We start from the raw sequence: 57,671 nt of genomic DNA on the forward strand, positions 1-57,671 counted from the left end.
TGAGTTAGAACAAATAGATCAAGCATTAGAAGGTGCGTTAAAAGTATTAGCACCTCAAGGTAGATTGTCGGTGATCAGTTTTCATTCTCTTGAAGACAGAATGGTTAAGCGTTTCATTCGCCGTCATAGCCAAGGTGCAAGCGTTCCCCACGGTTTACCGATCACCGAAGCTGAGCTCAATAAGTCACGCTTATTAAAAGGAATAGGTAAAGCGACTAAGCCCTCAGATGAAGAGGTCGAAAGAAATACTCGAGCGCGTAGTTCAGTGCTAAGAGTCGGTGAACGCTTGGACTACTAATAAATGGTTTTAGCCTTAATCGAAAGACTCTCACTGATGCAACATGGCGGTGTATGGAGTCAGAGTTGAGTCAACCTAGATTAAATCTAGCTCGAATTGTATTGCTTGATCTGTGGCATCACAAATGGGGGCTCTTGTTGGCAGTAGCTGTAATGGCTACCGCTATAACGATTGTATATACAAGCCACGTTAGCCGTAAGTACATCAGTCAGTGGGATCAAATGTTCCAAGAGAGAGACAGGCTAGATATTGAATGGCGAAACCTACTGTTGGAAGAGCAATCTCAGTCTGAGCACAGCCGAATCACTCGCATCGCGAGTAAAGAGTTAGAGATGAGCCGGCCGTTACCAAAGGAAGAGATCGTGGTACGGATACCATGATTCATGAGCCCTCATTTGCGGCATGTTGAAACACTAATAACATCTACATAAGTCAAGGATAGGTAAGACCAAGAATAGCATGAGGAAGAATAAGCAGGCTAAGAGAAAACAGAAACCACAACTGATCCACTGGCGTTTATACGTTGTAGTGGTTTTCGTATGCCTGTTATTCAGTAGTCTGGTTGGTCGTGCCGCTTACATCCAGATTATTGAACCAGAAAAATTACGTCACGAGAGTGATATGCGTACGTTAAGAACGACCAGTCGAGAAGTTCAAAGAGGGCTGATCACTGACCGCAATGGAGATATGTTGGCCGTCAGTGTACCTGTTAAGGCTGTCTATGCTGATCCTAAAGTGATTTATGCTAAGGATGGTTTCGCCGATATGCGCTTATGGCAAGCTTTAGCCGATGTACTCCATGAACCAAAAGATAAAATTTTAGCGCGAGTTCAATCGAATCCCAAAAGACGTTTCACCTACCTAAAACGTCAAGTGACACCTGCCGTTGCTGATTATATTAAAAAACTGAAATTACCAGGCGTGTACTTGAAAGCTGAATCACGCCGTTATTATCCAACCAGTGAAATAACAGCTCAAGTAATCGGTATCACAAACATTGATGATATTGGTATCGAAGGAATTGAAAATACCTATAACGATTGGTTAACGGGAACGCCTTCAAAACAAAAAGTGCGTAAATCCCGTGATGGCCACGTGGTTGAGCGCTTAGATATGGTTCATGAAGGTGAGAGTCCTAATGATTTAGTGCTGAGTATTGATCAGCGTATTCAGCAACTGGCCTATCGTGAGATAAAGCGTGTTACTGAAATCAATCAAGCGACTTCAGCATCTATAGTCGTTATCGATGTCAATACCGGTGAAGTGCTTGCGATGGCAAACACCCCTTCATACAACCCAAATTCTCGGGATAATCTGCAGAGCTATCGCATGCGAAACCGTGCTTTAACTGATGCTTATGAACCAGGTTCGACGATTAAGCCTTTTGTCGTTGCTGCAGCCCTAGAGGCTGGAACGATAGATAAAGACCAAATTTTTAAAACTTCACCAGGTCGCATTCGTATTGGTGGCAAAATTGTCCGTGATGGACGAAATTATGGTGACCTTTCATTGGGTGATGTCTTGGTTCACTCCAGTAATGTGGGCATGACGCAAATCGCACTTTCTATGCCAGTGCAAGAGTTACTCGGTTATTACCAAGCAATGGGGCTAGGTAATTATTCTGGAATCAACTTAGCCGGTGAAAGTACGGGTTTACTTCATGACCGTCGTCGTTGGTCAGAATTCGAGCGTGCGACGTTATCGTTTGGTTATGCACTGACTGTGACGCCATTACAGATTGCCAGAATGTATGCCATGTTAGGTGGTAAAGGGATGCTATATCCTGCTTCAATACTGAAGTTGAAGCAAAAACCAGAAGGTATACAAGTTATCTCGCCGGAAGTCGCACAAAACGTGATGGAGATGCTTATTGGCGTAACCGAAGCCGGTGGCACAGCGCGAAAAGCGCATATTGAAGGCTATCCAGTTGCAGGGAAAACAGGAACAGCTCGTAAAGCCGTAGCCGGTGGTTATGGTGAAGATTACGTTGCCTTATTTGCGGGCGTAGCCCCAGTTCACAACCCTCGATTAGCGATAGCTGTTGTGGTTAATGAACCTAAAGGTGACAAATATTATGGTGGTGATGTTGCCGGCCCAGCTTTTGCGAAGGTGATGTCTGGAGCACTGCAAATGCTGAACGTTGAGCCAATTTCATCGAAAGAAAAAGTTCGTTTAGCGAGTAATATCAGGAGCGTAGAGTAATGCGACTAAGTGATCTGTTAGCGCCCTGGTTTCATTATTCCGGTGTGGAAGAGATTAAGAATATTTCCCTCGATAGTCGGGAGATAAAAACTGGGGATCTGTTTATTGCAGTACCTGGTCATCTTGTTGACGGAAGAAAATATATAGAAGTAGCCTGCACACAGGGGGCTATAGCTGTTTTGGTACATACAGATAACCCTGCTGAACATGGTCAACTTGTTCCCGAGAGCTATGCCTGTCCACAGATCTTATTTTTCCAGCTAAGTCGTCAGTTATCTGCGATAGGAGCTCAAGCCTACCCGTTAGGTGCAGAGCGTATGAAGCTGGTCGGGATCACTGGCACTAACGGTAAGACATCAATTTCTCAGATTATGGCGCAATTGATGACACTCGTTGGTGAGCGAGCCTCTCTAATGGGAACTTTAGGCAATGGCCTTTGGGGGGATTTAGTTGATAGTGGCAATACCACAGCAGACCCAATTACTATTGCTGCTCAGCTGCAAACGTTTAACCAGGCTGGTGCAGCTCTCTGTGCCATGGAAGTGTCTAGTCATGGGCTAATACAGGGACGTGTTGAAGCGGTACCTTTTGACGTCGCGGTTTTTACTAACCTAAGTCGAGATCACTTAGATTACCATGGCACAATGCAAGCTTATGCAGATGCCAAAAAACGGTTATTTAAATTCTCTTCATTACAAAAGGGTTTAGTCAATCTGGATGACGTAGTTGGTCAACAGTGGCTGTCTGAGATGCCGTCAGATAAATTGTATGGTTTTAGCATTAGTCCAGACCATCAAGATAAGGCCAGTATATACACTTTAGATAATCACCAGCACCATCTAGGAATGACAGCTACTCTCGTTTGGCCCGAGGGTAAAGAGACTTTAGAGTCACCATTACTGGGTTCATTTAACCTATCTAACTTAATTGCCGCGCTCGGTGCGCTATATCTGCTTGGCTATGACATGACTTCATTAGTGTCAGTCGTCCCCTTACTTAAGCCCGTAGCAGGCAGAATGGAGCGATTTACCAGAGATGATGGCGTGACCTTAGTGGTCGATTATGCTCATACACCAGATGCGATTGAGCAGTCACTCAAGGCGCTAAGAGGTCACTGTATTGGCCAGTTATGGTGTCTGTTCGGTTGTGGTGGCGATCGGGATAAGGGTAAGCGTCCTCTAATGGCGCAAGCGGCTGAAAATTTTGCCGATCGATTAATGATCACCAGTGACAACGCTAGAAGCGAAGATCCCCGCACCATTATTGAAGATATCCTAGTGGGACTAAGGTTACCTCTAAAAGCCTTGACTCAAGTCGACAGAGAGTTAGCTATCAAGCAAGTTGTCGCGTTAGCTAGGCCTGGAGATCTGGTGTTATTAGCCGGGAAAGGTCATGAAACTTATCAGGACATCGCAGGTGAGCGCCTTGAATACGATGAAAGAGCATTAGCCAAGACGCTTGCTGGAGAGCAGAAATGATCCCTTTAACTTTATCCGCCTTATGCCAACCTTTGAATGCAAGATTACTGGGCAGTGATGTCGAAATTGCTCAAGTTTCCAGTGATAGTCGAGTCATTACTGAGAAAACGTTATTTGTTGCACTTAAAGGTGAACATTTTGATGGGCATAACTTTGCAGCAAGTACAGTTGAAGCGGGTGCTGTTGCTCTGTTAGTTGATCATGAATTACCATTGAATATTCCTCAGCTAGTTGTTAAAGATACCCAAAAAGCCATGGGCGATCTCGGCGCGTACTTACGTTCACTTATTCAGCCTAAGTCGGTGGCACTCACAGGCTCAAATGGTAAAACTAGCGTAAAAGAGATGGTCGCAACCATCTTGTCTCAAGATCATAAAGTCTTGTATACAGCTGGTAATTTCAATAATGAAATCGGTGTACCGCTGACCTTGCTTCGCCTAGAAACCGATGATGAATTCGGTGTATTTGAGTTAGGGGCCAATCATAAGGGCGAGATAAATTACACATCGTCCTTAGTTAAACCTCAGGTAGCTTTGGTTAACAATGTGGCTTCGGCTCATTTAGAGGGTTTTGGTTCGCTAGAAGGTGTAGCCAGTGCTAAATCAGAAATATTCAATCATTTAGCCGTCGATGGCACTGCCGTGATCAACGCTGATGATCAATTCGCCTCAGTCATGTTTAGTGCGTCAGCCGCTTTTAAGCAGCTTAGCTTTGGGATCGACTCTGTGGCAGATATCAAGGCTACGGAACTCGATACGAACGAGATGGGCTGTTATCGATTTGTATTAAGCTACCAAGCGCAGAGAATACGAGTTGAACTTCCGCTTTCCGGTCGTCATCAAGTGAGTAACGCCTTGGCCGCGACAGCTATTTGTTTATCGTTAGGGTTAACCCTAGATGAAATAAAGTTAGGCTTCTCACTTCTGGTGCCTGTCAAAGGTAGAATGCTTCCCACTCAGCTGGGGAGAGTGCGTGTTATTGACGATAGCTATAACGCTAACCCCGCTTCTGTGACTGCTGCAATTGACTGGCTTCAAGAAATAGAAGGATATCGCTGTTTAGTGCTGGGTGATTTAGGCGAATTGGGTGACAATGCGTCCCTTTTGCATGCAGAACTGGGCGAATTAGCCAAGTTGAGGGGCTTAGATGCGCTTTTCACTTTGGGTGAACTCAGCACAAATGCAAGTCGAGCGTTTGGCGTAGAAGCTAATGTGAGTCTTGAGGCGTTAGTTGAAAACGTCATAAATAATATAAATCAGTTGCAGGGTAATGCAACGGTATTGGTCAAAGGATCACGTAGCGCAAGGATGGAGCGCGTGGTCGAAGCTTTAATATCTGCCTACGGGCGCGGGGAGTTTGTTTAATGCTGGTCTATCTGGCGGAGTATCTGACTCAGTTTTACTCTGGGTTTAACGTGTTTTCATATGTCACTTTTAGAGCAATTTTAGGTTTGATGACGGCCTTGATATTTAGCTTATGGTGGGGGCCCAAGATGATTGAGCGCCTACAGATGCTGCAGATTGGTCAAGTGATACGTAATGATGGTCCTGAATCGCATTTTAGTAAGCGCGGCACACCCACAATGGGCGGGATTTTGATCTTGGCCGGCATATTTATCAGTGTGTTGCTATGGGGTGATCTCGGTAGCCGTTATGTGTGGGTAGTGCTGTTTGTATTGGCAAGTTTTGGTCTTATTGGTTTTATCGATGATTATCGTAAAGTCGTTAGGAAAGACACCAAAGGCTTGATTGCTAGGTGGAAGTATATTCTACAGTCACTGGCTGCAATCATCATTGCGTTTTATCTTTACGCATCGGCAGATATCGTCGGGGAAACTCAACTGGTAGTGCCTTTTTTCAAAGATATTATGCCGCAACTCGGCGGATTTTTTATCGTGTTAGCTTACTTTACCATCGTTGGATCGAGTAACGCGGTGAACTTAACCGATGGGCTAGATGGTTTAGCTATCATGCCCACCGTAATGGTTGCAGCGGCCTTTGCATTAATTGCTTATTTGTCAGGCCATATGCAGTTTGCCAACTACCTTCACATTCCATACCTACCAGGTGCTGGTGAACTTGTGATTGTGTGTACCGCTATCGTGGGAGCCGGTTTAGGCTTTCTTTGGTTTAACACCTATCCGGCGCAAGTGTTTATGGGAGACGTAGGTTCGCTTTCTTTAGGTGCGGCATTAGGTGCTATAGCGGTATTAGTTCGTCAAGAAATTTTACTGGTGATCATGGGAGGAGTGTTCGTGATGGAAACTGTTTCAGTGATCTTACAGGTGGGTTCATACAAGCTGCGTGGTCAGCGTATTTTCCGTATGGCGCCAATTCATCACCATTATGAATTGAAAGGTTGGCCAGAGCCACGTGTGATCGTTAGATTCTGGATCATCTCACTATTTTTAGTCTTGCTAGGTCTAGCAACATTGAAATTAAGGTAATTGAATATGGAACAGCACAATACGCACATAGTTTTAGGATTGGGGGCCACTGGGCTGTCGGTTGTGCGGTATTTGTGCCAGTTGGGGATCACGCCACTTGTGATGGACAGTCGTGAGCAACCTCCAGGAGCAGAACAGTTAGCTACAGAGTTTCCTGATGTCAGCCTAGTCACAGGTGGTTTCGATTGCCGCTATTTAGTTCAGGCGACGCAGATCGTTGTCAGCCCCGGTATTGCAATAGATACCCCAGAAATAAGAGCGGCAATTGACATGGATATCGACGTTATCGGCGATGTCGAGCTGTTTGCCAGAGCCATAAAAGATCGCAGCCCATGTGTTATCGGTATTACCGGCTCTAATGGTAAGTCTACGGTGACCACTCTAGTGGGGGCTATGGCGAAGGCGGCTGGGTTATCTTATGCCGTCGGTGGCAATATTGGCGTGCCGGTATTATCGCTGCTAGATAGCGATATAGATCTTTTTGTTCTCGAGTTGTCTAGCTTTCAGTTAGAGACGACCCAAAGCCTAAATTGCATTTCGGCGACGTGTTTAAATATCAGTGAGGATCACATGGATCGTTACAGAGATTTAGAGGCTTACCGCCAAGCAAAGTTGGCTATTTATGCTCAGAGTAAAAGAGCACTGTTTAATCGTGAAGACTCTCTGACTCAACCTAATGACCCAATGAACCAAAATAGTTTCGGTTTGTCTTCGCCTGTTAATGATGAGTGGGGTGTCAAAGACGGCAAGATTGTCCATGGCACTACCGAAATGATTGCTCTGCAAGATGTGAAGCTAGTTGGTAGCCATAATCATGCCAATTTAATCGCTGCGATGGCCCTTGCTTACGATGCTGGTATTGAGAAGGAGCCAATGATAGCCGTGGCTAAACAGTTCACAGGTCTCGCACACAGATGTGAGTTGGTTGCCACGAAAGATGACATCTCTTATGTCAACGATTCGAAAGCGACCAATGTTGGTGCAACGGTAGCCGCGTTAGAAGGGCTAAGTGACCATCTAGGCAATATTATCCTTATAGCAGGTGGAGATGGAAAGGGAGCTGACTTCACGCCACTGACATCAGTATTTTCTGGCGTATCTCATTTGATCACACTCGGTAAAGATGGCGATACGATTGCGAAGCTGTTTAAGGGAAATAAAACCAAAGTAGATTCAATGTCCTGTGCGGTTATTAAGGCCGCAGAGCTAGCCAGTGCTGGAGATATCGTCTTGCTCTCTCCTGCATGTGCAAGTTTAGATATGTATAAGAATTTTATGGCAAGGGGTGATGATTTCCGTCACCAAGTACAGATACTCGATGTAGAAGGCTTGCATTTGAAGGCCGCCGAGAATGTCTAGCAAAGAGAAACAGCTAAACCTATTTGGCTCTAGCGTCAATTGGCGTTTACCGAATCTGTTTAGAGATAATGAAGCGCCAGGCATGCAGTTATATGATCGCGCATTACTTTTCTCTGTACTTGGGTTGATCTGCTTTGGTTTTGTTATGGTCATGTCCGCATCTATGCCTGAAGCTCAAAGTTTGACGGGGAATCCGTTTCATTTTGTTATCCGGCATGTTGCCTATCTTATCGGCTGTGTATTTATTGCGGCGGTAGTGCTACAGATTGAGATGAACCGCTGGCAACAGTTTAGTCCGTTGCTCCTGTTGATCGTCGGCATCATGCTGGTCGCTGTTTTGTTAGTAGGAACAACCGTTAATGGTGCAACGCGCTGGTTGAGCATAGGACCCGTTAGAATTCAGGTCGCAGAAGTTGCTAAGTTCGCTTTTGCAATCTATATGTCCGGCTATCTTGTAAGGCGCCATGAAGAAGTATTAGATAATGCTAAAGGGTTTTATAAGCCTATTGCTGTGTTTGCCGTATATGCATTTCTTATTCTTATGCAACCAGACTTAGGCACGGTAGTCGTATTGTTTGTCGGTACGGTTGGTTTACTGTTTCTGGCGGGGGCACGATTATTTGATTTTTTCGCCTTGATATTAACGGGGGTACTGGCCTTTATAGCCTTAGTGTTATTAGAGCCGTATCGAATGCGTAGGGTGACTTCGTTTCTAGACCCATGGCAGGATCCGTTTGGTAGTGGTTATCAGCTGACTCAGTCGTTGATGGCTTATGGACGTGGAGATTGGTTTGGACAAGGTTTGGGTAACAGTATTCAAAAACTGGAGTATCTACCGGAAGCGCATACGGATTTTATTTTTGCAGTGATAGGTGAAGAGCTAGGTTTTGTTGGCATTATCTTAGTTTTATCTGTGTTATTTTTTGTCGCGCTAAGAGCAATAAAGCTGGGGAAATTGTGTCTCGAGATAGAAAAAGCTTTTGAAGGATATTTGGCATACTCCATAGGTATTTGGATCTGTTTTCAGACTGTGGTTAATGTCGGTGCGAGTATCGGTATGCTTCCAACGAAAGGGCTAACGTTACCCTTTATCAGCTACGGTGGCAGTAGTCTCTGGGTGATGACCGCAGCAGCTATGATACTGATCCGAATTGATCACGAGCGACGTTTAAGTTGTATTCAAGCTGTACAAGGGAAAATAAATTGATGACGAATGTCTCTTCAGGTAAACGCATTTTGATTATGGCTGGAGGTACTGGCGGTCATGTATTCCCTGCGCTGGCAGTGGCTAAATATTTGAACAATCTTGGCTGGAAAGTGAGATGGCTGGGGACTGCGGAACGTATGGAAGCTCAATTAGTGCCTCAACATGGTTTCGATATCAACTTTATTGATATTAAAGGTGTTAGGGGGAACGGCTTATTCCGTAAGTTGGCTGCACCGTTTAAAATTTTGCGATCGATAAAGCAAGCCAGAGATGTGATTAACGAATTTAAGCCAGATGTTGTTCTGGGCATGGGGGGATTTGCTAGTGGACCTGGTGGAGTTGCGGCTAAGCTATCGGGGATCCCTTTAGTACTGCATGAGCAAAATGCCATACCAGGGATGACAAATAAACTCTTGTCACGCATTGCCAGCCGAGTTTTATGCGCATTTGAAGATACCTTTGAGCAAGTGTCGGCTCAAGTAGTTGGTAATCCAATACGTAAAGAGTTGGTAGATTTAGGCAAATCATCGGAAAAAGATTGTGTGGAAGATGCCTTAAAGGTGTTGGTTGTTGGTGGTAGCTTAGGGGCAAAAGTGTTCAACGATATAATGCCCGGAGTGACTGATGCAGTGAGTAAATCACATTCAATTACGATTTGGCATCAAGTGGGTAAAGGTAATCTGCAAGCCGTCAAATCTGATTATCAGCACTTAGGCCAAGATGGCAGCGTAAAAGTGGCTGAGTTTATTGACGATATGGAAGCGGCTTATCATTGGGCCGATGTGGTTTTATGTAGAGCGGGTGCATTGACGGTGTCTGAATTGGCTGCCGTAGGTCTACCGAGTTTGCTGGTACCATATCCACATGCTGTTGATGACCACCAGACTAAAAATGCTCAAGTCTTAGTTAAGGCTGGTGGGGCATTTTTATTGCCTCAGGCTATTTTGGACACCGATAAATTAGTTGGCAAATTACAGATATTAGCCTCAGATAGAGCTGAGCTCTGTCAAATGGGGCAAAGAGCTAAAGATGTAGCTGTTATTGATGCAACTGAGAAAGTGGCTGATATTTGCATCGAATTAGCGCACAAGGATTGAAATGAATAAGAGCAAAGAGAAATACTCACAATTAAGAAGCATCATTCCTGAGATGAGACGGGTTAAGCATATCTATTTTGTCGGGATTGGCGGTGCGGGTATGGGTGGTATTGCTGAGGTTCTAGTTAATGAGGGCTATCGTTTATCTGGTTCTGATATTGCTGAAAACACAGTGACAGAAAGACTGAGCTCTTTAGGTGTTCAAATTCATATCGGACATAAAGCTGAACAAGTTAATGGAGCCGATGTGGTCGTCGTCTCCACCGCTATCCAGGCTGATAACCCTGAATTGATTGCGGCTACAGACTTAAGAATTCCAGTGGTTCAGCGAGCTGAAATGTTGGCTGAGTTGATGCGTTATCGCCATGGGGTAGCTGTTGCGGGGACACATGGTAAGACGACGACAACTAGCCTTATTGCAAGTGTATATGGTCAAGCAGATCGAGATCCTACTTTTGTAATTGGTGGTCTGCTGAATAGTGCCGGCACTAATGCAAGGTTGGGTAGTAGTCGTTACCTCATTGCTGAAGCGGACGAGAGTGATGCGAGTTTCTTGCATCTGCAGCCTATGGTGAGTGTAGTGACTAACATCGAAGCTGATCATATGGATACCTACGGCGGTGATTTTGAGAAATTAAAATCGACCTTTATCGATTTTTTACATAATTTGCCGTTTTATGGCGTGGCTGTTATGTGCATTGATGATCCAGTCATTCGTGAGTTGTTACCAACAGTAGGTCGAAAAATTGTGACTTATGGTTTCAGTGAAGATGCCGATATTCGTGCGCTTGATTTTGAGCAGAGGGGCTACAGTAGCCATTTTACCCTTAGACGCGAAGGTGTTGAAGATATAGCTGTCATGGTGAACTTACCTGGTGAGCATAACGTGCTTAATGCACTTGCCGCGATTGCTGTAGCCACAGAAGATGAGATTGAAGATGATGCGATAGTGCGCGCCTTAGCAGAGTTTCAAGGCATTGCACGTCGTTTTCAACAGTTAGGCAACTTTAATACTTCCAAAGGTGACATCATGTTGGTCGATGATTATGGTCATCATCCAAGTGAAGTGGCAGCAACGATTAAAGCGGCTAAGTTGGGTTGGCCTGATAAGCGACTTGTCATGATATATCAGCCTCATAGATATAGCAGAACGCGTGATCTCTATGAAGATTTTGTCGAGGTGTTATCTCAGGTTGATTGTTTAATTTTACTCGATGTATATGCTGCTGGCGAAGCGCCTGTACCTGGTGCGGATAGTCGGGCATTATGTCGCTCCATTCGTCAGCGTGGCCAGCTTGATCCAATTTTTGTGGCGGGTACCGAACAGTTGATCAATCTATTGCCTGATGTACTTCAGAATGGCGATCTATTAATGACCCAAGGCGCTGGAAATATTGGAACGTTATCAAAATTACTCGCGCAGACGAAACTTGGTTTTGATAGCTAATGTGCAGAACTGTGTCGGAAGGGGTCTTAAACAGTATCCCATTGAAAGCTTTAGAGGTTTTGACCCTAAGAATAAGGTCTATATAATGACCTGTTTTCCGTGGCAAACTTGCGAAAAAGATTTACCGCGAAACGGTAAAGCATGGCGGTGTGTTAGTGTCTTGGTCTGAAGTGGGTAGCCGTTGGAGAGTTAAGCTATCAGAGGTGGATTGGTACCTTTGTTTTGGCTTGATGTTTTTTACCTTGGTTGTTTTTGGTCTGTCCATGGCGGTTTGGAAGCTGAATATAATGCTCAACGATGCCGATGCCTTGCCTATTGAAGCCGTAGCAATAAAAGGTGAGCGAAAATATACCTCTGATGAGGAGATACAAGTAGCGCTACAGGACTTGATGAAGAGAAGTTTTTTTTCTGCAGATGTTAATCAGGTCCAAGAAGCTTTAGAGGCATTACCTTGGGTATATCAAGCTTCAGTGAGGCGAGAGTGGCCTGCAAAATTAAAAGTTTTTCTGATAGAGCAGAATGCTGTTGCTCATTGGAATGGTGATGCTTGGCTTAACAGCTACGGTGAGGTATTCGATGCTCCGACTAATGATGATATCGGACCTTTGCCTAAACTAGCCGGCCCTGAAGGTCAGTCTAAAGTTGTGTTAACGACTTATGGTCAAGTGAGTGAGTTATTAGAGATAAATGGCTTTAACTTAAATAGTTTAAGTTTAAGTCCGAGGCATGCTTGGCATGGGGTTCTAGACAATGGGATCTTGCTTGAGTTAGGCCGAGAAGACAAAATGGCAAGAATACAAAGGTTTATCAATGTATTTCCTACGTTAGAAAAGCAAGTAAAAACAGTTGCTAAAGTTGATTTACGCTACGACACCGGATTAGCCGTTGGTTGGGTAAACGCACAGAAGAGAGCCAGTAAATAATGACCAAGAATCAAGATAGAAATCTGATCGTTGCATTGGACATAGGAACGTCAAAAGTTGCTGTGATTATCGGTGAAGTGCTACCAGATGGTGAGATCAGTGTCATTGGTTTGGGTACCCATCAATCCAGAGGTATGGATAAAGGTGGAGTGAACGATCTTGACTCAATTGTGCGCAGTGTGCAGCGTGCCCTAGATCAGGCTGAATTGATGGCTGATTGCCAGGTTTCGTCGGTGTACTTAGGGATCTCTGGTAAGCACATAGCCTGTCAAAATGAAAATGGCATGGTCTCTATCAATGATGAAGAAGTGACACAAGATGATGTTGATAATGTTATTCATACGGCGCGTTCGGTAAAGATACCGACGGAACGTCGTATCTTACATGTGCTACCACAAGAATATGCGATTGATGTTCAGGATGGTATTAAGAGTCCTATTGGTATGTCAGGTATGCGCATGGAGGCTAAGGTCCATATCGTTACTTGTGCCAATGATATGGCAAAAAATATCACCAAAAGTGTCGAACGCTGTGGTTTAAAAGTTGATGACCTTGTGTTTTCCGCCATTGCATCTGCGGACTCAGTGTTAACCAATGATGAAAAAGATTTAGGTGTTTGCTTAGTTGATATTGGTGGTGGGACGACAGATATCACCGTTTATACCAATAGTGCCTTGAGACATTGTGCTGTGATACCTGTTGCTGGTAACCAAGTGACTAATGATATCGCTAAAATATTCCGCACACCTTTGTCTCATGCAGAACAAATTAAGGTTCAGTACGCGAGTGCTCGCAGCTCAATGGTGAGTCGTGAAGACAGTATCGAGGTGCCCTCAGTTGGAGGACGCCCCTCAAGGAGTATGTCGAGACATACTTTAGCTGAAGTCGTTGAACCAAGATATCAAGAGTTGTTTGAGCTAGTACTGAAAGAGTTAAGAAACTCTGGTCTAGAGGACCAGATTGCAGCTGGTATCGTCCTTACTGGTGGAACATCTTCCATCGAAGGGGCAGTGGACGTGGCTGAGGCCACATTCGGTATGCCAGTGAGAGTAGCATCCCCATTACCTGTAAAAGGCTTATTTGAATATGTTGATCAGCCAATATATTCCACAGGACTTGGATTGTTACACTATGGAGCAAGAAGGGTGGTCGAACGTCAGTTTGAGCGTCCAGAACGACAAGGGGTTACCAGTCTTTGGAATCGGGTTCAAAGCTGGTTTAAAGGTGAGTTTTAATACTAAGTTCGTGAGCTTATAAATAAGCACGAATTAGATTTAGTATTTTATATATATAACGCAGGCAAAACGGAGAAAAAACCATGTTTGAGATCATGGATAGTCATAGTGATGAAGCGGTGATTAAGGTCATCGGTGTCGGTGGCGGTGGTGGAAATGCAATAGAGCATATGGTGAAACACAACATCGAAGGTGTTGAGTTCATAGCGACAAATACCGATGCACAGGCATTGAGAAAATCGGCAGCGGGTTCAACGATTCAATTGGGTCGTGACGTAACTAAGGGTCTAGGTGCTGGAGCAAACCCTGAGATTGGTCGCCTTGCTGCTGAAGAAGATAGAGAAAATATCAGAAATGCCATTAAAGGTTCTGATATGATTTTTATTGCAGCGGGTATGGGTGGTGGTACAGGTACTGGAGCCGCACCTGTTGTTGCTGAAATAGCTAAAGAAGAAGGTATTCTAACCGTTGCCGTAGTGACTAAGCCGTTTCCTTTTGAAGGCAAAAAACGTATGGCTTATGCGGAGCAGGGTATCGAGCAACTGGCAAAGCATGTTGACTCTTTGATAACGATTCCTAATGAAAAATTATTAAAAGTTCTAGGCCGCGGAACGTCACTATTGGATGCATTTGCAGCTGCAAATAATGTACTGCTGGGTGCTGTTCAAGGTATTGCTGAGCTTATTACGCGTCCAGGTCTCATTAACGTCGATTTCGCCGATGTTAAAACGGTGATGTCTGAGATGGGTAATGCCATGATGGGTACTGGTGTTGCCAGTGGCGAAGACCGTGCTGAAGAAGCGGCAGAAGCTGCAGTTGCGAGTCCCTTGCTTGAGGATATCGATTTGGCTGGCGCACGTGGTGTGCTTGTTAATATTACCGCCGGTATGGATATGAGCATCGAAGAGTTTGAGACAGTAGGTAATCATGTAAAAGCATACGCCTCAGATAACGCAACAGTAGTCGTGGGTGCTGTTATTGATCCTGAAATGAGTGACGAGTTACGTGTTACGGTTGTTGCTACAGGTATCGGAGCAGAGAAGAAACCAGACATTCAATTAGTGTCTAAGCCCGCTATTCGTCCAGAGCCAGTGGTTACACCTGAAATCAAATTGGAACCACAAACTGAAGAATTAGTTCATCCGATGGTGAGTGGTAATGCAGCCCCTGCAGTACAGGCTGTTCAGTCACCAGCACCTAAGAATGAAACGGACTATTTAGACATCCCAGCTTTCTTACGTAAACAGGCAGACTGATGAGTTTATGTTAAACGGTGTGAACTTGAATTTATCAATACTTAGGTAGGTGAATTTTGGTTAATTTGCAAAGGTATGCTAGCATATCCGACCAGCCACGCATGTTTATAACTTTTTTTGATGTTTGGTTTAGTGCTTTTTTTGTAGATATGAACAGGTAAGACTATGATTTTTCAAAGAACTGTTAAAGAAATGGTAAAAACTACCGGCGTCGGATTGCATTCCGGCAATAAGGTAACTTTGAGTATCAAGCCTGCGCCAGTAAATTCAGGTATCGTATTAGTGAGAACAGACTTGGAGCCTGCAGTTTCGATCCCTGCCAAGGCTGAACTTGTCCGTGAAACCACTATGTGTACGGCCCTAGTGAATGATGATGGTGTTCGTATTTCGACAATTGAGCACCTTTTTGCTGCACTTGCTGGATTAGGTATCGATAATGCGATTATCGAAGTCGATGCACCAGAAATTCCAATTATGGATGGCAGTGCCAGCCCATTTGTTTTTCTATTACAATCGGTTGGAATTCAAGAGCAGACGGCAGCAAAAAAATACGTAAGAATTACTAAAACCATACGCGTTGAAGACGGTGATAAGTGGGCAGAATTAAAACCTTATAAAGGTTTTAAGATCAACTTCACAATTGATTTTGATCATCCTGAAATTGCCCGTAGTCAGCAACATATGGAAATGGACTTTTCTTCTTCTGCTTTTATTCGTGATATTAGTCGTGCTAGAACATTTGGTTTTATGCGTGATATCGAATATTTACGTGCCAACAACTTAGCGTTGGGCGGAAGTATGGAAAATGCCGTAGTGCTTGACGAATATAAAGTTCTTAACCCCGATGGCCTGCGTTATGAGGACGAATTCGTTAAGCACAAAATATTAGATGCCTTTGGAGACTTATACGTTGCAGGATATGCCATTGTTGGCGAGTTCTGTGCGTATAAAACTGGACATGCATTAAACAATCAATTAGTTAGAGCTCTACTTGCCCAGCAAGATGCTTGGGAGTTAGTCAGCTTTGAGAAAGAAGAAGAGGCACCTGTGAGTTTTTCTGTTCCAAGCAGTGCCGTATTCGCTTAATAGAAACTAACTAAGTTTTCCTTGGACGGCTGGCTAAAGCAGCCAGCCGTTTTAGTTTAAGCCCTAAAGACCCTTCTGTATGCTCAGCTAAAGCTTCGATGTGTTCAGCAGCTGTTTTACTGATCTCATTGTGATTAATTTTGGGTTTGGTTGCATACAAAAACAGACCCGGGTTGACTTTAACTTCGATAGCGGACAGCATAGGTAACGTTTCGGCTTGAAGCTGTTGCAAAATTTTGGCTTTTTGGAAATTTATTCTTGCAGCCCATGCAGCAGTTGTCGTTTCGATAACAAGAACACCCTGACGGAGATTGGCAACTTTGAGTTGCTGTGACACTGGACCAGTCAGCACGTGCTTCACGTAGCAATCTAAGTGCATTAGTAACTCTGCTTTCTCAGCAATACTGGGGAAACTCCCTTGCTGATGCAGTAATTGGCTTAGGTCCTGCGGGGGCTTTTTCATATGATAATAAAATGGCTTAATTAGGCTATGAGTGTAACAGTTTTTATTCAAGGTAGAAATGGCGCCACAAGGTGGCAGCCAGGTAAACGTTGGCTACTTCTGCCCGTATTACTGATCGCAGCCGGAACCGGTCTGTATCAGCATAATGCCAAACAATTTCTACAGCAGCAGACTAAAGTTGATAATGAACGTCTTGCTCGTGAAGAGCACAAGAGCGAACTTATCGAGCTTAAAGGTGCGACAGAGTCACAACTCGCAATGTTAGTCACTCATGTAGCACGTATGCAGGCTAAAGTGACTCGTCTCGAAGCACTAGGTCAGCAAGTTGCTCAAACTAATCAACTAGAAGATCAATTTGATTTCTCTTCCGAAGTCGGTGTGGGCGGCCTAAGTGATTTGGGCGCCAGCATAGAACTCGATCAGCTTATTCTAGACATGGATAAGTTAGTATCACGAATAGATAATAATAATGCTCAGCTTTCAATACTTGAAACTGTCTCATCTAATCTCCATATAGATGAAGAGCGTTATATATCTGGGCGTCCTATCCGTAAAGGATGGTTGTCATCGCCCTACGGTTTACGAAATGATCCTTTTAACGGCCGAAGAACCATGCATAAAGGCATAGACTTCGCGGGTAAAGAGGGGACCAATGTGGTTGCAACAGCAGCTGGTGTGATCACATGGGCAGGAAAAATGTTTGGTTATGGCGAGTTAGTCGAAATAGACCATGGTAATGGTTTAAGAACTCGGTATGGTCATAATAAATCTCTGTCAGTAGCAGTAGGTGATGTCGTCGCCAAAGGCGAAAGTATTGCACAAATGGGGAGTACTGGTCGTTCGACTGGGCCTCATGTGCATTATGAAGTGTTGCGGGGTGGACAACAGATAGATCCGCAAAAGTTTGTCTACCGTAAAGCAAGTTAACTATAAAATAGGCTTTCAGACTCGACAGGGACTAGGCCAACAACATAAAAAGTGGTTCAGATGTTTGGTAAAATACTGACAAAATTATTTGGTAGTCGTAACGATCGCACACTTAAGTCTCTTGGCAAGATCGTCACTAAGATTAATGCTCTCGAAGAAGGCTATGAAAAGTTAACCGATGATGAGCTTAAAGGGAAAACGTCAGTTTTTCGTGAGCGCTTAGATGCTGGTGAGACATTAGATGATGTTTTACCTGAAGCATTTGCCGTCGTTCGTGAAGCATCAAAGCGTGTATTTGAGATGCGTCATTTCGATGTACAGATGCTAGGCGGCATGGTACTCGATAGTAATCGTATTGCTGAAATGCGTACAGGTGAGGGTAAAACACTTACCGCAACATTACCTGCATATTTGAATGGATTAACCGGTAAAGGCGTTCATGTTATTACAGTGAATGACTACCTTGCTGGCCGTGATGCTGAAAATAACCGTCCACTCTTTGAATTCCTTGGTTTGACGGTAGGTATTAACGTCGCAGGCCTCGGTCAACAAGAAAAGAAAGACGCATATAATTCAGATATCACCTACGGTACCAACAATGAGTTTGGTTTCGATTATCTACGCGATAATATGGCATTCTCTCCTCAAGAGCGTGTACAACGTCCACTTCATTACGCACTTATCGATGAGGTCGACTCGATTCTAATCGATGAAGCCAGAACACCGTTGATCATTTCAGGTGCTGCAGAAGATAGCTCTGAGCTCTACACTAAGATTAATACCTTAATCCCTCATCTAATTCGTCAAGAAAAAGAAGATACAGAGGACGAAATTGGTGATGGCGATTACTCAATTGACGAAAAAGCCAAACAAGTTCATATGACAGAACGTGGCCAGGAGAAGGTTGAAGTACTTCTTACTGAGCGTGGTATGTTAGCCGAAGGTGACTCGTTATATTCAGCAGCGAATATATCATTGTTGCACCACGTCAATGCAGCATTGCGTGCACATACTTTATTCGAGAGAGATGTCGACTATATTGTGCAAGATAATGAAGTGATCATTGTTGATGAGCACACCGGACGTACTATGCCTGGTCGTCGTTGGTCTGAAGGTTTACATCAAGCAGTTGAAGCTAAAGAAGCGGTTCACATTCAAAATGAAAACCAAACGTTAGCATCTATCACATTCCAGAACTTTTTCCGCCAATATGAAAAACTGGCCGGTATGACGGGTACTGCTGATACTGAAGCGTTCGAATTTCAACATATTTATAGTTTAGATACCGTCGTTATTCCAACTAACCGTCCAATGGTGCGTAAAGACCATGCTGATCTAGTGTTTCTTACGCCTGATGAAAAATACGAAGCTATCATCGAAGATATTCAAGGCTGCCGTGAACGTGGACAACCAGTTTTGGTTGGTACTGTCTCAATCGAGCAGTCTGAATTACTTGCTCGATTGATGCAGAGAGAAAAGATCCCTCATGAAGTGTTGAATGCCAAATTCCACGAACGTGAAGCCGATATCGTGGCACAAGCAGGTAGAAGAGGTGCCGTCACTATTGCTACTAACATGGCTGGTCGTGGTACTGATATCGTACTAGGTGGTAACTGGGCAATAGAAGTTGAAGCCTTAGAAAACCCGACAGCTGAACAAAAAGCTAAGATTAAGGCTGATTGGCAAGTACGTCATGATGATGTCGTGTCAGCAGGTGGATTACACATTCTTGGTACAGAGCGGCATGAGTCGCGTCGTATCGATAATCAGCTCCGTGGTCGTTCAGGTCGTCAAGGTGATGCAGGTTCATCACGTTTCTATCTGTCGATGGAAGATAGCTTGATGCGTATCTTTGCTTCTGAGCGAGTTTCTTCCATGATGAAGAAATTAGGCATGGAGCAAGGTGAAGCTATTGAACATCCGTGGGTCTCTCGTGCTATTGAGAATGCTCAACGTAAAGTAGAAGCACGTAACTTTGATATTCGTAAGCAATTACTAGAGTTTGATGATGTTGCTAACGATCAGCGTCAAGTTGTTTACGCTCAGCGTAATGAATTGATGGATGCTGAAAGTATTCAAGATACCATCGTTAATATTCAAGATGATGTTGTCAATGAATTAGTCAATCAATACATTCCTCCTCAATCTGTTGAAGAGTTGTGGGATGTTGCCGAGCTTGAAAAACGTTTAGAGCAAGAATACGCACTCAAGATGCCAATACAAGAGTGGCTTGATAAAGAAGATGACCTTCACGAAGAAACGTTACGTGAGCGAATTGTCGAAACATGGGTAAGTGCATACGCAGCGAAAGAAGAGATGGTCGGTGCACAAGTACTGCGTCAATTTGAAAAAGCGGTAATGTTACAAACTCTGGATGGGCTCTGGAAGGAGCATTTGGCAGCGATGGATCATCTTCGTCAGGGTATCCACTTACGTGGCTATGCGCAGAAGAATCCTAAGCAAGAATATAAACGTGAATCTTTTGAGTTGTTTCAGCAGATGTTGGAAAGCTTAAAGCATGACGTGATCAGTGTGATGTCTAAGGTACAAGTACAAGCACAGTCAGATGTTGAAGAGATGGAAGAGCGTCGTAGACAAGAAGAAGCTAAGATCCGTAGAGATTACCAGCATGCAGCTGCGGAAGCTTTAGTTGGTGCCGAAGAAGCAGAGGCGTTAGCTTCTCATATACCAACAGTACGAGACGGTGCTAAAGTTGGGCGGAACGATCCATGTCCATGTGGCTCTGGCCGCAAGTACAAGCAGTGCCACGGTAAGCTATCTTAAGCTTTACTCGATAAATAATTTAAAGCCGCTCTAACTAGAGCGGCTTTTTTGTATCTATAGTCACAGCCCTGACAACTCAATACCAAATGGCATAATTTATATAGCAAGCTAAACTGCTTACCATATAGACAATCATCGCTAATTTGTGGATAAGGTTGGGGGTAACCAGTGAGTACTGTACGGAGTTTGTTCAAGTGATAAAAAAGATCATTATTATTGAAAAAAGCCCTTGCGATCAAAATTAATCTGCTTATAATGCGCACCCACTGACACGGCAAACCAGCCTTCTTAAACGTAAGCTGAAACGCAGTCAGGGCAACAAGTAAGCGGTTAAGAATTTAATTTTTAAAAGCCCTTGACGCCAACCACGGAGAGTGTAGAATACGCCTCCTCAAGCCAACGACCTAGCGTCTAACGGCGATACCTGAAAAATTGGTGTCACGCTCTTTAACAATTTATCAAGTAATCTGTGTGGGCACTCACAGGTGTTGAGTTATTCGAAATTGCCTTCTGTTCTTCGGAATGTAGGCAATCAAAAATTTACTCAATGAACTACTGAGTGACCATAGCAACTTATGATTTATTTTCTTTCGAGAGAGTAATGATTAAGAAGCAAAATATGTAAGCTTCATAAACCTTCGGGTTTGTGAAAACAGTAATTTGTTTTCACTTTTTAAAGTGGAGGCAAAAGATTCGTTGAGCCGATGTCATTTTCGAAAGGAAGTGCATCAAAAAACTTTAATTGAAGAGTTTGATCATGGCTCAGATTGAACGCTGGCGGCAGGCCTAACACATGCAAGTCGAGCGGAAACAGGAAGGTAGCTTGCTACTTTTGCTGTCGAGCGGCGGACGGGTGAGTAATGCCTAGATATCTGCCTAGTCGTGGGGGATAACAGTTGGAAACGACTGCTAATACCGCATACGCCCTACGGGGGAAAGGAGGGGACCTTCGGGCCTTTCGCGATTAGATGAGTCTAGGTGGGATTAGCTAGTAGGTGAGGTAATAGCTCACCTAGGCGACGATCCCTAGCTGTTCTGAGAGGATGATCAGCCACACTGGGACTGAGACACGGCCCAGACTCCTACGGGAGGCAGCAGTGGGGAATATTGCACAATGGGCGAAAGCCTGATGCAGCCATGCCGCGTGTGTGAAGAAGGCCTTCGGGTTGTAAAGCACTTTCAGCGAGGAGGAAAGGTTGTAGTTTAATAAACTATAGCTGTGACGTTACTCGCAGAAGAAGCACCGGCTAACTTCGTGCCAGCAGCCGCGGTAATACGAGGGGTGCAAGCGTTAATCGGAATTACTGGGCGTAAAGCGTACGCAGGCGGTTTGTTAAGCAAGATGTGAAAGCCCCGGGCTCAACCTGGGAATTGCATTTTGAACTGGCAAACTAGAGTCTTGTAGAGGGGGGTAGAATTTCAGGTGTAGCGGTGAAATGCGTAGAGATCTGAAGGAATACCGGTGGCGAAGGCGGCCCCCTGGACAAAGACTGACGCTCAGGTACGAAAGCGTGGGGAGCAAACAGGATTAGATACCCTGGTAGTCCACGCCGTAAACGATGTCTACTCGGAGTTTGGTAACTTAGTTACTGGGCTCCCAAGCTAACGCATTAAGTAGACCGCCTGGGGAGTACGGCCGCAAGGTTAAAACTCAAATGAATTGACGGGGGCCCGCACAAGCGGTGGAGCATGTGGTTTAATTCGATGCAACGCGAAGAACCTTACCTACTCTTGACATCCACAGAACTCGCTAGAGATAGCTTGGTGCCTTCGGGAACTGTGAGACAGGTGCTGCATGGCTGTCGTCAGCTCGTGTTGTGAAATGTTGGGTTAAGTCCCGCAACGAGCGCAACCCTTATCCTTATTTGCCAGCACGTAATGGTGGGAACTTTAGGGAGACTGCCGGTGATAAACCGGAGGAAGGTGGGGACGACGTCAAGTCATCATGGCCCTTACGAGTAGGGCTACACACGTGCTACAATGGTCGGTACAGAGGGTCGCAAAGCCGCGAGGTCAAGCTAATCCCACAAAGCCGGTCGTAGTCCGGATCGGAGTCTGCAACTCGACTCCGTGAAGTCGGAATCGCTAGTAATCGTAGATCAGAATGCTACGGTGAATACGTTCCCGGGCCTTGTACACACCGCCCGTCACACCATGGGAGTGGGCTGCACCAGAAGTAGATAGCTTAACCCTTCGGGGAGGGCGTTTACCACGGTGTGGTTCATGACTGGGGTGAAGTCGTAACAAGGTAGCCCTAGGGGAACCTGGGGCTGGATCACCTCCTTACCTATACGACTAACTCAATGCTTGCTGAGTGTTCACACAGATTACTTGATAGAAAGAAAGAGCAAAAATACGTTGGGTCTGTAGCTCAGCTGGTTAGAGCGCACCCCTGATAAGGGTGAGGTCGGTGGTTCAAGTCCACTCTGACCCACCAAAATCTCTCCTTTCCTGCGTTGGAAAGTGACTCGTTTAGACTTCTTTATTAGAGAGTTAAACGTCGCCACATTCCGCCTTGGTAAGAAAAGATTTGGTTATACGTATATTTGTTTGACTGCATGTAAATGGGGCTATAGCTCAGCTGGGAGAGCGCCTGCCTTGCACGCAGGAGGTCTGCGGTTCGATCCCGCATAGCTCCACCATTTACTTGATTGCTTAGAACTTAGGTTCGATAACACTCTTGTAAATACACCATTTACTTTGCTAGCTATCAGAGAAGACTCTGATTGACTAAGTAAACTTACTTTTCCAGCAGAAAGTAAGGCATGCATTGGATAGAGATGCCAAAGATAAACTAAGACTTTATCTTTGGCTTTTTTAAGCCCGTTCTTTAAAAATTTGGAAAGCTGATAGTGTTAATGTGAAAGGGACTATTGTGAAAGCTGATTCGTAAGATTCGGTAATTGCAGTGGTTTATAGCATTAGCGCGAAATATAAAATAATTGAGTTCTCAAACACTTAAATCAAGTGCCGAATCATAGCAATATGATTCAAGAGTATTCTTTTGGCGAAAGTAAACACCATTAGTTGCGATACAGTCCTATGTGGGTTGTATGGTTAAGTGACTAAGCGTATACGGTGGATGCCTTGGCAGTCAGAGGCGATGAAGGACGTAGTAACTTGCGAAAAGCGTTGGCGAGCTAGTAACAAGCATTTGAGCTAACGATATCCGAATGGGGAAACCCACTCACATAAGTGAGTATCACATACTGAATACATAGGTATGTGAGGCAAACCCGGGGAACTGAAACATCTAAGTACCCGGAGGAAAAGAAATCAACCGAGATTCCCCTAGTAGCGGCGAGCGAACGGGGATTAGCCCTTAAGTCTATAGGGTGTTAGTGGAATGAGTTGGAAAGCTCAGCGGCACAGGGTGATAGCCCCGTACATGAAAACTAACTATAGATGAAAACGAGTAGGACGGGACACGTGACATCTTGTCTGAACATGGGGGGACCATCCTCCAAGGCTAAATACTCCTGACTGACCGATAGTGAACCAGTACCGTGAGGGAAAGGCGAAAAGAACCCCTGTGAGGGGAGTGAAATAGAACCTGAAACCGTATACGTACAAGCAGTGGGAGCGGTCCTTGAGACCGTGACTGCGTACCTTTTGTATAATGGGTCAGCGACTTACATTTTGTAGCAAGGTTAAGCGAATAGCGGAGCCGTAGGGAAACCGAGTGTTAACTGCGCGTTTAGTTGCAAGGTGTAGACCCGAAACCGAGTGATCTAGCCATGGGCAGGTTGAAGGTTGAGTAACATCAACTGGAGGACCGAACACACGTATGTTGAAAAATGCGGTGATGACTTGTGGCTGGGGGTGAAAGGCCAATCAAACTCGGAGATATCTGGTTCTCCTCGAAAGCTATTTAGGTAGCGCCTCGTACGAATACCATTGGGGGTAGAGCACTGTTAAGGCTAGGGGGTCATCCCGACTTACCAACCCTTTGCAAACTCCGAATACCAATGAGTACTATACGGGAGACACACGGCGGGTGCTAACGTCCGTCGTGAAAAGGGAAACAACCCAGACCATCAGCTAAGGTCCCAAAGTTATTGCTAAGTGGGAAACGATGTGGGAAGGCTTAGACAGCTAGGATGTTGGCTTAGAAGCAGCCATCATTTAAAGAAAGCGTAATAGCTCACTAGTCGAGTCGGCCTGCGCGGAAGATTTAACGGGGCTAAGCAATACACCGAAGCTATGGGTTTGCTAGTTTACTAGCAAGCGGTAGAGGAGCGTTCTGTAAGCCGTTGAAGGCGAAGGGGTAACCCACGCTGGAGGTATCAGAAGTGCGAATGCTGACATGAGTAACGATAAAGGGAGTGAAAAACTCCCTCGCCGAAAGACCAAGGTTTCCTGTCCAATGTTAATCAGGGCAGGGTAAGTCGACCCCTAAGGTGAGGCCGAAAGGCGTAATCGATGGGAAACGGGTTAATATTCCCGTACTTCTACTAACTGCGATGGAGAGACGGAGAAGGCTAGGCTAGCGCGGCGTTGGTTGTCCGCGTTTAAGGCTGTAGGCTGTTCACTTAGGCAAATCCGGGTGAACGCATTAAATTGCAAAGCTGAGAGTTGATGACGAGTCCCCAAGGGGATGAAGTAGTTGATGCCATGCTTCCAGGAAAATCTTCTAAGCTTCAGGTTAGTAGGAATCGTACCCCAAACCGACACAGGTGGTTGGGTAGAGAATACCAAGGCGCTTGAGAGAACTCGGCTGAAGGAACTAGGCAAAATGGTACCGTAACTTCGGGAGAAGGTACGCTGCCGGCGGTGATGGGACTTGCTCCTTAAGCTGCTGGCAGTCGCAGATACCAGGTGGCTGCAACTGTTTATCAAAAACACAGTACTGTGCAAACTCGCAAGAGGAAGTATACGGTATGACGCCTGCCCGGTGCCGGAAGGTTAATTGATTGGGTTATCTTCGGAGAAGCTCATGATCGAAGCCCCGGTAAACGGCGGCCGTAACTATAACGGTCCTAAGGTAGCGAAATTCCTTGTCGGGTAAGTTCCGACCTGCACGAATGGCGTAATGACGGCCACGCTGTCTCCAGCCGAGACTCAGTGAAGTTGAAATTGCGGTGAAGATGCCGTATACCCGCGGCTAGACGGAAAGACCCCGTGCACCTTTACTATAGCTTGGCACTGAACATTGAACCTACATGTGTAGGATAGGTGGGAGACTTTGAAGCAGAGACGCTAGTTTTTGTGGAGTCAACCTTGAAATACCACCCTTGTAGTTTTGATGTTCTAACTCTGGCCCCTGAATCGGGGTTGAGGACAGTGCCTGGTGGGTAGTTTGACTGGGGCGGTCTCCTCCCAAAGAGTAACGGAGGAGCACGAAGGTTGGCTAAGTACGGTCGGACATCGTACGGTTAGTGCAATGGCATAAGCCAGCTTAACTGCGAGACATACACGTCGAGCAGGTACGAAAGTAGGTCATAGTGATCCGGTGGTTCTGAATGGAAGGGCCATCGCTCAACGGATAAAAGGTACGCCGGGGATAACAGGCTGATACCGCCCAAGAGTTCATATCGACGGCGGTGTTTGGCACCTCGATGTCGGCTCATCACATCCTGGGGCTGAAGTCGGTCCCAAGGGTATGGCTGTTCGCCATTTAAAGTGGTACGCGAGCTGGGTTCAGAACGTCGTGAGACAGTTCGGTCCCTATCTGCCGTGGGCGTTGGATGATTGAAGGAAGCTGCTCCTAGTACGAGAGGACCGGAGTGGACGAACCGCTGGTGTTCGGGTTGTTATGCCAATAGCATTGCCCGGTAGCTACGTTCGGAATCGATAACCGCTGAAAGCATCTAAGCGGGAAGCGAGTCCTAAGATGAGTCATCCCTAGGAATTTAATTCCTCTAAAGAGCCGTTCGAGACTAGGACGTTGATAGGCAGGGTGTGTAAGCGTTGTGAGGCGTTGAGCTAACCTGTACTAATGACTCGTGAGGCTTAACCATACAACCCAGATGGGTTTGTGTAGTTAGTGTGTGTATTACTTCATAAGCACAAAAGAATACGTATTTGATTTAAGTTAGACCAATTATTTTGCGATTTAGACGCGTTAATGCATCTGAATAGCCAGCTTTCGAAATTTTGCCAAATTAGTCTGGAAACCATAGCATTGTGGCCCCACCTGATCCCATCCCGAACTCAGAAGTGAAACGCAATTGCGCCGATGGTAGTGTGGGGTCTCCCCATGTGAGAGTAGGTCATTTCCAGGCGCCTAATATACTGTATAGTTTAGCGGTTAAGTTTACATTTTATGTAACACATAAGACTAAATTATCGATAGAAGAATAAAATATTGCTGATATGGCTCAGTCGGTAGAGCGCATCCTTGGTAAGGATGAGGTCCCCAGTTCGATTCTGGGTATCAGCACCATTTTATTAACAGTTTAGTCTGGAAACCATAGCATTGTGGCACCACCTGATCCCATCTCGAACTCAGAAGTGAAACGCAATTGCGCCGATGGTAGTGTGGGGTCTCCCCATGTGAGAGTAGGTCATTTCCAGGCGCTCATTAAGTGAAAAAGCCACCTGAATAAGGTGGCTTTTTTGCGTCTGGGATTTAATAAATTTTTGGCTGTTTAGTTTGAACTTACCAGTACAGATATCAGGTGACTTATCCACTTAGGAAGGCATGAATGCCTACCCCCGACGTCGGTAGATAAATGCTCCTCGGTAACTGCTCCTGCGTTACTCTACCTCCTATATCCATATAGTCGTTCAATATCGACACTTCCGCCATCCATGGCGGTCGCCCGCCGCTGAGCGGGGCCTCCCGCTACGAATCATAGATTCTTCGCGTTCAAGCAAGGCTAAATACTACGTATTTAATAGCGCCTTGATTTCACCCCCATGTGTTCACTGCGTGAACTTCGATAGAAGGTCATTTCCAGGCGCCTAATTTCTCGTAAAGAGAGTCGAATAAGTCCATTGCTAACGCAATGGGCTTTTTTCGTTTTAAGCCTGGAAAGGTGACCACTCGAGCATGTGGAGGTCGATAAATGCTCCTCGGTAACTGCTCCTGCGTTACTCTACATCCTATATCCATATAGTCGTTCAATATCGACACTTCCGCCATCCATGGCGGTCGTATGGTGAATATCGCAACAGCGATGTGCTTATGGCCGAAAGTTGCTCCAGGCACTTTCTGCATTCCCCAGATCCTTGTGGGTCAGCGCGAAGCTTTAGCGTAGCTGGCCATGACAGGCGCACTCCTTATTTTACAGTGAAGAAGCCACCAGAGTATTACCAATCGGTGTAATACTCTGGTCAGATTTATCCTGAACGATGGCACAGATTCTTTATCTCTTAATGTCACTAGCATGCTCTTTCTGTTTGTGAGCCTTGCTCGACGAAATCCTCATCATCTAGCTCCCTACTATGCCAGCCGGCACCGTCTATGATCACTACAGCGTGACGATTTTAAAGGTCGCTTGAGAGATGATTCTAGGTGTTGATGCATTATCCCTCTATACACCTATGGAGTGATTAGTGCCTCTCTCATTCCATTGGTTGGACACACTTCGCCGAAAACATAGGTATTTGCAAACTGTTGCTGCCAAACTACTCTTGGCCGACAACAATTTTGGCTTGGGATATTAAGGAACGTTTCTCGGCAGAAGTTTTTTAAAGTTTTTTGTGCTGCTAACGGTTTCTTTTAGCGGCTAGCTACCCATGAAAAAATAAGCCTTTTTAATGCTCTATAGATGCTTGGTAGTTCATAATGAATGCTAAGATGCATCCATTTATCTTATGAACAGGGAGACCCCATCTATTACTGAGAAACTATGTGCTTCAATAAATGTTAAAATTTCCTAGATTGAGCTGCACTGATGACAGGAGATCGAGCTAGAGATATTTTGTGATCAAGTCGAATCAAGCCTTGCTCCAAGAAGTCACTCAGTCAGTTATTTACACTAGTATGACTCCCTTACATATTTGCGTATTTCACTTTAGTGATATGTTTCTTTGCAGAGCACTAAGCGTATAAGAGGGATTAACAATTTTCTACTGTGATATGTGCTAAAAACTATGGGGCGGGCTATCTCAGAAGCGATTTAATTCATAGGGTTTACTATTTTATTATCTTGTGACTCTATAAAAATAGGTATTATCTATAGGGAGATCATGATGTAAAGAAGGGACTGACAGTATTCTAAAGAGCTTAGTTTAATATGTTTTCTAATTGAATAATCAGCAGGGACACTTTATATCGAGATTTAAGGGTAAAAATTAGCAGTCTTACTCGTGCAAATTTCAAATGATATACTAGACTGATTATCCTGACTGGTGAGAAAGCGTCTATTACATAAGTGCTTATGTGGATAAGTTTGGGGGTAACTAGTGTGCATCTTGTGCTTAAATCACTATTTATGAAAAGTGTCGATATATATCAAATAAGCGCTTGCGCTTAAGGCTGACATCCCTATAATGCGCATCCACTGACACGGCAAACCAGTCCTACTAAGCAGAAAGCTAGGTAAGACCAAAGCCAGTCAGGGCAACGAGTTAAGCGATTTTAAAAACATTTTAAAAAAGCTCTTGACGCCAACCACGGAGAGTGTAGAATACGCCTCCTCAAGCCAACGACCTAGCGTCTAACGGCAGCATCTGAAAGATTGATGCTAACGCTCTTTAACAATTCAAAACAAGAAATCTGTGTGGGCACTCACAGGTGTTGAGTTATTCGAAATTGCCTTCTGTTCTTCGGAATGTAGGCAATCAAAAATTTACTCAATGAACTACTGAGTGACCATAGCAACTTATGATTTGTTTTCTTTCGAGAGAGTAATGATTAAGAAGCAAAATATGTAAGCTTCATAAACCTTCGGGTTTGTGAAAAACAGTATAATTCGTTGAGCCGTTCTTCATCCTTAATCGGGTGAGAACAAAAAAACTTTAATTGAAGAGTTTGATCATGGCTCAGATTGAACGCTGGCGGCAGGCCTAACACATGCAAGTCGAGCGGAAACAGGAAGGTAGCTTGCTACTTTTGCTGTCGAGCGGCGGACGGGTGAGTAATGCCTAGATATCTGCCTAGTCGTGGGGGATAACAGTTGGAAACGACTGCTAATACCGCATACGCCCTACGGGGGAAAGGAGGGGACCTTCGGGCCTTTCGCGATTAGATGAGTCTAGGTGGGATTAGCTAGTAGGTGAGGTAATAGCTCACCTAGGCGACGATCCCTAGCTGTTCTGAGAGGATGATCAGCCACACTGGGACTGAGACACGGCCCAGACTCCTACGGGAGGCAGCAGTGGGGAATATTGCACAATGGGCGAAAGCCTGATGCAGCCATGCCGCGTGTGTGAAGAAGGCCTTCGGGTTGTAAAGCACTTTCAGCGAGGAGGAAAGGTTGTAGTTTAATAAACTATAGCTGTGACGTTACTCGCAGAAGAAGCACCGGCTAACTTCGTGCCAGCAGCCGCGGTAATACGAGGGGTGCAAGCGTTAATCGGAATTACTGGGCGTAAAGCGTACGCAGGCGGTTTGTTAAGCAAGATGTGAAAGCCCCGGGCTCAACCTGGGAATTGCATTTTGAACTGGCAAACTAGAGTCTTGTAGAGGGGGGTAGAATTTCAGGTGTAGCGGTGAAATGCGTAGAGATCTGAAGGAATACCGGTGGCGAAGGCGGCCCCCTGGACAAAGACTGACGCTCAGGTACGAAAGCGTGGGGAGCAAACAGGATTAGATACCCTGGTAGTCCACGCCGTAAACGATGTCTACTCGGAGTTTGGTAACTTAGTTACTGGGCTCCCAAGCTAACGCATTAAGTAGACCGCCTGGGGAGTACGGCCGCAAGGTTAAAACTCAAATGAATTGACGGGGGCCCGCACAAGCGGTGGAGCATGTGGTTTAATTCGATGCAACGCGAAGAACCTTACCTACTCTTGACATCCACAGAACTCGCTAGAGATAGCTTGGTGCCTTCGGGAACTGTGAGACAGGTGCTGCATGGCTGTCGTCAGCTCGTGTTGTGAAATGTTGGGTTAAGTCCCGCAACGAGCGCAACCCTTATCCTTATTTGCCAGCACGTAATGGTGGGAACTTTAGGGAGACTGCCGGTGATAAACCGGAGGAAGGTGGGGACGACGTCAAGTCATCATGGCCCTTACGAGTAGGGCTACACACGTGCTACAATGGTCGGTACAGAGGGTCGCAAAGCCGCGAGGTCAAGCTAATCCCACAAAGCCGGTCGTAGTCCGGATCGGAGTCTGCAACTCGACTCCGTGAAGTCGGAATCGCTAGTAATCGTAGATCAGAATGCTACGGTGAATACGTTCCCGGGCCTTGTACACACCGCCCGTCACACCATGGGAGTGGGCTGCACCAGAAGTAGATAGCTTAACCCTTCGGGGAGGGCGTTTACCACGGTGTGGTTCATGACTGGGGTGAAGTCGTAACAAGGTAGCCCTAGGGGAACCTGGGGCTGGATCACCTCCTTACCTATACGACTAACTCAATATTTGCTGAGTGTTCACACAGATAACTTGTTCTTGTTAGAGCGAGAAACATGCCTTTACGGTGATGTTTGTTCTTTAAAAATTTGGAAAGCTGATAGTGTTAATGTGAAAGGGACTATTGTGAAAGCTGATTCGTAAGATTCGGTAATTGCAGTGGTTTATAGCATTAGCGCGAAATATAAAATAATTGAGTTCTCAAACACTTAAATCAAGTGCCGAAGTGCAGCAATGCACTTCAAGAGTATTCTTTTGGCGAAAGTAAACACCATTAGTTGCGATACAGTCCTATGTGGGTTGTATGGTTAAGTGACTAAGCGTATACGGTGGATGCCTTGGCAGTCAGAGGCGATGAAGGACGTAGTAACTTGCGAAAAGCGTTGGCGAGCTAGTAACAAGCATTTGAGCTAACGATATCCGAATGGGGAAACCCACTCACATAAGTGAGTATCACATACTGAATACATAGGTATGTGAGGCAAACCCGGGGAACTGAAACATCTAAGTACCCGGAGGAAAAGAAATCAACCGAGATTCCCCTAGTAGCGGCGAGCGAACGGGGATTAGCCCTTAAGTCTATAGGGTGTTAGTGGAATGAGTTGGAAAGCTCAGCGGCACAGGGTGATAGCCCCGTACATGAAAACTAACTATAGATGAAAACGAGTAGGACGGGACACGTGACATCTTGTCTGAACATGGGGGGACCATCCTCCAAGGCTAAATACTCCTGACTGACCGATAGTGAACCAGTACCGTGAGGGAAAGGCGAAAAGAACCCCTGTGAGGGGAGTGAAATAGAACCTGAAACCGTATACGTACAAGCAGTGGGAGCGGTCCTTGAGACCGTGACTGCGTACCTTTTGTATAATGGGTCAGCGACTTACATTTTGTAGCAAGGTTAAGCGAATAGCGGAGCCGTAGGGAAACCGAGTGTTAACTGCGCGTTTAGTTGCAAGGTGTAGACCCGAAACCGAGTGATCTAGCCATGGGCAGGTTGAAGGTTGAGTAACATCAACTGGAGGACCGAACACACGTATGTTGAAAAATGCGGTGATGACTTGTGGCTGGGGGTGAAAGGCCAATCAAACTCGGAGATATCTGGTTCTCCTCGAAAGCTATTTAGGTAGCGCCTCGTACGAATACCATTGGGGGTAGAGCACTGTTAAGGCTAGGGGGTCATCCCGACTTACCAACCCTTTGCAAACTCCGAATACCAATGAGTACTATACGGGAGACACACGGCGGGTGCTAACGTCCGTCGTGAAAAGGGAAACAACCCAGACCATCAGCTAAGGTCCCAAAGTTATTGCTAAGTGGGAAACGATGTGGGAAGGCTTAGACAGCTAGGATGTTGGCTTAGAAGCAGCCATCATTTAAAGAAAGCGTAATAGCTCACTAGTCGAGTCGGCCTGCGCGGAAGATTTAACGGGGCTAAGCAATACACCGAAGCTATGGGTTTGCTAGTTTACTAGCAAGCGGTAGAGGAGCGTTCTGTAAGCCGTTGAAGGCGAAGGGGTAACCCACGCTGGAGGTATCAGAAGTGCGAATGCTGACATGAGTAACGATAAAGGGAGTGAAAAACTCCCTCGCCGAAAGACCAAGGTTTCCTGTCCAATGTTAATCAGGGCAGGGTAAGTCGACCCCTAAGGTGAGGCCGAAAGGCGTAATCGATGGGAAACGGGTTAATATTCCCGTACTTCTACTAACTGCGATGGAGAGACGGAGAAGGCTAGGCTAGCGCGGCGTTGGTTGTCCGCGTTTAAGGCTGTAGGCTGTTCACTTAGGCAAATCCGGGTGAACGCATTAAATTGCAAAGCTGAGAGTTGATGACGAGTCCCCAAGGGGATGAAGTAGTTGATGCCATGCTTCCAGGAAAATCTTCTAAGCTTCAGGTTAGTAGGAATCGTACCCCAAACCGACACAGGTGGTTGGGTAGAGAATACCAAGGCGCTTGAGAGAACTCGGCTGAAGGAACTAGGCAAAATGGTACCGTAACTTCGGGAGAAGGTACGCTGCCGGCGGTGATGGGACTTGCTCCTTAAGCTGCTGGCAGTCGCAGATACCAGGTGGCTGCAACTGTTTATCAAAAACACAGTACTGTGCAAACTCGCAAGAGGAAGTATACGGTATGACGCCTGCCCGGTGCCGGAAGGTTAATTGATTGGGTTATCTTCGGAGAAGCTCATGATCGAAGCCCCGGTAAACGGCGGCCGTAACTATAACGGTCCTAAGGTAGCGAAATTCCTTGTCGGGTAAGTTCCGACCTGCACGAATGGCGTAATGACGGCCACGCTGTCTCCAGCCGAGACTCAGTGAAGTTGAAATTGCGGTGAAGATGCCGTATACCCGCGGCTAGACGGAAAGACCCCGTGCACCTTTACTATAGCTTGGCACTGAACATTGAACCTACATGTGTAGGATAGGTGGGAGACTTTGAAGCAGAGACGCTAGTTTTTGTGGAGTCAACCTTGAAATACCACCCTTGTAGTTTTGATGTTCTAACTCTGGCCCCTGAATCGGGGTTGAGGACAGTGCCTGGTGGGTAGTTTGACTGGGGCGGTCTCCTCCCAAAGAGTAACGGAGGAGCACGAAGGTTGGCTAAGTACGGTCGGACATCGTACGGTTAGTGCAATGGCATAAGCCAGCTTAACTGCGAGACATACACGTCGAGCAGGTACGAAAGTAGGTCATAGTGATCCGGTGGTTCTGAATGGAAGGGCCATCGCTCAACGGATAAAAGGTACGCCGGGGATAACAGGCTGATACCGCCCAAGAGTTCATATCGACGGCGGTGTTTGGCACCTCGATGTCGGCTCATCACATCCTGGGGCTGAAGTCGGTCCCAAGGGTATGGCTGTTCGCCATTTAAAGTGGTACGCGAGCTGGGTTCAGAACGTCGTGAGACAGTTCGGTCCCTATCTGCCGTGGGCGTTGGATGATTGAAGGAAGCTGCTCCTAGTACGAGAGGACCGGAGTGGACGAACCGCTGGTGTTCGGGTTGTTATGCCAATAGCATTGCCCGGTAGCTACGTTCGGAATCGATAACCGCTGAAAGCATCTAAGCGGGAAGCGAGTCCTAAGATGAGTCATCCCTAGGAATTTAATTCCTCTAAAGAGCCGTTCGAGACTAGGACGTTGATAGGCAGGGTGTGTAAGCGTTGTGAGGCGTTGAGCTAACCTGTACTAATGACTCGTGAGGCTTAACCATACAACCCAGATGGGTTTGTGTAGTTAATGTGTGTGTTACTTCATAAGCACAAAAGAATACGTATTTGATTTAAGTTAGACCAATTATTTTGCAATTTAGACGCGTTAATGCATCTGAATAGCCAGCTTTCGAAATTTTACCAAATTAGTCTGGAAACCATAGCATTGTGGCCCCACCTGATCCCATCCCGAACTCAGAAGTGAAACGCAATTGCGCCGATGGTAGTGTGGGGTCTCCCCATGTGAGAGTAGGTCATTTCCAGGCGCCTAATATACGAAAAAAGCCCTAGCAGAAAACGCTAGGGCTTTTTTCGTATATACGCTCCGCGAAGGAGCTACTTCACATGCAGCCCAAAGCTGCTAATGCAGTGTGGCCCCCTCAGTTCGACGACTACGTCGCCTCTCGCTACAAAGCAGCTGAATGCGTCGCATCCGAAGCGCGACTTCTCCGCCCCCATGTGTTCGGCCTTCGGCAAGTATCATGTCCATTCAAAGCTATGCCATTGGAAGGTGCCTTTGTTAAGGTTTCAAAGCTCCTGCTTCGAAGCCATTTCGCCGCTGACCTTGGTCAGAAATTGCATCCATGCATTTCTGACATTCACCACATCCATGTGGCTTGCTCCCCAGTTCAGCTACTGCGTCGCTTCTCGCTACAAAACAGTGAATGCTACGCATTCAAAGCACTGATTTTTCGCCCCATGTGTCCACTTCGTGGGTCGAGGGCGATTATATGCTCCTGCATAATCGACACTTCCCACATATATGGACCCATCCGGTTTGCAAGACATTTAATATCAATGCTGAGAAGAGTTCATTGCACCCATATATTCGGCCTGTTTATGAGGAAAACCTCTGGCCCTGATGGATATATGCTTCTACTTTCCTTATCATCCTTGTGAGTCAACGCGTGTTCGAGTAACAGTAAATTTCATATGTTTTTAAAGATGGGGGAAGTCTTTATGTAGGATGAAGCCATCACTTGAATGGGATGGCTGCTATGCTTGTTAGCCTAGCGTTCATAAAAAGTGAAAGCTGAATCTAATATAAGGAAAAATAAGAGAAGGGATTCTGTTTTTAAAATTTATTCGGCTAATATTTTTGTAATTATAGCTTTATTAGCTTCCGGGAATTCATATTTAATTAAGTCATCTTTCTCTACCCATAGTACTTCTTGACCTTCTGCACCTGTGGCTATTCCTGAGAAGTTCTTCACCCAATGAATATCAAGAAAGACCTGTTTATCACCATAATCGTGATGTATTTCCATCATTGGGTGCGAAGCTGATACATCTAAATTAACTTCTTCTTTTAGCTCCCTTATTAAGGCTTCTGAGGTCGTTTCATTTAATTCAACCTTACCTCCTGGAAACTCCCACTTTCCTCCTTGGTGAAGGTTTAATGGGCGCTTGGCTAGTAATATCTGTTCACTCTTATTTATTATCACACCAACGGCAACATGAATTTTTTTATCTGGGTTTAGACTCGTCATGTTCTAATCCTTTTTAAAGAAGTCTTCTTCATCGTAACCTAAGCTATCTAGTTCTTCAGGATCAAATTCAGACTTTACCGGTATAACATGCTTTTCGCTTGCCCAGTCGCCGAGATCTATCAGTTTGCAGCGGTCACTACAAAAAGGCTTAAATTTGGATTCAGCACTCCACACTACATCATTCTGACATGTTGGGCATTTTACTGTTAATGGCATAGAGTCTCTCAAGCTATTTGCTTTATTCATTCTGTTTGGCAGAGTGAAATATAGGGGTAGTTATTTAAACCCTATAATACTGGCTTTAGGTGCAGGTTGCTAACTTAAACTCTATTGCTTTATCTGAGTGTTTTTGTTGGTCAAATTGAACAAAATGGATTGCGTATCTATTCTTATGGCCACTGATAGTAGGGTAGCAACCTTGTTGGGATTCTATTTGTACTCTGATTAATGATAACGATTGCTTGCTATTTCCTTGATAAAAGCCAGCTTTAGCAACAGCGTCACTGTACTCAGTTGTTAATCGTGTAAGCTGAAGTAATAAGCGAATAGGTGAGAGTAAAGCTCTGAAGCTTGCAATCCATTGCGAATATTCCTGTTGGCGAATATCCCAAGGCTTAGCTAACCAATAATGAAGTTGTGGGAGATCGAAATTACAACATGCGCCTGGCATATTAAATCTTTGCCTAAGGGCTGCTAAGAAGCGATCTTGTTTTAATTGACTGCCTGGTCGGTCAGAAGATCCGAGCAACTCTCTCGCTAACATCAATTTATTTAGATATTTGTCGACTTGTTGCTGATTGATATGAGGAAGGTTTTGCCAGTTTTCGAGAAGTTTTATCTGCTTATCAAGATCCTTGAGCACCTCACCTCTATAGTCACAACGCTCTGCTAATTCGCAAAGGGAGAATAAAGGGTAGAAACAGCGATGTTGATGATCCTGCTCTAAATTTAACAAGAGCTGCTGTTCAAGGTACTCTAGGCGCAAGTAGCTTCTAGTTTTTTCATTTAGAGGTTGTTCATAAACTAATTGAGTCATGGCATTATTTAAGCGTTGTTGGACAATTTAATATAATTATTATGTAGTGCAATTACTTTGCTTTTTAGCGCCGATATCTCTCCATGATTGTCTATGACATCATCAGCTCTTTGTAGTTTTTTAGCTCTTGGTGCTTGGCTTTCAATAATTCTATGTACTTGCTCTTGAGAGACTGAGTCTCTGGTGCTGGTACGTTTCACTTGTTCTTGTGTTGAAATATCAACCATAAGTGTACGGTTTACTAACCTATCTAAATCGTTCTCAAATAGCAAGGGGGCGATGAGTATTGTGTATGCTGACACTGCAGAATCCAGTTGCTTAAGCATTTCTATTCGAATTAATGGATGCAGTAGCTTATTCACCCAATCCCTATGAGTTGGGTTATTAAAAATAATCTCTCTTAAGGCCGATCTATTTAAGCTAGAGTCTAGTTTAAGTATCCGAGTGCCAAAGTGTTCAGATAATTTGTTCAAACCTTCTGAACCTATCTCCACCACTTCTCTAGCAACAATATCAGCATCGACGAGATCTATCCCTTGTTCTGCGAATAGATTTGCAACAGTCGTTTTACCGCTACCAATACCACCCGTTAGGCCTACTACAAACTTTGACATGACTTATCCGTATTAATCTTTTGCTGCTGTAATGATCACAGAGTAGAAAGGTACCAAGTGTTTATATCGGCGCCCCAAATCATGGCAATCCAACCGGCGAGGGCAATATATGGACCGAATGGAATTGGGTTACCTTGATGTAATTTCTTACTCACGATAAGTGCGATACCAACAACTGCGCCGACGAGGGATGACAGTAAAATAATCAGTGGCAGCAACTGCCAGCCAAACCAGGCACCAAGCACTGCAAGTAGCTTAAAATCACCATAACCCATGCCCTCCTTACCCGTTATCAACTTAAAGGCCCAGAAGACAGTCCACAAACTCATATAGCCAGCTGCTGCACCTATTACGGCATCAGTTGGTGATGTAAAAGTACCATTGAGATTAATGAGTAAACCTAACCAAAGCAAAGGTAGTGTTAATTGATCCGGCAGAAGCATCTCATCTAAATCAATGCCTGTTAATGCTATCAGTACAAATGTTAGCAGGGTGGCAAAGGCAAACTCCCAGCTAGGACCATAGTGATAGGCTAGGAAGGCAACTGCAGTTCCTGTTAATAGTTCTATGATGGGATAGCGTGCCGATATTGATGTATTGCATGAGGCGCACTTTCCCTTAAGCATTAGCCAGCCGATGATTGGCAGATTATGCCACGGCTTGATATCTGTTTTACATTTGGGGCAGGCGGAACCAGGGACGACTAAATTATACTTTTCAGGATACTCATCAATCGGTTTGTCGAGTTTATCTGCGATGGGTTTAATCAGTTGTTCATGGTATTCATTGAGGTACAGGTTACATTCTTGTTGCCACTCTCTTTTCATCATTACCGGGAAGCGATGTATAACAACATTAAGAAAGCTGCCAATGACGGCTGCAAAGGTAAAAGCGATAGCGCTGAAGAGCCACAAATTGTGACTCAAAATAGTGATAAATTCTGACATCTATTCTGTTCTTCTATTAGGAGTTTTTTTATTGATATTTGTAATTTATTTAAGTCTCACTAAATAATCTTACCCATTTCGAAGATAGGAAGATACATAGCAATAATTAAACCGCCAACTAGCGTACCAATCACTACCATCATGATAGGTTCTATTAGGCTGGATAAACCATCGACTGCATCATCAACTTGCATCTCATAGATGTTGGCAACCTTGTTGAGCATGTCATCGAGGCCACCCGATTCTTCGCCTATCATCACCATCTGGATCAACATATCCGGAAACAGCTTAGTGGTTCGCATCGCGACATTCATCTGCATGCCCGCCATGACTTCGCTGCGAACTTTTATTAATGCTTTGCGGTAAACTGCATTACCAGAAGCTCCTGCTGCTGACTCTAGGCCATCGATAAGTGGCACGCCCGCTGCAAAGGTCGTTGATAGAGTCCGTGCAAAACGTGCCATGGCAGCTTTATGTAGGATAGGACCAATAGCAGGGATTTTTAACATTGCAGCATCTACTTGGTCTCTGAATTTTTGAGAGTGAAGGTGCGCCCTTTTAAACAGGATTATAGTAATAATAATTGCTACAGCGAAGATATACCAAGAGGCCTGTAGTGCTTCTGATATCTCAATGACTAATTGAGTAAAAGCGGGCAGCTCAGCGCCGAATCCAGCAAATATTTCTTGAAATTGAGGGACTACGAATAATAGTAAGAGAGTGGTTACACCTATGGCAACAACGACAACTGCAGCGGGATAGAACATGGCTTTTTTAATCTTTGACTTTAATGCTTCGGCTTTCTCTCTGTACATGGCGATACGATCAAACACGGCATCTAATGATCCTGAATGCTCACCTGCTGCGACGAGATCGACATAGAGATCATCGAAGTATTTTCTATGAGGGCGTAGGGCATCGGAGAGGGGGATACCCGATTGAACATCGTTTAAGATAGTTGCTAAAAGCTCACGCACTTTGGCTTTTTCATGGCCACGGCCTAGCATCTCTATGGTTGTTACCAGAGGCACACCGGCCGAGAGCATAGTTGCCACTTGGCGGGTGAACATAGCGATATCCATGGCTGAAATTTTGGGATCGCCGAGTTTGAAAAGGGATGCAGACTGTTTTTTAACTGATTTAGGGTTAACCCCTTGAGACTTTAATTGACTACGAATTTCTGCAGCTGTTGAACCCTTAAGTTCACCAGAGGTCTTTTGACCATCACGGTTCACACCTTTCCATTCGAAGGTAAACACTTTAGGCTGGCTTTTAGCGTTATTTTTTTTATTTCTAGTCTGTCTTTTTTTAATTGTTGCCGCAGTAGCCATAGCCTTTCCTTAGAGTTTCTATTTCGAACTTAGTATTTCGGGCCTAGGATTTCGAACTTGGAGTTTTAATCTTAGGGGTCAGAACCTAGAAACTAGAAACTAGAAACTAGTGACTCGATTTATCTCTGTGATACTGGTGACGCCTTTGATGACCTTTAATAACCCTGATTCTCTTAAATCTCGCATGCCCTGCTCTTTGGCTTGTGTGGCTATCATCAATGAGTTGCCTCCCTCCATAATAGTACGGGCAATTTCATCTGACATTCTCATGACTTCATAAATGCCCACACGGCCTTTATAGCCGCCAGAGCAGAGATCGCAGCCCACAGGTTTGTAGGTAGTGATCCCACTATCAATGCTAGCTTGCTTAAAACCCAACCTTTGCAGTTCATGTTCTGGAATTTCTTCGGGTTGTTTACACTCAGGGCAGAGGCGACGCGCGAGTCGTTGTGCAATGATGAGGTTGACTGAGCTCGCTATATTATAGCCAGCCACCCCCATATTGATAAGACGCGTTAAGGTTTCTGCTGCAGAGTTGGTATGTAAGGTAGATAGCACCAAGTGACCCGTTTGAGCGGCCTTGATGGCGATTTCTGCCGTTTCTAAATCACGGATCTCACCGACCATCACCACATCGGGATCTTGTCGTAGGAAAGAGCGCAATGCCGAGGCGAATGTTAAGCCAGCTTTGAGATTAATATGAACTTGGTTAACACCCTCGAGGTTTATCTCTACAGGGTCTTCGGCAGTGGATATATTGCGCGCTTCGGTATTGAGAATGTTGAGCCCTGTATACAGGGAAACCGTTTTACCTGAGCCTGTGGGGCCAGTTACCAGTATCATGCCCTGGGGTTTTTCTAGCATCTCCTCGTACAATTCGCGCTGATCATCCTCATAACCTAGTTTCTCGATACCTAATTGGGCAGAGGAGGAGTCTAAGATACGCATTACTATCTTCTCGCCCCAGATCGTAGGCAGGGTGCTGACACGAAAATCGATGGACTTAGTGCGAGATAGCTTCATCTTGATGCGGCCATCTTGCGGGACTCTTCGTTCGGCGATATCGAGTTTAGACATCACCTTTAAGCGAGCTGAGATACGATTAGTTAAATTTACAGGAGGCTCTGAGACTTCATGTAAGATGCCATCGATGCGAAAACGGATACGGTAGCGTTTCTCATAAGGCTCGAAATGCAGATCCGAGGCACCTTTGCGAATGGCATCGGTCAAAATTTTATTGATATAGATGACAATCGGGGCATCATCGCTGCCATCCCCTTTTTGCTCTTCCTCTCGTTTACTTGGATCATCGACTTCTATATCGGCCAGTGCCGCTTCGTCTATGCCATCGAGATCCAGCGCTGAGATATCCTCTTCGAGGGTCTTCTCGATGGCCTTACTGAGTTTATCATCTTCGACCAAAATCGCTTCGGCATGTAGGCCAGCGCTGAATTGAAAATCTTCTAAGGCTGCAATATTAGTCGGGTCAGATGTACCTATGTACAAGCGGTTGCCACGTTTAAACAGCGGCAAACATTTATGTTTATCGATGAGCTTTTTATTGAGAAACTCTTCGGGGATGCTGGCTATGTCAAATTCATCGAGATCGAGCAGTGGGGTGCCATATTCTTCATAACACAGCTCGGCTATCTCGCGAGCAGAGATAAGTTTTTCTGAGACTATGGTGGAGACGAGAGATTGTTTATTCTGACGAGATTTGGCTATAGCGGAAGCGATCTGCTCTTCGCTGAGCAAATTCTTACGGATGAACAGTGTTGATAAGCCTAAGTGGAGGCCCGTAGTTGGCATTAATATACTCTATCATTCTTTACTTTAAAAAATACAAGCCAAGACTTTGCTTGGCTTGTTACTTAGATAAAAATTTAATTAAATGCCTGCACCATCAGCACATAATGTTGTTGTTCCGTACTCAGTCAGAACTGCATAAGTGACACCACCAACGGCATCAAAAGTAGCTGTTAATGCACAAGTGCTATCAGTCCAAGTTAATACGGTTGCTGTATCTTGCTTAAAATCCACAGAGCTTTTTAGTTTGGTGTTTTTAGTTATTTCGGCAGGCATACCACCACAGCCAATACCAGTCTGTATACAAGCTTGGCCCTTCTGAGCGAAAGCAGTTAACCCTTTCATTGCAGCACCGCCCTCAGCAGAAACCACATAATCTTTATACGCTGGCAGTGCAATGGCGGCGAGAATACCGATAATTGCAACAACGATCATTAATTCAATAAGGGTGAAACCCTTAGCACTCTTGTTACGTGCCATAGTGTTTAGCTTGTTTTGTAAGTTAATGCTTTTCATTTTCTCTCTCCGTTGACCTAACTGGCTCGACTCTTTGCTAATTGCTAATTGCTAACTTTTACTAACTCTACTAATGTTCATTTTTAAGTGAGGTAGCTTAATTATAGACCTGTTAGCTGTAATGCTCCTGCGCTAGCTAAATTTCCTTAAACAAGTTTTACTATTTTCTACAATAATATTTGTTAGCAATTACTTTTACTGCTCAAAGAGCACTAAAGCTGAGTCTCACGTTTCATGTCATTATGCTAAATGTTAAAGTTGATTGATGTTGCTACTAATGTTTTGGACCTTTTCTGGCTAACCGCACCTCGTTTTTTCCTCCTAATCTTTATCTACCTATGTAACAGTTTTAACATTTCAAACTATCTACCCGTTAATATAGGCTTCGAAAGGTTGAGCGGCTCTTTCAAGTAGGTTTCAAGAGAAACTTACTTGATACTGAGGTGAGTAGGCCGAACTGGCCATCTCGCCTACGTCCAAAGTTAGTACAAAGTTAACCTAAATGGAACTGTAAATTACAACAAAGTACTAATTTGACGATGAATTAGTCTAAAAGTGTTGTTTTTTTGTTAATTTGGTTCTAGCCGTTTTTTGGCTATGTATGGAAAAGTGGCACTTTGGGTTGATGTGTCAATTTGTCGACGCGAATTTGATTGTTTTCCGCTCTTTATTTTCTGCTGCTTATTTTTGCTGTCTAGTGTTTTATTCGGTGGCAAGTTTTCAGCGCAGAGCATGAAATGGCATACTCTTGATAAGTGATAAGTGATAAGTGATAAGGGAGAGGTGACTCATAGTGTTATGAGCCACTGTTTATTTCATCAGTTAGAATTGAATGCTCTAGTAAGAGTCTCTTCACACAAGCTTTGCAAAATGACTATCAACTTACACTATCAACTAGCACAATAAACCAACATTACGAGCTAGCTTTTTAGGCGAAGAGACAGGTCGAGTGCATGCACATGCTTGGTGAGCGCTCCTACAGAAATATAGTCGACACCTGTTTTGGCAAAATCTGCAATGGTATCGATAGTAACGTTGCCGGAGACTTCTAATTTTGCCTGTTTATTATCAGCTAGGCGTTTATTGAGCTCGACGGCTTCAATCATCATGGTGACATCAAAGTTATCTAGCATGATCACATCAGAGCCAGCCTCGAGAGCTTGCTGAAGCTCTAAAATACTTTCCACTTCCACTTCAACTAACTTGTCAGAATGAAGCTCTCTTGCTTTGGTTATGGCTTTCTCGATTCCGCCGCAAGCCATGATGTGGTTCTCCTTGATAAGGAACGCATCAAAAAGGCCTATTCTATGGTTTTTACCGCCGCCGCAAGTAACTGCATACTTTTGTGCAGTGCGCAGTCCTGGAAGTGTTTTGCGAGTATCGAGCAGCTTTGTATTGGTGCCAGCAATTCTATCGACATAATGTTTAGTCAGAGTGGCTACACCTGATAAAGTCTGAATAAAGTTCATCGCGGTGCGCTCGCCAGTCAGTATGGCGCGAGCGGGGCCTGATAATTCACACAGTACTTGATTAGCGACTAATAAGTCACCGTCATCCACGTGCCAATGAATAGCGACTTCACCGCCTAATTGATTGAATACCTGCTCAGCCCAGGCTTTACCACAGAAAACCCCTTCCTCACGTGTGATAAGGCTAGCTTGAGCATGCTTATCTGATGGGATCAACTGTGCAGTAATATCTGCGCTTGCCTTATCAATATGACTATCAGTTTCTTGGCTAGAAGTGGAATGAGCAGGGGCTTGATAACCTAGGTCTTCTTCTAGTGCGACTTTAACTGCTAGTCTAATATCATTTTCCAGCATATTTGATGTCCTTGATGCTCTATATGTCCAGGAATTAGGACTGGGTAAAACGTGGCAACGTCTCTAGTTTTAAGCTGTTTTATTGAATCCCCTTAATGATAACAAATTTGATCTATAAAAGAAGCGTATAGCTTCGAACCGTAGCGAGTCGATATATGCTAGGACTATCGCATCAAGTCGCAAAATTATGTCCGTTTGGCTAGGCTTTACTAAGGTGGCATATTGTAAGGTAAATATGGGAAATGGCGTGTAGATCATTAGGTTATAATGAATCATTGATGTCTACTTTCCAGTGAGCCTGCTTACTGCTAAAGTGAAACTATTATTTGGATATTTTCAGGTTAACTCTTTGTTGATAAAACCTAAACGTGTACCTGAGTTTGAAAGTGGATGGGCGGTTGGGGTTAAGCGACGCGAGTCTCCATTTTTTAATCATAGACCTGCTAATGAGGTTAGCCTATTAGTCATCCATAACATTAGCTTGCCAGCTGGGTGTTTTGGACTGCCTTATATCGATCAACTTTTTTTAGGCTGTTTAGATGTTGAAGCAGATCCTAGTTTTATCGATTTAAAGGGATTAGAGGTCTCTGCGCACTTTCTTATTCGAAGAGATGGCGAAGTGATCCAATACGTGTCTTGTGATGAGCGTGCCTGGCACGCCGGGGTATCGAATTTTGATGGCAGAAGTGGCTGTAATGATTTTGCTATTGGTATAGAACTCGAAGGAACAGATTTCGAAGCGTATACTCAAGCTCAATATGATGAATTATTACAACTCACACTGGGCTTACAGACTCAATATCCAAGCTTAGGTGTAGACAACATCGTCGGCCATAGTGATATCGCACCGGGTCGAAAAACAGATCCCGGTGACAGTTTCGATTGGTCTTGGTTTAAGAAACGTTTAATTTAAGTGAAAAGGATAATCTAAATGGCATTGTTTTCTTTGTTAGTGGCGATTATGGTTGAGCGCTTAAAGTTGCTGCCTAAGTCATGGCAACTCGAATCATTTCTGGCGATCTATTCACGTAATTTATTTGGTCAAAAACAACTGAAGTCCGAAGCTATGATGGCACTGGCACTTATTTTACCGGCAATGGCCGTTTATATATTGTCATGGTCCGTGACCGGACTATTCTGGGGTGGGCTGAGTTTGCTGCTTTGGGTGGGTGTCGCCATTCTCTGTTTTAGTCACCAGAAACAAAGGATTATTTTTAAGCGTTATATGCAAGCCGCTTGTCGAGGTGATTCTCAGGCTTGTTACCACTTTGCTGAAGAGCTGGATTGCAAGCGTGAAATCGAAGCGGTAAGCGAAAGCGATTTAGGCGCCAAAGTGGGACAAAGCGTGACTTGGATTAATTATCGTTTCTATGGTGCAGTTGCTCTATATTTGATTTTTTTCGGGCCGGCTGGGGCGGTATTATATTGCACCACGCGATACTTTGTTGATGAAAGCCGCCAGAAAGAGTTGGAACTGCCATTAGTTGATAAAGTTATTATGGTATTGGATTGGCTCCCGAGTCGTATTTTTGCTTTCGGCTATGTGCTCAGTGGCCAGTTCTCTCAAGCCTTTACCAGCTGGCGAAAGCTTGGGTTTAGTCTTAATGAAAGTGCGAGAGATATAGTCACTCAAGTTGCCTTAGCCGCAGAGCAAAGACCTGAGGCTTCGTCCACACCTGTCTGCGTTCAGTCTACGTTAGCCTTATTGCAACTCAGTAAGCGGAATTTTATTTTGCTGCTAACGACACTCTCTTTATTAACTATTTTCGGGGTTGTGGCTTAATTATGTGCAGAACTCATTCACTTGTTAAACTAGATCCCTGCTAATAAGTGATTTGTCCATGATAATGGTCTGACCTTTGGTTGCTATATTTCAGCTATGCTCACACATCGTGAGTTAATCAGACTCAGATCACAAGCTGGACTTTCAAAATGTGATTTGATAAAGTGCGCTCAGTCAATTAAATTGGTAAGACCAATTTACAATGTTAGCTGAGGGCCATATGGCTTATAGCAAGATAAAGCAGCCAAAAATTTCTGATGTCATTATGGGTCAGTTAGAGCAGATGATCCTGGAAGGAAGCCTCCAACCGGGTCAAAAGTTGCCTCCTGAACGTGAGTTGGCACTGCAGTTCGAAGTCTCTCGTCCATCACTCCGTGAAGCAATCCAAAAGCTTGAAGCTAAAGGTTTACTTTTGCGTCGCCAAGGTGGTGGCACTTATGTCAAAGAGCAACTCTGGCAGAGTTTAGCCGATCCCATTGTAGAGCTGATGCATAGTGATTCTGAGAGTCAATATGATCTGCTTGAGTTTCGTCATGCAACAGAAGGCATGATGGCTTATTTTGCTGCACTTCGCGGTACTGACGCAGATATGCAAAATATCAAGCGCACTATTATGGATGTTGAAGCAGCAGGTGAAATTGAACAGCAGGCTGAAGCCATTGTTTGTTTCTATCGAGCCATTGCTGAAGCGTCACATAATGTTGCCATGCTGCATCTAGTACTTAGTTTAGCCCCTGTGCTGCATAAAAACGTGGCACAGAACTTGGAACTTCTGAATCGAAGAGAAGAAGCCTCCACGATGGCGAATGATCATAGGCTGGCACTATTGGCCGCTATTATTCGCCGCGATCCCGATGCTGCACGCGAAGCCTCCAATGAACACTTAAGTTACATTGAGGAAGTGATGCTGTCTATGAGGGAAGAAGATAGTCGGTTGCAGCGCAGTCTGCGCCGTTTAAAAAGTGGTGACTAAGCTCATCTCAATGTGAGAGTTAGCTTAGCACCGAACAATATTTTAATATTCAAATACCACGTAAGTACTGAGGCTCGTTGCTTAAGTATTACGTATAGGAAAGGACTGCGAAATGTCTGAACATATGCTAAAAGATCTGGATCCATTAGAAACTCAGGAATGGTTATCTGCTCTAGAATCCGTTGTTCGTGAAGAGGGAGTTGAGCGTGCTCAGTTCCTACTTGAACAAGTACTCGATAAGGCCCGTTTAGATGGCGTTGATATGGCAACTGGTATTAATACCAACTACATCAATACTATCCCAACCAGCCAAGAGCCAGCATATCCTGGCAATACTACGCTAGAGCGTCGTATTCGCTCTATCATTCGCTGGAATGCGATTATGATAGTACTACGAGCGTCTAAGAAGGATTTGGATCTAGGTGGCCATATGGCGTCTTTCCAGTCTTCTGCGGCATTCTATGAAGTGTGTTTCAACCACTTCTTCCGTGCGCCAAACGATGTTGATGGTGGTGATTTAGTTTATTACCAAGGCCATATCTCTCCTGGTATCTATTCACGTGCATTCGTTGAAGGCCGTTTAAGTGCTGAGCAACTTGATAACTTCCGTCAAGAAGTCGATGGAGAAGGTATTCCTTCGTATCCACACCCTAAGCTAATGCCAGAGTTTTGGCAGTTCCCGACCGTTTCTATGGGTCTGGCTCCGATGTCTTCTATCTACCAGGCACGTTTCCTCAAGTACCTTCATGGTCGTGGCTTGAAAGATACTTCAGCTCAACGCGTTTACGCCTTCTTGGGTGATGGCGAGATGGATGAGCCTGAATCACGTGGCGCAATCTCATTTGCTGCACGTGAAAAGCTAGATAACCTATGTTTCTTGATTAACTGTAACCTACAGCGCCTAGATGGTCCTGTTATGGGTAATGGTAGTATCATTCAAGAGCTAGAGGGCTTGTTTAGAGGCGCTGGCTGGAATGTCGTCAAGGTGATCTGGGGTAACAACTGGGATTCATTACTGGCGAAAGACACTAGCGGTAAGTTACTGCAGTTGATGAATGAAACCGTCGATGGTGATTACCAGACATTTAAGTCAAAAGATGGTGCATATGTCCGTGAGCACTTCTTTGGTAAGTACCCTGAAACAGCTGCATTAGTTTCAGATATGACAGATGCCGAAATTTTTGCGCTTAAGCGTGGTGGTCATGAATCATCTAAGCTCTACGCGGCATTTAAGAATGCTCAAGATACTGCTGGTAAGCCAACGGTTATTCTTGCTAAAACCGTGAAAGGTTACGGTATGGGTGGTTCTGCTGAAGGTAAGAACATTGCTCACCAAGTAAAGAAGATGGATATGAGCCATGTACTTCAACTGCGTGATCGTTTAGGTCTTCAAGATCTACTGACCGATGAGAAAGTGGCTGAACTTCCTTATCTATCTTTAGAGGAAGGTTCTGAAGAGCATAAATATATACATGCTCGTCGTGATGCCTTGCACGGTTATACCCCTAAGCGTCTACCTAACTTCACCAAGCCGCTAGAGCTACCTGAAGTTGAAGATTTTAAGCCTTTGATCGAAGAGCAGAAGCGTGATATTTCGACCACAATGGCATTTGTTCGCGCGCTAAACATATTGCTTAAGCACAAAGGTGTGAGCAAAAATATCGTCCCTATCATCGCCGATGAGGCGCGTACATTTGGTATGGAAGGTCTGTTCCGTCAGATCGGTATCTATAATCCTAAGGGTCAGAACTATACCCCACAAGATCGCGAAATTGTTTCTTACTATAAAGAGGCGACTTCGGGTCAGGTATTGCAGGAAGGTATCAACGAGCTAGGTGCTATGTCTTCATGGGTTGCCGCGGCAACGTCATATAGCACTAACGATCTGCCAATGATCCCATTCTACATCTACTATTCTATGTTTGGTTTCCAACGCGTTGGCGACATGGCATGGATGGCAGGTGATCAACAGGCGCGTGGCTTCTTGTTAGGTGCTACAGCCGGTCGAACAACCCTGAACGGTGAAGGTCTGCAGCATGAAGATGGTCATAGCCATGTTCAGGCTAACACGATTCCAAACTGTATCTCTTACGATCCTACATTCGCCTACGAAGTTGCGGTTATCATCCAAGATGGTATGCGTCGCATGTATGGCGATCAGGAAAATGTGTTCTATTACCTGACACTGATGAATGAAAATTACGCCATGCCAGCTATGCCTGAAGGTGTTGAAGACGGTATTCGTAAGGGTATCTATAAGCTTGAGTCATACCAAGGTAGTAAGCAGGTTCAGCTGATGAGCTCAGGCACCATCATGAACGAAGTGCGTAAGGCAGCGAAGATTCTCAGTGAAGAATATGATGTTGCATCTGACGTTTACTCGGTCACTTCTTTCAACGAATTAACTCGTGAAGGTCAGGATGTCGAGCGCTACAACATGCTGCACCCTGAAGCTGAGCAGAAGCAAGCCTATATTACTCAAGTAATGGGCACCGCTCCTGCTATTGCGGCCACAGATTACATGAAGAACTACGCCGAACAAGTTCGTGCCTTCATGCCTTCTGAGTCATTCAAGGTACTGGGCACCGATGGTTTCGGACGCTCTGACAGCCGTGACAACTTACGTCGTCACTTCGAAGTGAACGCCGGCTATGTGGTCGTCGCAGCACTGACTGAATTAGCTAATCGTGGTGATATTGAAAAATCTGTCGTGGCTCAGGCCATCGCTAAATTCAATATCGACGCAGACAAGATCAACCCGCTATACGCGTAAGAGGCAATACAATATGACAATCGAAATTAATGTACCTGATATTGGTACGGATGAGGTTGAAGTCACCGAGATCTTAGTTAGCGTTGGCGACAGGGTTGAAGAAGATCAATCGCTGATTGCTGTCGAAGGCGATAAAGCCGCGATGGAAGTGCCTGCATCTCAATCGGGTATAGTGAAAGAGATCAGGGTTGCCGTTGGAGATAAGGTGGCTACCGATTCATTGATCATGGTTTTCGAAAACGGTGCAGCATCGGCTCCAGCAGCCCAAGCTGCGGCGACTCCTGCGCCAGTAGCGGTAACCGCCGCTCCGGCATCAGCCGAGCTAAAAGAAGTGAGCTTGCCTGATATTGGTGACGATGAAGTCGAAGTGACTGCAATCTTAGTCAACCTGGGTGACAGCATCACCGAAGATCAGCCAATCTTAAGTGTCGAAGGTGACAAGGCGTCGATGGAAGTGCCGGCTCCTTTCAATGGCGTGTTAAAAGAGATTAAAGTTGAGATTGGTGACAAGGTTTCTACCGGTAGTCTAGTGTTGGTGTTCGAAGTTGCGGGTGCGGGTGCATCTGCTGCGCCTGCTGCGGTTGTATCGGTACTAGAAGTCACAGTTCCCGATATTGGTGACGATGAAGTTGAAGTGACTGCAATCTTAGTCAACCTAGGTGACAGCATCACCGAAGAACAGCCAATCTTAAGCGTCGAAGGTGACAAGGCTTCGATGGAAGTACCGGCTCCTTTTGCTGGCGTGTTAAAAGAGATTAAAGTTGAGATCGGTGACAAGGTTTCTACTGGCTCGTTAATCATGATCTTCGAAGCGCTTGGCCAAGCCCCTGCTGTTGCACCTGTAGCCACGGCACCAGTTCAAGCATCTGCTCCGGTTGCTCCTGCTTCTGTAGCGGCATCTAAGGCTAAGCCGGCTAAGACAGACTTCGTTGAAAATGACGCCTATGCCCATGCATCTCCAGTGATCCGCCGTATGGCTCGTGAGCTAGGTGTTAACCTGGCTAACGTCAAAGGTACGGGTCGGAAGAGCCGCGTCATAAAAGAAGACGTACAGAGCTACATAAAGGCTGCTATTAAGCAAGTTGAATCGGGTAACGTTAAAGCTGCTGCTGGTGGTGGCAACGAGCTTAACTTATTGGCATGGCCAAAGATCGATTTCAGCAAGTTTGGTGAGACCGAAGTTAAGCCCTTATCTCGTATTCAGAAGCTCTCTGGTGCTAACCTACACAGAAACTGGGTGAAGATCCCCCACGTTACTCAGTGGGATAATGCAGATATCACTGAGCTAGAAGTTTTCCGTAAGGCGCAAAATGCGGCGGAAGCTAAGAAAGATTCTGGCATGAAGATCACCCCCTTGGTGTTTATCATGAAGGCGGTTGCTAAGGCTCTGGAAGCGTTCCCTACGTTCAACTCATCTCTGTCACAAGACGGTGAGAGTTTGATCATGAAGAAGTACGTCAATATCGGTATTGCCGTCGATACGCCAAATGGTCTGGTTGTCCCTGTTTTCAAAGATGTGAACAAGAAGGGCATCCATGAGTTATCAGACGAGTTAAAGCTGATATCTAAGAAGGCACGTGGCGGTAAGTTAACGTCTTCGGACATGCAAGGTGGTTGTTTCACTATCTCTAGTCTGGGTGGTATTGGTGGAACGGCATTTACCCCAATCGTAAATGCACCAGAAGTGGCCATTCTTGGGGTCTCTAAGTCTGAGATGAAGCCTGTATGGAATGGTAAAGATTTCGAGCCTCGCTTGATGTTACCTTTGTCATTGTCTTACGATCATAGGGTCGTAGATGGCGCCGAAGGTGCACGTTTCATCAGCTATTTAAACAGCTGCTTATCAGATATTCGTACCTTAGTACTGTAAAAAAAAGGCTGCTTGTTTCAAGCAGCCTTTTTTATAGTGAATGTATGATTGTGATCAGTATCAAACAAAGGTTAAAATGCGGCCACCTTACAAGATTGGCAACGTTTTATTCATGTACAACTCAATAGTGCATGAAAATAAAAAGAATAGAGGAAATCATGAGTAACGAAATTAAAACTCAGGTAGTGGTATTAGGTTCTGGCCCTGCAGGTTACTCTGCTGCGTTCCGTGCGGCAGATTTAGGTCTGGATACTGTTATTGTTGAACGTTTTAGCACGCTTGGCGGCGTATGTTTGAATGTGGGCTGTATCCCTTCAAAAGCACTTCTTCACGTTTCTAAAGTTATTGAAGAAGCTAAAGCTGTTGCCGATCACGGAGTCGTTTTTGGTGAGCCAAAGATCGATTTGGAGAAGCTACGTGGTTTCAAAAACTCGGTTATCAGCCAACTAACGAGTGGATTAGGCGGAATGTCTAAGATGCGTAAAGTTGATGTTGTTAACGGTTACGGTAAGTTTACTGGCCCTAACACCATCGAAGTTACTGGTGAGGATGGTGTTGTAAAGACGGTTCACTTCGAGCAAGCAATTATTGCCGCTGGTTCGCGTCCTATCGAATTGCCATTCATTCCACATTCAGATCCACGAGTTTGGGATTCTACCGATGCGCTAGAGCTTAAAGAAGTTCCAGGTAAGCTACTCATCATGGGTGGTGGTATCATCGGCCTTGAAATGGGTACTGTTTACGCTTCTCTAGGTAGCCAAATTGACGTGGTTGAGATGCTGGATCAGCTCATCCCTGCAGCAGATAAAGATATCGTTCGTGTCTACACCAAAAAGGTTAAGAGCAAGTTTAACCTTATGATGCAGACTAAGGTGACAGCTGTAGAAGCCAAAGGTGATGGTATCTACGTCACTATGGAAGGCAAGAAGGCACCGACTGAAGCTGTTCGTTACGATGCCGTGCTCGTTGCAATCGGTCGTGCACCGAATGGTAAGTCAATCGATGCTGACAAAGCGGGTGTAAATGTTGATGAACGTGGTTTCATCAATGTTGACAAGCAGATGCGTACTAATGTTGCTAACATTTTTGCTATCGGTGATATCGTTGGTCAACCTATGCTTGCCCACAAAGGTGTGCATGAAGGTCACGTTGCCGCTGAAGTTATCTCAGGTCTTAAGCACTTCTTCGATCCAAAAGTTATCCCTTCAATTGCGTATACAGATCCAGAAGTCGCTTGGGTTGGTCTTACCGAGAAAGAAGCGAAAGAGCAAGGTGTTGCCTACGAGACTGCAAGCTTCCCTTGGGCAGCCAGTGGCCGTGCAATCGCTTCAGATTGTAGTGATGGTATGACTAAGCTGATTTTCGATAAAGAGACTCACCGTGTTATTGGTGGCGCTATCGTCGGTGTTAACGGTGGTGAACTGCTTGGCGAAATCGGTCTTGCTATCGAGATGGGTTGTGATGCAGAAGATCTCGCATTGACGATTCATGCTCACCCAACCTTACATGAATCAGTTGGCCTAGCGGCTGAGATCTATGAAGGTTCTATCACTGATTTGCCAAACCCAAAGGCAAAAAAGAAAAAGTAAGTTTTTCAAGTGATAATAGAGAGGCGCTCACTTGAGCGCCTTTTTTATGTCTACACTAAATAGAGATACAACTTGGTGTTAATAATATGTTCATAATCAGGTGAATTAGGCTGAATGAACTGATACATTCAAAGTCAGCCTTTGAAACGTTAATTGTGTTTAGTTTCAATTAACAAAAAAATCGTGTAGCAATTACTGATGTTATTAAAAAAAATAATAAAAACTTTCGTTTTATCTATGCTCATTTTGACTTGCCTAGCCCCCGTCTCTGCAAGTGACTTTGTCTTACGTGTTTTTGGTGAAGCCGAGGGATTAGAAAGTGGCAGTATTAATGACATAAGCTTTGATTCACATGGTTTTGTGTGGGTGGCAACAGAGCAAGGATTGTTTCGTTTAAGTAATTCTAAGATAAGACGAATAGATAGAGATAATTTTGACCTTCGCTTATCCAGTGAAGTTATCAGCATGGTTGAGCCATTAAGTGACCAACACTTATTGGTGAGCAACTACTCAGATACATACCTCTATGATATACAGCACAACGAATTCATAAAATTTGGTAGTGAGTCACTTTTTCCTGATTACCAAGGTGGTGGCATCATTGCTCAAGTTAAGCAAGATGAACACTATATTCTTCTTACCTTAGAGGGTGAATTGCTTCACTTTTCATATGAGAAAAGACAACTAGAACGAATTAATTTTTTACCAACTAATGCTGATATTCCATGGGGGAACTTAGTTTCCTTGGATGATGGTCGTCTTATCGTCGGTACTGAGTATGAACTTCAGTTACGAGATAGCCAAGGCCAGAGGATCGCTATTTTTCCCTGGAAGGAAGAATACGGCCTGATGAAGCAGCTATTTAAAGATTCTAACGGCAGAGTCTGGTTGAGTTCTAGTGAAGGTGTTTATCAAGTTTTTGCCGATGCTTTAGAAGTTAACCCCGTCGAGGCATTATCAATTTATGCCACCAATATTGCCGAAGATAATGAAGGGTATTTTTGGATATCTGGCAGGATTGGGTTAATCAAATGGTGGCCAGGAGATGCAAGTTATCAAATATATCGGAAGCAATTAAAGCAATATGCCGATATGGACTATGTCTATGATATTGAGATAGATCGTTCTGGTCTTATCTGGATTGGTGGCGCTGGTGAAGGCTTGGCAATTGTAGCGACTGAGCCTGAGTTCATACTCGATACTTTTACAGCTTCTGTGCCGTACTCAATTAGCAACGAAATGATTTGGAGTACCTATGCAGAAGGAGAGCGAGTTTGGTTTGGTACTGATAATGGCCTAGTTGTTGTTAATAAAAACACTCAAAAATCGAGTACTCTTTATCTACAAGGACTAGAGCTGAATGACAGTATTTATAACATTGATCTTTTAGATGTTTCCCATCTGCTACTTTCAACGACAAACGGATTGTTTGTCGTTAATAAAGAAAATCTAACATCACAAACTTTTGCCGAGTGGAATAATGGGGAAGGCTCCTTACAACATAAAATTGTTTATGCCAGTTATTCAGATCCTTTAATTCAAGGTCGCTGGTGGTTTATGACCTCTACCGGATTATATTTTTGGGAGCCCGGTTTGTTTTCACCTCAGCATATGCCTGTATTTGAAGGTGGTTTAAATCCCAGAATTGTCGATATTAGGGCGGCTTATAGAGATGAAGTGGGGAATTTATGGCTTGGCGGTATTCAGTTGTTTGGTTATCTGGATCAAGAGGGACATTTTCACTCTAAGCTAGCGCATTTAAGTAATGAAAATACTGAAATGAGTATTAATTATATTGAGCAAATTGAATCGGGTACTTTTTGGCTGGGCAGCTCACCGAAAGGCTTACTGGAATATTCACTCGACTCAAATAATGTCAGTCAATTGAATGATGAGTGGGAGATTAATTGCGCATCAGTATATTTCATTCAGGATACTGCTGAACACCGTTTAATTGGCTGCCCTAAGTCACTGGTTAGATACACAAAAGAGACTAAGCAGATCATGGTTTTAAAAAGTCATGATGGTCTTTTAGGTGATGAACTCAATGATGGTGCTGTCTTCTATGATAAAAACTCAGGCCTTTATATTGGTACGCCAGATGGCGCAATATTGACTGATGTGAGTCAGCTATCTAATCGCATTGAAAGTAAGTCGGTGTTGTTAGAGGCGGTATCTATTTTTTATGATAACGACACACAAGTAGATTTACTTCCGCAAAATGAAATGGTCATTAAACCTGGCGCTAGAATGATCAGTTTTCAGATCACCAACCTTGATTATCTCGATGATAAGCCAATGAAGTTAAAATATCGCTTAACGCGGAAGGGAGAGCTTACCCAGTCTAAGTACATATTGCTTGATGGCCAGTCTCAGCTCAATATTACCGGACTTCAGTCTGGTCATTATACTTTGGATATTTTAAGTCAGGAAAATGGTATTTGGCCTGCTTCACCTTATGCATTCGGCTTTAAGGTTGAGCAGTTCTGGTGGCAAACGCTTTGGGTCAAAAGTCTTCTTTTTCTCATTTTAATGTGTACAGGTGTTGGAGTGATTTTTTATCGCCAACGGCAAGTTCGGGCATTTAAGCTGGTGAATACGGCGCTGGTGGAGAGTGAAGAGAGATTAAGGCAGTCCTTGAAGGGAAGTGATTCAGAGCTGTGGGAATGGCGTTTCGATACTCAGACGTTTAGTCTGGAAAATCGAGGGGCCGAAAAAGAGAGTGATAGAGCTAATATTATATTAACACTTGATAATTTCCCTGTTCATCGTGATGAAAAAGAGAAGGTGTTTGTAGCGTGGAATCAGATGCTTCAAAAGGAGACGGATAGATTCGAAGTTGAATATCGCTATCGAAGAGAAGATCAGACCTGGGGATGGACCCGTGTTAGAGGTCGCCCAGTTGAAGTCGATGAAGAGACGGGACAAATCCTACGTGTTGCAGGGATCTATGCTGATATTACGGCACAAAGACAGCTTGAAGATGATGTGAAGCTTTTGGCTCAGGCCTTTGGTAATACTTCAGAAGGTGTATTAATTCTGGATGCGGCTGAGAAAATAAAAGTGTCTAATAAGGCCGCGCAAAACATTATCGGTGCCTCAGACAAGGAATTAAATAAACGGTTTTTCTCCGATCTGGTTATAGAAAAAGATGGTCGCACTGATGAAATTGCGCACTTGTTGCAACAAGGTGTGACCTGGACTGGAGAGCGAGAGCTGATATGTGAATCAGGCGCTTCATGCCCTGTGTGGCTAAACGTGTCAGCTATGCTGGGAAGCAAAGGCAATATTACTCATTATGTTGCGGTATTTTCTGATATTACTGAGCGTAAGCGCACGGAGGCCGATCTTCGCCGCTTGGCTAACTATGATGTGTTAACGGGTCTACCGAATCGTTCTTTATTCTCAACTCGTTTAGCTCAATCAATTCATCGCGCTGAGCATAGCGGTGAAAAACTTGCTCTGATATTTCTCGATCTGGATAGGTTTAAGCATGTTAATGATTCCTATGGTCATAGCATGGGAGATGCGCTATTGGTTGAGGCGGCTAATCGCCTGCAATCATGTATTTCAGAAGAGCATACTCTGTGCCGTTTTGGCGGTGATGAGTTTGTTATTTTATTAAGAGATGCCGCTAATTTAGATACGATAAATCATATTTGTACTCAGTTGCTTGAACAAATTGAAACACCTTTTGAGCTATATGGCCGAGAATTTTTCATCTCCACAAGCATAGGAGTGAGCCTGTGGCCTGATGATGCTCAGCAACCGGAAGTGCTAATTAGAAATGCCGATCAAGCTATGTATCATGCGAAAGAGGAAGGGCGTGGAAATTTCCAGTATTTTTCTTCGGAGCGAAACTCAGAAGCACTCTATCATTTACGCTTAGAAGCAGAGCTTCGCAAGGCGATAGAACGAGATGAATTTGAGCTGCATTATCAACCTCAAGTAGACATTCTTAAGGGTGATAAGTTGATTGGCATGGAAGCATTACTACGCTGGCGACATCACAAAGATGGCATGATCCGAACGGATATCTTTATCAAGGTGGCAGAATCTTGTGGCTTGATTGTCGATATCGATCGTTGGGTATTACGCCAAGCTTGTATTCAGGGAGCGACTTGGGCGAGTTCCTATCAAGATGACTTTAAACTTTCAGTGAATATTTCGGCGGTCCATTTTCGCCAGCCTGATTTTATCGAAGGGGTTAGAAAAATCTTAGATGAGACCAAGCTAGATCCTCATTTTCTGGGTTTTGAAATCACCGAAGGCGTGCTGATGAAAGAGTTGGATACTGCTAAAGCGCATCTGTTAGAGCTTAGAGCGCTTGGAATAGATGTTGCTATTGATGATTTTGGTACGGGGTACTCCTCATTAGCGTATCTACGTCATTTCGATGTCGATACATTAAAAATTGATCGTTCGTTTCTCATCGATATTGCGACTAACGAAGCCGATCAGGCGATAGCGAGTAGTATCATTGAGCTGGCCAGAAACTTGAAGCTCAATGTTGTTGCCGAAGGCGTAGAAACTAAAGAGCAGCTAGAGCAGGTCTTTAGTCGGGGCTGTTATGTGATCCAGGGGTATTACTTTTCTAAACCACTCACGGTGACAGAGATGCAAGTGTATATGGATGACCCTTCACTTTTTACAACTTAAATTTTTGATTAAAAAAATAAGATAATGCCAATTGATAGATCTTGGAATAGGCTTAAACTTTTTTAATATTTATTGTTAGAATCAGCGCTCAAAGTGGCAACACTCCCAAAAGAATCCAATAGACTATGATACGTTCACTCACTTTTTTTCTCATATTATCCGTCTGCTTTTCTGTATACGCTGAAGAAGTACGTCCAAAAATTGGTTTAGTGCTGAGTGGTGGCGGTGCTAAAGGTGCCGCCCATATTGGTGTGCTGAAGATATTGGAACAGAATCGTATACCTGTCGATTATATTGCTGGAACGAGTATAGGTGCCTACGTCGCAGGTATGTATGCGCTTGGTTATAGCGCTACAGAGATAGAGACGATCATGCTAAATGAGTCATGGTCAGATGGTTATTCAGACACTATTCCAAGACAGGCATTGAGTTACCGCAATAAGCAGCAGAGAGATAGATTTAACCTCCCGTTAAATATGGGTTATAGCGACGATGAGGTTAAGGTCCCTAATGGTTTATTACGTGGCCAGACCATGTCGCAATTACTGCAGCGCTCAACTGGATTAGTTAACCAGTT

At 44.6% G+C, this 57,671-nt stretch carries 34 protein-coding genes, 3 tRNA genes and 7 rRNA genes (2 of these 44 running past the window's edge); 34 read left to right on the forward strand and 10 right to left on the reverse strand.

Going from position 1 to position 57,671, the window contains the following annotated elements; all coding sequences use genetic code 11:
- The 14 genes from rsmH to lpxC all read left to right on the forward strand — a co-directional run.
- A protein-coding gene (rsmH, locus tag FM038_RS01750) for a 16S rRNA (cytosine(1402)-N(4))-methyltransferase RsmH (RefSeq protein ID WP_142870915.1) crosses the window boundary here: on the forward strand, positions 1 to 298 show its final stretch. The gene continues 644 nt to the left of window position 1, outside the view; the window shows 298 of its 942 coding nt (coding positions 645-942); the start codon falls outside the window, past its left edge; the stop codon is at positions 296 to 298.
- Between the two features lie 65 nt (positions 299 to 363).
- Positions 364 to 678 (forward strand): cell division protein FtsL, encoded by a 315-nt coding sequence (gene ftsL / locus FM038_RS01755; RefSeq protein WP_142870914.1) that lies wholly within the window; start codon positions 364 to 366, stop codon positions 676 to 678.
- 79 nt (positions 679 to 757) lie between these two features.
- Positions 758 to 2,500, forward strand: coding sequence for a peptidoglycan D,D-transpeptidase FtsI family protein (locus tag FM038_RS01760; RefSeq protein ID WP_142870913.1), 1,743 nt, complete (start codon positions 758 to 760; stop codon positions 2,498 to 2,500).
- Complete coding sequence (gene murE, locus FM038_RS01765; protein ID WP_142870912.1) at positions 2,500 to 3,978, forward strand: UDP-N-acetylmuramoyl-L-alanyl-D-glutamate--2,6-diaminopimelate ligase; 1,479 nt, start codon at positions 2,500 to 2,502, stop codon at positions 3,976 to 3,978. The genes FM038_RS01760 and murE overlap by 1 nt, the downstream gene beginning before the upstream one ends.
- Positions 3,975 to 5,342, forward strand: coding sequence for a UDP-N-acetylmuramoyl-tripeptide--D-alanyl-D-alanine ligase (locus tag FM038_RS01770; protein ID WP_142870911.1), 1,368 nt, complete (start codon positions 3,975 to 3,977; stop codon positions 5,340 to 5,342). Before murE ends, FM038_RS01770 begins: the two co-directional genes overlap by 4 nt.
- Complete coding sequence (gene mraY, locus FM038_RS01775; RefSeq protein ID WP_142870910.1) at positions 5,342 to 6,424, forward strand: phospho-N-acetylmuramoyl-pentapeptide-transferase; 1,083 nt, start codon at positions 5,342 to 5,344, stop codon at positions 6,422 to 6,424. The genes FM038_RS01770 and mraY overlap by 1 nt, the downstream gene beginning before the upstream one ends.
- A 6-nt stretch (positions 6,425 to 6,430) precedes the next feature.
- Positions 6,431 to 7,783 (forward strand): UDP-N-acetylmuramoyl-L-alanine--D-glutamate ligase, encoded by a 1,353-nt coding sequence (murD, locus tag FM038_RS01780; protein WP_142870909.1) that lies wholly within the window; start codon positions 6,431 to 6,433, stop codon positions 7,781 to 7,783.
- Positions 7,776 to 8,990, forward strand: a complete 1,215-nt coding sequence (ftsW, locus tag FM038_RS01785) for a cell division protein FtsW (protein ID WP_142870908.1) — start codon at positions 7,776 to 7,778, stop codon at positions 8,988 to 8,990. The genes murD and ftsW overlap by 8 nt, the downstream gene beginning before the upstream one ends.
- A complete protein-coding gene (gene murG, locus FM038_RS01790) occupies positions 8,990 to 10,087 on the forward strand; it encodes an undecaprenyldiphospho-muramoylpentapeptide beta-N-acetylglucosaminyltransferase (RefSeq protein WP_142870907.1) in 1,098 nt (365 codons plus the stop codon). The genes ftsW and murG overlap by 1 nt, the downstream gene beginning before the upstream one ends.
- Before the next feature lies 1 nt (position 10,088).
- Positions 10,089 to 11,534 (forward strand): UDP-N-acetylmuramate--L-alanine ligase, encoded by a 1,446-nt coding sequence (gene murC / locus FM038_RS01795; protein WP_142870906.1) that lies wholly within the window; start codon positions 10,089 to 10,091, stop codon positions 11,532 to 11,534.
- A gap of 155 nt (positions 11,535 to 11,689) precedes the next feature.
- A complete protein-coding gene (locus FM038_RS01800) occupies positions 11,690 to 12,457 on the forward strand; it encodes a cell division protein FtsQ/DivIB (RefSeq protein ID WP_142870904.1) in 768 nt (255 codons plus the stop codon).
- Positions 12,457 to 13,692 (forward strand): cell division protein FtsA, encoded by a 1,236-nt coding sequence (ftsA, locus tag FM038_RS01805; RefSeq protein WP_142870903.1) that lies wholly within the window; start codon positions 12,457 to 12,459, stop codon positions 13,690 to 13,692. The genes FM038_RS01800 and ftsA overlap by 1 nt, the downstream gene beginning before the upstream one ends.
- Before the next feature lie 83 nt (positions 13,693 to 13,775).
- Positions 13,776 to 14,948 (forward strand): cell division protein FtsZ, encoded by a 1,173-nt coding sequence (gene ftsZ / locus FM038_RS01810; RefSeq protein ID WP_142870902.1) that lies wholly within the window; start codon positions 13,776 to 13,778, stop codon positions 14,946 to 14,948.
- Between the two features lie 165 nt (positions 14,949 to 15,113).
- On the forward strand, positions 15,114 to 16,034 hold the full coding sequence (lpxC, locus tag FM038_RS01815; RefSeq protein WP_142870901.1) for a UDP-3-O-acyl-N-acetylglucosamine deacetylase: 921 nt from the start codon (positions 15,114 to 15,116) through the stop codon (positions 16,032 to 16,034).
- Positions 16,035 to 16,044: 10 nt separating this feature from the next.
- On the opposite strand, the gene FM038_RS01820 is transcribed toward lpxC, so the two are convergent.
- Positions 16,045 to 16,497: a DUF721 domain-containing protein gene (locus tag FM038_RS01820; RefSeq protein WP_142870900.1), complete on the reverse strand. Its 453-nt coding sequence runs from the start codon at positions 16,495 to 16,497 to the stop codon at positions 16,045 to 16,047.
- Between the two features lie 27 nt (positions 16,498 to 16,524).
- Between FM038_RS01820 and FM038_RS01825 the strand changes: the two genes are divergently transcribed.
- The 12 genes from FM038_RS01825 to rrf (FM038_RS01880) all read left to right on the forward strand — a co-directional run bounded on the left by FM038_RS01825 (position 16,525) and on the right by rrf (FM038_RS01880) (position 34,150).
- A complete protein-coding gene (locus FM038_RS01825; RefSeq protein WP_142870899.1) occupies positions 16,525 to 17,424 on the forward strand; it encodes a peptidoglycan DD-metalloendopeptidase family protein in 900 nt (299 codons plus the stop codon).
- A 60-nt stretch (positions 17,425 to 17,484) separates the two neighbouring features.
- Positions 17,485 to 20,208 (forward strand): preprotein translocase subunit SecA, encoded by a 2,724-nt coding sequence (secA, locus tag FM038_RS01830; RefSeq protein WP_142870898.1) that lies wholly within the window; start codon positions 17,485 to 17,487, stop codon positions 20,206 to 20,208.
- Positions 20,209 to 20,947: 739 nt separating this feature from the next.
- Positions 20,948 to 22,494: ribosomal RNA gene (locus tag FM038_RS01835) — 16S ribosomal RNA — on the forward strand.
- A gap of 74 nt (positions 22,495 to 22,568) precedes the next feature.
- Positions 22,569 to 22,645: transfer RNA gene (locus FM038_RS01840), tRNA-Ile, on the forward strand.
- 129 nt (positions 22,646 to 22,774) lie between these two features.
- Positions 22,775 to 22,850: transfer RNA gene (locus FM038_RS01845), tRNA-Ala, on the forward strand.
- 413 nt (positions 22,851 to 23,263) lie between these two features.
- A 23S ribosomal RNA gene (locus FM038_RS01850) occupies positions 23,264 to 26,168 on the forward strand.
- 148 nt (positions 26,169 to 26,316) lie between these two features.
- Positions 26,317 to 26,432 (forward strand): 5S ribosomal RNA (gene rrf / locus FM038_RS01855).
- 85 nt (positions 26,433 to 26,517) lie between these two features.
- Positions 26,518 to 26,593 (forward strand) — tRNA-Thr (locus FM038_RS01860).
- Between the two features lie 17 nt (positions 26,594 to 26,610).
- Positions 26,611 to 26,726: ribosomal RNA gene (gene rrf, locus FM038_RS01865) — 5S ribosomal RNA — on the forward strand.
- Together the 16S, 23S and 5S rRNA genes with 3 tRNA genes alongside form the textbook arrangement of a ribosomal RNA operon.
- Positions 26,727 to 29,116: 2,390 nt before the next feature.
- Positions 29,117 to 30,663, forward strand: a 16S ribosomal RNA gene (locus tag FM038_RS01870).
- A 318-nt stretch (positions 30,664 to 30,981) separates the two neighbouring features.
- Positions 30,982 to 33,886: ribosomal RNA gene (locus FM038_RS01875) — 23S ribosomal RNA — on the forward strand.
- Between the two features lie 148 nt (positions 33,887 to 34,034).
- Positions 34,035 to 34,150 (forward strand): 5S ribosomal RNA (gene rrf / locus FM038_RS01880).
- A gap of 816 nt (positions 34,151 to 34,966) precedes the next feature.
- Here rrf (FM038_RS01880) and mutT read toward each other — a convergent pair.
- From mutT to nadC, 9 genes are all read right to left on the reverse strand, one after another.
- Positions 34,967 to 35,374 (reverse strand): 8-oxo-dGTP diphosphatase MutT, encoded by a 408-nt coding sequence (mutT, locus tag FM038_RS01885; protein WP_142871693.1) that lies wholly within the window; start codon positions 35,372 to 35,374, stop codon positions 34,967 to 34,969.
- Positions 35,375 to 35,377: 3 nt separating this feature from the next.
- On the reverse strand, positions 35,378 to 35,590 hold the full coding sequence (gene yacG, locus FM038_RS01890; protein WP_142871694.1) for a DNA gyrase inhibitor YacG: 213 nt from the start codon (positions 35,588 to 35,590) through the stop codon (positions 35,378 to 35,380).
- 85 nt (positions 35,591 to 35,675) lie between these two features.
- On the reverse strand, positions 35,676 to 36,410 hold the full coding sequence (gene zapD / locus FM038_RS01895; RefSeq protein WP_142871695.1) for a cell division protein ZapD: 735 nt from the start codon (positions 36,408 to 36,410) through the stop codon (positions 35,676 to 35,678).
- An 8-nt stretch (positions 36,411 to 36,418) separates the two neighbouring features.
- The gene (coaE, locus tag FM038_RS01900) at positions 36,419 to 37,024 is read right to left on the reverse strand and encodes a dephospho-CoA kinase (RefSeq protein ID WP_142871696.1); all 606 of its coding nucleotides are present in this window, start codon (positions 37,022 to 37,024) and stop codon (positions 36,419 to 36,421) included.
- 35 nt (positions 37,025 to 37,059) lie between these two features.
- Entirely contained in the window at positions 37,060 to 37,971 is a 912-nt protein-coding gene (locus FM038_RS01905; protein WP_142871697.1) for a prepilin peptidase, read from the reverse strand.
- Positions 37,972 to 38,030: 59 nt separating this feature from the next.
- On the reverse strand, positions 38,031 to 39,302 hold the full coding sequence (locus FM038_RS01910) for a type II secretion system F family protein (RefSeq protein WP_142871698.1): 1,272 nt from the start codon (positions 39,300 to 39,302) through the stop codon (positions 38,031 to 38,033).
- A 99-nt stretch (positions 39,303 to 39,401) separates the two neighbouring features.
- Positions 39,402 to 41,111 (reverse strand): type IV-A pilus assembly ATPase PilB, encoded by a 1,710-nt coding sequence (pilB, locus tag FM038_RS01915; RefSeq protein WP_142871699.1) that lies wholly within the window; start codon positions 41,109 to 41,111, stop codon positions 39,402 to 39,404.
- Between the two features lie 78 nt (positions 41,112 to 41,189).
- On the reverse strand, positions 41,190 to 41,624 hold the full coding sequence (locus FM038_RS01920; RefSeq protein WP_142871700.1) for a type IV pilin protein: 435 nt from the start codon (positions 41,622 to 41,624) through the stop codon (positions 41,190 to 41,192).
- A gap of 920 nt (positions 41,625 to 42,544) precedes the next feature.
- Positions 42,545 to 43,447 carry a carboxylating nicotinate-nucleotide diphosphorylase gene (gene nadC / locus FM038_RS01925; protein WP_142871701.1) on the reverse strand — a complete coding sequence of 301 codons (903 nt, stop codon included), beginning with the start codon at positions 43,445 to 43,447 and terminating at the stop codon, positions 42,545 to 42,547.
- A gap of 349 nt (positions 43,448 to 43,796) precedes the next feature.
- On the opposite strand from nadC, the gene ampD reads away from it, so the two are divergent.
- From ampD to FM038_RS01965, 8 genes are all read left to right on the forward strand, one after another.
- Positions 43,797 to 44,360: a 1,6-anhydro-N-acetylmuramyl-L-alanine amidase AmpD gene (gene ampD / locus FM038_RS01930; RefSeq protein WP_142871702.1), complete on the forward strand. Its 564-nt coding sequence runs from the start codon at positions 43,797 to 43,799 to the stop codon at positions 44,358 to 44,360.
- A gap of 18 nt (positions 44,361 to 44,378) precedes the next feature.
- The gene (gene ampE, locus FM038_RS01935) at positions 44,379 to 45,230 is read left to right on the forward strand and encodes a beta-lactamase regulator AmpE (RefSeq protein WP_142871703.1); all 852 of its coding nucleotides are present in this window, start codon (positions 44,379 to 44,381) and stop codon (positions 45,228 to 45,230) included.
- A gap of 220 nt (positions 45,231 to 45,450) precedes the next feature.
- On the forward strand, positions 45,451 to 46,203 hold the full coding sequence (gene pdhR, locus FM038_RS01940) for a pyruvate dehydrogenase complex transcriptional repressor PdhR (RefSeq protein ID WP_142872887.1): 753 nt from the start codon (positions 45,451 to 45,453) through the stop codon (positions 46,201 to 46,203).
- Between the two features lie 112 nt (positions 46,204 to 46,315).
- Positions 46,316 to 48,976: a pyruvate dehydrogenase (acetyl-transferring), homodimeric type gene (aceE, locus tag FM038_RS01945; RefSeq protein ID WP_142871704.1), complete on the forward strand. Its 2,661-nt coding sequence runs from the start codon at positions 46,316 to 46,318 to the stop codon at positions 48,974 to 48,976.
- Positions 48,977 to 48,989: 13 nt separating this feature from the next.
- Complete coding sequence (gene aceF, locus FM038_RS01950; RefSeq protein WP_142871705.1) at positions 48,990 to 50,846, forward strand: pyruvate dehydrogenase complex dihydrolipoyllysine-residue acetyltransferase; 1,857 nt, start codon at positions 48,990 to 48,992, stop codon at positions 50,844 to 50,846.
- Positions 50,847 to 51,004: 158 nt separating this feature from the next.
- On the forward strand, positions 51,005 to 52,435 hold the full coding sequence (lpdA, locus tag FM038_RS01955; RefSeq protein ID WP_142871706.1) for a dihydrolipoyl dehydrogenase: 1,431 nt from the start codon (positions 51,005 to 51,007) through the stop codon (positions 52,433 to 52,435).
- 198 nt (positions 52,436 to 52,633) lie between these two features.
- Positions 52,634 to 57,094: an EAL domain-containing protein gene (locus tag FM038_RS01960; RefSeq protein WP_142871707.1), complete on the forward strand. Its 4,461-nt coding sequence runs from the start codon at positions 52,634 to 52,636 to the stop codon at positions 57,092 to 57,094.
- Positions 57,095 to 57,219: 125 nt separating this feature from the next.
- Positions 57,220 to 57,671: the 5' portion of a patatin-like phospholipase family protein gene (locus tag FM038_RS01965; protein WP_142871708.1), read on the forward strand. It continues 1,762 nt past the right edge of the window; the window shows 452 of its 2,214 coding nt (coding positions 1-452); the start codon lies at positions 57,220 to 57,222; its stop codon lies off the right edge, out of view.

Source organism: Shewanella eurypsychrophilus (genome assembly GCF_007004545.3).
GTDB classification, from domain to species: Bacteria; Pseudomonadota; Gammaproteobacteria; order Enterobacterales; family Shewanellaceae; genus Shewanella; species Shewanella eurypsychrophilus.

What these genes read in the sequence shown, in the direction of transcription:
- FM038_RS01760 (WP_142870913.1), top strand. Translation starts at nt 758, where the DNA reads ATGAGGAAGAATAAGCAGGCTAAGAGAAAACAGAAACCACAACTGATC.
- murE (WP_142870912.1), top strand. Translation starts at nt 2,500, where the DNA reads ATGCGACTAAGTGATCTGTTAGCGCCCTGGTTTCATTATTCCGGTGTG.
- FM038_RS01770 (WP_142870911.1), top strand. Translation starts at nt 3,975, where the DNA reads ATGATCCCTTTAACTTTATCCGCCTTATGCCAACCTTTGAATGCAAGA.
- mraY (WP_142870910.1), top strand. Translation starts at nt 5,342, where the DNA reads ATGCTGGTCTATCTGGCGGAGTATCTGACTCAGTTTTACTCTGGGTTT.
- murD (WP_142870909.1), top strand. Translation starts at nt 6,431, where the DNA reads ATGGAACAGCACAATACGCACATAGTTTTAGGATTGGGGGCCACTGGG.
- ftsW (WP_142870908.1), top strand. Translation starts at nt 7,776, where the DNA reads ATGTCTAGCAAAGAGAAACAGCTAAACCTATTTGGCTCTAGCGTCAAT.
- murG (WP_142870907.1), top strand. Translation starts at nt 8,990, where the DNA reads ATGACGAATGTCTCTTCAGGTAAACGCATTTTGATTATGGCTGGAGGT.
- murC (WP_142870906.1), top strand. Translation starts at nt 10,089, where the DNA reads ATGAATAAGAGCAAAGAGAAATACTCACAATTAAGAAGCATCATTCCT.
- ftsA (WP_142870903.1), top strand. Translation starts at nt 12,457, where the DNA reads ATGACCAAGAATCAAGATAGAAATCTGATCGTTGCATTGGACATAGGA.
- ftsZ (WP_142870902.1), top strand. Translation starts at nt 13,776, where the DNA reads ATGTTTGAGATCATGGATAGTCATAGTGATGAAGCGGTGATTAAGGTC.
- lpxC (WP_142870901.1), top strand. Translation starts at nt 15,114, where the DNA reads ATGATTTTTCAAAGAACTGTTAAAGAAATGGTAAAAACTACCGGCGTC.
- FM038_RS01820 (WP_142870900.1), bottom strand. Translation starts at nt 16,497, where the DNA reads ATGAAAAAGCCCCCGCAGGACCTAAGCCAATTACTGCATCAGCAAGGG.
- FM038_RS01825 (WP_142870899.1), top strand. Translation starts at nt 16,525, where the DNA reads ATGAGTGTAACAGTTTTTATTCAAGGTAGAAATGGCGCCACAAGGTGG.
- secA (WP_142870898.1), top strand. Translation starts at nt 17,485, where the DNA reads ATGTTTGGTAAAATACTGACAAAATTATTTGGTAGTCGTAACGATCGC.
- mutT (WP_142871693.1), bottom strand. Translation starts at nt 35,374, where the DNA reads ATGACGAGTCTAAACCCAGATAAAAAAATTCATGTTGCCGTTGGTGTG.
- yacG (WP_142871694.1), bottom strand. Translation starts at nt 35,590, where the DNA reads ATGCCATTAACAGTAAAATGCCCAACATGTCAGAATGATGTAGTGTGG.
- zapD (WP_142871695.1), bottom strand. Translation starts at nt 36,410, where the DNA reads ATGACTCAATTAGTTTATGAACAACCTCTAAATGAAAAAACTAGAAGC.
- coaE (WP_142871696.1), bottom strand. Translation starts at nt 37,024, where the DNA reads ATGTCAAAGTTTGTAGTAGGCCTAACGGGTGGTATTGGTAGCGGTAAA.
- FM038_RS01905 (WP_142871697.1), bottom strand. Translation starts at nt 37,971, where the DNA reads ATGTCAGAATTTATCACTATTTTGAGTCACAATTTGTGGCTCTTCAGC.
- FM038_RS01910 (WP_142871698.1), bottom strand. Translation starts at nt 39,302, where the DNA reads ATGGCTACTGCGGCAACAATTAAAAAAAGACAGACTAGAAATAAAAAA.
- pilB (WP_142871699.1), bottom strand. Translation starts at nt 41,111, where the DNA reads ATGCCAACTACGGGCCTCCACTTAGGCTTATCAACACTGTTCATCCGT.
- FM038_RS01920 (WP_142871700.1), bottom strand. Translation starts at nt 41,624, where the DNA reads ATGAAAAGCATTAACTTACAAAACAAGCTAAACACTATGGCACGTAAC.
- nadC (WP_142871701.1), bottom strand. Translation starts at nt 43,447, where the DNA reads ATGCTGGAAAATGATATTAGACTAGCAGTTAAAGTCGCACTAGAAGAA.
- ampE (WP_142871703.1), top strand. Translation starts at nt 44,379, where the DNA reads ATGGCATTGTTTTCTTTGTTAGTGGCGATTATGGTTGAGCGCTTAAAG.
- pdhR (WP_142872887.1), top strand. Translation starts at nt 45,451, where the DNA reads ATGGCTTATAGCAAGATAAAGCAGCCAAAAATTTCTGATGTCATTATG.
- aceE (WP_142871704.1), top strand. Translation starts at nt 46,316, where the DNA reads ATGTCTGAACATATGCTAAAAGATCTGGATCCATTAGAAACTCAGGAA.
- aceF (WP_142871705.1), top strand. Translation starts at nt 48,990, where the DNA reads ATGACAATCGAAATTAATGTACCTGATATTGGTACGGATGAGGTTGAA.
- lpdA (WP_142871706.1), top strand. Translation starts at nt 51,005, where the DNA reads ATGAGTAACGAAATTAAAACTCAGGTAGTGGTATTAGGTTCTGGCCCT.
- FM038_RS01960 (WP_142871707.1), top strand. Translation starts at nt 52,634, where the DNA reads ATGTTATTAAAAAAAATAATAAAAACTTTCGTTTTATCTATGCTCATT.